The following is a 57,671-nucleotide window of genomic DNA, read 5'->3' on the forward strand; positions in this document are numbered from 1 at the left end:
CGATTTATGCCCTTTCATTATATGATTTACTTTCCTGTCAATGTATTGAATGGAAAAATATCAGGGGAGTTGATCTGGCAGGGAATTATCGGGCAGGGTGTATGGATCGCTCTGCTGATGCTGATTTGCCATTTGGTCTGGAAGTGGGGGATGAAAAGGTATTTAGGGCTAGGAGGCTGACCATTGAACTTTGTCATTGAACTGCGAAGACATCTCTACATCCTTGCATTATTCGCTAAAAACTCAGTCATTTCACAGATGGAATACCGAGCTAATTTTATTACAGGAATATTTGTGGAAGCAGCCTTCCTTATGGCTAAGCTCCTGTATGTGGTCGTCGTGTACAAAACCAACCTACATATCGATGGTTTGATGCCAGATGCTATCCTGATGTTTATGGGGACCCATATACTGCTCACAGGGATATATATGGGATTGTTCTTCAACAATTTTCAACGATTAACTGAATATGTCCGCAGTGGAATGCTCGATTTAATGATAGTCAAGCCCATCTCGCTGCAATTTCTGGTCTCGGTAAGGTACATCGAGGTGGGCATGCCGATTCCGAATATTATTGCAGGGTCGGTCATGGTCGCAATAGGCTGGAGTGCTTCTGAAATTCCATTTACAGTTCTCAATGTGGCTTTATTTATTGCCTTTATGTTCATAGCTACGATCTTAACGTACTGTATCATGATTATCCCCTCTCTGTTGTCGTTCTGGTTTGTGAATACATCGGCAGCCAGCGAGGTTTCCTATTCGGTATGGGACGCAAACAATATGCCGTATATGATCTACAACAAATGGATTCAGCGTATTGGTACTTTTTTCATTCCGGTGTTTATTATTACAAACTTCGCACCTCTAGTTGTCCTACATAAACTAACCAGAGTTGAAATCGTTTGGGCTATTTTGGCGCCGATTGTATTTTTCATACTGATTCGCGTTCTATGGAAGCAGGCACTGAAGGTGTATAGTAGTTCAAATCTGTAATCTGTCATGACATATGTATTAACTAGAATAAGATGAGGAGATGAGTCCATGGAAGATAGCAGTATTCACTTGGAACCATTTCGCAGGGCGAGATCTGGATGCGTTCTATGGCATGTGAACATAAATGAAGATCAGCACTGGAATGAGACTGCGCTATTCCCTTCATTTACGAATCTGCAGCAGTTAACGTTAATTGAACAGCAGGAGCAGCAATTGCTTTGGATTGCTGAGCCGCAGGACATCGTTTGGCTTCAGTATCCACCCGATCCACAATTTTTGGAGTATGTGAAGGGTTATCGTGATAAGTTGCCGCAAATCTGTGTTACATCAGATGCGAGCGAGGCGGCTGTATGTGCGTCCAGGTTATCGCCTGAGAAGCTTACCTTCATGCCTTTTATGTTGACCTCAGACTATGTTGCATTAGCTGAACAATATGAATGGGGTTTGATCGATTCCAATGCGGAGTTAGTGAAACACATGAACAGCAAATATGTTACAAGAAGATTGGCTGAAGAAAATGGATTTAGCGTGACACAGGGCAGGTTTTGTAGCAGTCCGGAAGAGTTAATTGAAGCGTACCGTGAAATACGGGATGCCGGATTTGCCAAGGCAGTGCTGAAGCAAGCATACGGATCTTCTGGCAGAGGACTGACGATGATCGAGAATGAGGATAAATTCAGGCAATTGTCTTCGTATATTCGTAAGCGGACAACCTGCTTTGAATTGTTACTGGAAGCTTGGCATCCAATCAAGCACTCTTTAAACGCACAGCTATGGATTGAGCCGGACTCCGTTCATCTGCTTGCGGTTACCGAACAGAGAATAAATGATTACGGAGTATACATCGGTACGAATTATACACCGCATTATGACGCCGCCGTAATGGAAGAATATCGAGCGGAAATGCTGAGGTTGGGAGCCGTACTGAGGCAACGTGGTTATGTAGGAGTTGCCGGCATAGATTCCATCCTTGATGATAAAAACAATCTATATCCGGTCATTGAAATTAACGGAAGATTTACACAGGTTACCTACTTGCTATCTTTCATTGAAACTTTACTTCCTTTCTATAAACATATAGAAAGCCGCTATATTCATTTGGAGACAAGAGATAAGGTCTCCTTTGACGAGATTAAATCGAGATTGGAAGCTGAGCTTCAGCCTGATGCGGAACACCAATTTACCATCTACACATTCGCCTTCTGCAATCAACCACATACGAACCTTTATCGGATCTTTGTTCTATTCTACGGAAATGAAGCTGCTAAATTGAATGATATGCTATATAAGTTTGAGCGTTTCACGATGATCCAGACCTTCTCTTTGTAAGTTAATAAAACTTATGCCCTCTCACACCTTTCAAGATCATCCTAGAGGAATTCCTTATAGTTACATAGATTGAACTAAAGTTTGCGCCCCCAAGGGTTCGTCTTTAGTTCAATCTATATACAACCCCAATATCATATGGAGGGATTTGTTCCTTTATGGAAACTGTAACACTTCTCAGCGCAGGAAATTCACTCGGCGTATATATTCCGGCAAAGCTATTACAATTGCAACTTCAGGGTCAAGGCGTACCGGCTGAGATCTGTATGCTGGAGCATTTGTACAATCAGCAGACGCTGGAGAAAATCCCACGCTACCGCAAGGCCTTCCATGACAGCTTCGCTGTTGCTAAGATGGGCTATAAATTGGCCAAAGACAGCCGCGACAGCCTGGACGAGCATAACGTATCCCTGCTTCTACAGGAATGGAAGCAAGGTGGCAAAAGGAGATTTCTTGCTCTTACCGGGTTCTGGATTCCGATTCTGGAACGCTATCGGGAAATGATGGATTCAGTCGAATTGGACATCCGCTTAATTCGTCTGGATGCAAGCGATACGCCTTCATTCGCGGTATATGGGGAGGCATGTGACCGATTCAATAACGTATGGTTATATCCGACTGGTGAGAATCGGATCGTTCACACCATTTCGGTTAGCGAGGAGGAGCCGATTCCATTTCAGGAAAGGGAGAAACGCTATCTGATTCATGGTGGCGGCTGGGGAATCGGTACATACAAGGACAAAATTACTGAATTGACGGAAAGCGGTATTGCACTTAATATCATCGCTTATTACAACGAGGATATGAAGCCTGAGTCTCATAAGTCTGCATCTCACCGATATTTTATGCTGGATCCGTCATGGAGCCCTTGGCAGCGTAATGCTGTCAACGAATTTGATTTTCCACCGTTTGCAGAAGTTAGTCAGGGGGAGGAATGCATATTCGAAAGCGGCGGCAATTATCCAAAGGTATTCGAGGTAATGCGGCATAGTCTAGGTATTATAAGCAAGCCTGGGGGCGCGACATTGCTGGATTCACTGGCCTCTGCAACGCCTTTAATATTTCTGGAACCCTTCGGAGATCACGAACGGTCGAATGCGCAGCTATGGGAATCGCTTGGATTAGGTATAAGTTATGATGCTTGGAAAGAACAAGATTACGCAGTGAACTTACTAGAGGACATCCATCGCAACCTTCTGAACGCAAAGCATAAGACCTGCAATTTGATGAGTACGATCACGAGGGGGAGGTGATAGATACTGGCGTACAACCTCAAAGTAAAAGCGCTTTAACATGTAGTGCAAATAAAAGGAGGAATTTAAATGATTCAATCCATTATGAATATTTTATGTAATATTAAGGAATCCCCAGAGATGATGTCAACGTTAAATCCGCAGACGAATATTATTCAGGATGTTGGTTTGGATTCATTGCAAATGATCAATTTTGTGCTGGCGATTGAAGATTCCTTTGATCTGGAGATAAATTATGAGACTTTCGACTACGAGCATATGAGCACGATAGAGGCTTTCGCCTCTTTTTTAGAGAAAGAGAAAGCATCGTCAGCTAACGGAGCAAGTAGAGAAGTCATGGAATCATCCAATTTATCAAAGATAGGAGGATAACTCATGCAACCAAAAACAGAGATTAAATTTGACCGAAGTACGTTTCAAAATGTGAAGCGGACGATTCAGAATATGTCTATGGCAAGCAGAGCCCAAAAGCACGACCCAGCGTTCGCATTGGATATTCCTGATGATGTCGGCATCAAGCTGAACAATGGCTGTAATCTGCGCTGTAAGCACTGCTTTGAATGGGCGAATGATGGCTTTCATCACGATATGGCGAAGGATGTTAAAAATCAGGAGATTGAGTTGTCCTTACTTGAGAGTATCCTTGAACAAACTCGTGAGCGAAAATCAAGGTTGTTTATATGGGGTGGTGAACCGCTATTTTACAGTAAGTTTGATGAATTTGCTGACTTGCTAGCCAAGGATCCACGCAATACGACAATCTGCACGAATGCGCTACTTATTGAGCAAAAGCTGGATTCCATTCTGAAAATATCAGAGGATATGACATTGCTGATCAGCCTCGATGGTTTCGAGGTGGAGAATGACGCCATTCGCGGAAAAGGTACTTTCAAGAAGGTTATTCACATGGTGAACATGTTGCTGGAATTGCAGCGGACAGGTGAATATAAGGGCAGAATTTCTATCGGTCTGACCATTAGTGATTCAATGGTAACGAGGCTGTACGAGTTCATGGAGTATTTCGAGAATCTTGGTGTGGATAGCGTATATTTCGTATTCCCTTGGTATATTACTGACGATGTTGCCGTAAAGATGGACGGTTACTATGAAGAACGCTTTTCTTGGCTTGAAGCGGCTCAGCAGCAACAGCGTTATAGCTGGCATTCTTTTTCATTCCGTGTTTCCGAAGAGAATATAGAGCCGCTAATTGCTGAAATTGACCGGATCAATAAGCGAGTATGGCAGAACAGAATCCGTTTTCAACCTGCATTGGAATTAGATGAGGTAAGAGATTTTGTTCTAGGCGCAGAAAAGCCGGCGATGAAGCGCGGTCAATGTTTGTCCATTGCGAACCGGCTGGATGTTATGCCCGATGGACAAGTAAATCCATGCAAGTTCTTCCCTGAGTTTACATTAGGTGATCTCAACGATACCGATCTGAAGGAAGTTTTCCATAGTGAAAATTTCCGAAAGCATAGGGAAGTGCTGGGAGAAGGATTAACGCCAATCTGTTCAAGATGTGTGCTGTTATACAACTATGGTCGTTAACGAATCATTCTGAATAAAATACCCCATTTCTAGTTAAGTCGCAAAAAAAGTGACTTCTGAATTTATCGAGGCCACTGAAAAAGTCACAAAAATTAAGTAGGTATCTTTTGCACAATGTATTGTGCGAAAGATACCTATTTTTTCGTATAATAAAGGAATCAAATTCAGACGAGCGTTCACGATGATTTCAAACCAACTATTACACCCACTGAATCACTTGGTCAGTGGTTTGCCGCGTTTTCGCACGTGGCTCATTCAGGCGATATCCGAAGGCTACCATACAGGAAATTCCGAAATGCTCGGCATCCATGATTCCTTCTTCGGCGAGGATATGCTCAATCTTCTCCTTATTGAAACCCTCCATCGGGCAGGAGTCGATGCCGATTTGGGCGGCAGCAGTCATCATATTACCAAGCGCAAGATAGGTCTGCCGGCAACCCCATTCAAACATCGCCCGTTCATTCTCTTGCAGTCCGAACTCTAATTTCAGGAAATTATCATATACGCTTCCTTTTCCCACCACAACCTCAGCAGGCAATTTCTGCACATTCTTCAACATACCCTGAATATAGTCGGAATCAGCAACCATATCTTTAGGCAACCTTGACAGAATAAGGACAAAATGACTGGAAGTCGTAAGCTGTTTTTGGGCTCCCCAAGCGTAAGGGTGTAGCTTCTCGCGGATCTCCTGGCTCTGCACAACGACAAACCGCCATGGTTCAAAACCAAACGAACTTGGTGACAATCGTCCAGTTTCCAGAATAAATTGGAAGTCGGAATCGCTAATTTTTTTGCTGCTATCAAATTCTTTAGTTGCGTGTCTAAATTGGTAGGCAGACAAGATTTCATTCTTGGTTGTTGTCAATGTTTCCATCGTTCATACTCCCTTTCTTGGCATACGTTAAGTTTGACTGGTTGCCAATCACAAGCTTAATATTAGAGTATATATCGCATATTTAGAAGTACGCACATTAATGTTGTATAGTATACAAAATGATACTATGGGAGTGAAATAGCTATGCGCAATCGGAAAGGTGGCTTCGGGGATTGTCCTGGAGGCGACAAGCAGGCCTGCCCTGTAGAATTTACACTGGACGTCATCGGAGGCAAATGGAAGGGGATTCTCTTATATCATCTAATGGAGGGCACGAAGCGATTTAATGAATTTCGCCGAATAAGCCCGGGAATTACCCAACGTATGCTGACGCTGCAGCTCCGGGAATTGGAAGAGGACGGCGTGGTCCATCGCGAGGTCTATCATCAGGTACCTCCGAAAGTCGAATACTCTCTAACCGAATTTGGGAAAACGCTAATTCCGATTATTAAGCTCATGAAAGAATGGGGCGAGGAGTACCGGACGAAACAGCTTTCCGCAGAAAGCTGCCTAGAAGCAACAGATAAAAAATTGTAGGTAAAAGCTAAACCGTTATTTTTCTCCATTAAAGAACACTTCAGATTTATTTCTATGCTCATCCGTTACCTGACCTGAATTGCTCTAATACCTGCCGTTCGAAAGGAATAGATTTGGTTTAGCCAGAGATTAAACTTCATAGAAATACTCTCTTTCGATCATGGATAAAACGTAAATATTAGGAGGCTATAAGCATGAGGGTCCGTTGATCCATCATGCTTATAGCCTATTTAAGTGTTAAAAAATGTAAATAAATTGCATCTATAGATCTATAGACCAGTGTGAGCCCATCCATTACAATTACTCTAAGTCATAAATGTGACAAATTATTGAACGCCTTAAATTGCAGTAAATTGGGTAGATGTCATACATAAGTAAAACCAAAAGAACATCACTCTTACCCGATAAGATGTAAGCGTTGCCAGCATTCTCCCTCTAAGTGTTACGTTCATTCAATCCACTCTATTTCCTTTCCCGAGACGATTACACCGCTGAGTTATCTCTGAACAACAACTCTCGTTCTTTTGAGGATTATCTCTTTGCCATCGCTCTGTACTTGCTACTCTTCTTTTGAATATTCACATAACATTCGCGTGATGCTCCTGTGCATGCTGCACATTTAATATACTCTGCGTCTATGGCACTGCCTGCTACTTGCTTAACTTCTACTCTTACATGATGTATTTCTTGTGAATGGGAGGTGTTGTTTGCTATTGCTTGTTGGCCCTAAGAAGGTCAAGAAAAAAATGTGGGAGGCGATTGATATGAGAAAATTATTCATGGGAAGAGTAAAAGGATTCAGAAGAGCACTTCCGCTTATGATTATTTTAGTTGTATTTGTTGGACTGTTGCCGTCTATGGCTTTTGCTGCTGACAGGGGGGCATGGGCGCCTAATGTATCTTATGCGGTAAATGATACGGTTACGTATGGTGGCAACACGTATAAGGATATTCAACCCCACACGTCTCTGACAGGTTGGGAACCACCTAGTGTACCTGCTCTTTGGCAACTCGTTCCTGGAGGAGGTAGTGATACCCAAGCACCTTCCACTCCTGCTAATCTACAAGCGACAGGTACCACAACATCCAGTATAACGCTGGCATGGAATGCTTCAACGGATAATGTCGGCGTAACTAGTTATGATGTCTATCAGGGTTCCACGCTACTCAGTAATGTCTCGGGAAGCACACTCACTTATACAAATACAGGACTCAGCGCGAATACAACTTATACGTATAAAATAAAAGCAAAGGATGCAGCAGGTAACGTGTCTGCTTTCAGCAACCAAATTAGTGCGACAACGGATGTTGTCGTAGGTGGAGATACGCAAGCACCGACGGTTCCAACGAATCTTACTGTCACGGAGACCACTTCTTCCAGTGTTTCATTGTCTTGGACGGCATCCACGGATAATGTAGGTGTCACGGGGTATGACGTCTACAAAGGTACAACGTTTGTACAGACAGTAACAGGTACAACTGCTACGGTGACAGGGCTCGCAGTTAGCACTGCGTATTCTTTTTCAATCGTAGCTAAGGATGCCGCAGGTAATGTTTCTGCTGGAAGTCCAGCAGTTAGTGCAACAACTCAAGGTGGAGGCGGAGGCCAGCTGCCGAAACATATCCTGACAGGTTACTGGCATAATTTCATAAACAATTCTTCAAATATTAAAGTGAGCGAAATTCCAAGTCAATATGATATTATCGTTCTGTCTTTTGCAGATATGGACGTTACGAAACCGGGTGGAGTTACCTTCAATGTTAATTCTTCATTATCTACTGCTCTTGGCGGTTATACCAACGCTGACTTGATTAGCGATATACAGGCCAAGCGCGCACAAGGTAAAAAGGTTATTCTGTCTATTGGTGGGGAGAACGGCAATATTAATCTAGGTAGCGCATCACCGAATGTATCTAATTTCGTTACCAGCATGTACGGTCTGATTACACAGTTCGGATTGGATGGTATTGATATCGATCTGGAGAATGGCATGAACGTGCCGAACTTAACGACAGCGGTTCGTCAGCTCCAGCAACAGGTGGGCGCAGGTTTCATTCTGACCATGGCTCCGCAAACGATCGACATGCAAAACCAAAGTACATCCTATATGCAGCTCTACAATAATCTGAAGGACATCACTACGGTTGTGAATGTGCAGTATTACAATTCAGGTTGTATGCTGGGTCGGGATGGACAATGTTATTCCCAAGGAACAGTTAACTTCTTGACAGCCCTTTCCGATTTGACGCTGCAATGGATTGCACCTTCACAATTTGGACTGGGCGCCCCGGCCGTACCTTCTGGAGCTGGCGGTGGATATGTCTCACCTAGTGTTGTGAACAATGCGTTGAATTGCTTAGCGACAGGCAATGGTTGTGGAACATACAAACCAGTAGCCAAATACCCGGATATTCGTGGTGCGATGACGTGGTCCATTAACTGGGATAAGACTAGCAATTATATTTTTGCGAATACAGTCAAACCTTTCTTAGTAACGATGCCATAACAATAGCTAAGGAATCCTCAGAACTCTTTCGAATGATGGTAACCTTCGGACTTCATCCTGCCATTTGCATAATGAAAAAGGAGTTTACACGTGGTGTAAACTCCTTTTTCTATACTAAATGACAAGCGACATGATGTTGACTGCCTACTTCGCGGAATTCTGGTATCTGATGCTTACAAATGTCCACTGCATAAGGACACCGAGTGTGGAATTTACAGCCAGATGGTGGATTCGCAGGACTAGGAATATCGCCCTTAAGGACAATCCGATCTCTCTTAAGCTTCGGAATTGGAACAGGTACAGCCGAAAGAAGGGCTTTAGTATAAGGATGAAGCGGGTTACGAAATAGTTCATCTCTAGAAGCTGTCTCCACCATAGAACCTAAATACATAACACCAATTCTAGAACACAAATGTTCTACAACACTTAGGTCATGGGATATGAATAAATAGGCTAATCCGCGTGTCTCTTGTAACTTACTGAATAGGTTAATGATTTGTGCTTGAATGGAAACATCTAGCGCAGATACTGGTTCGTCAGCAATAATGAGCTCGGGATTAAGAACGAGCGCACGAGCTATACCAATCCGCTGACGTTGTCCGCCCGAGAATTCGTGGGGGAATCGATCGATATGGTAAGAGGACAAGCCACATGAGACAAGAGCGTCCAATACCCGATCACGAACTTCTCCTTTTGACGTTAATCCGTGGTCTAATAAGGCTTCACCGATGGCATCGCCGACACGAACTCTTGGGTTAAGTGAACTATATGGATCTTGGAAAATTAATTGCATTTTGGGCCGGATCGCACGTAGCTCAGATGGACTTAGATTGTGAATATCTAATCCTTTAAACTTAATTTCGCCTTCTGTCTTATCCGTAAGACGTAGAATGGTACGACCTACAGTGCTTTTACCGCTTCCAGATTCACCAACTAGACCGAAAGTTTCACCTGGTTGAAGCGTAATGCTAATATCGTCTACTGCTTTAACATGACCTACGGTACGGTTGAGTAAACCTTTGGTAATCGGGAAATATTTCTTTAAATGATTAACTTCAAGTAATGGTTCAGACATGAGCAACCGCCTCCTCATAGAGCCAGCAAGCCACTTTTTGTTGCGTGCCAACTTCTTGTAACTGCGGCTGTTTCGTCTGACAAATGGACATACATTGCTCACAGCGATCATGGAAATAGCAAGATTCTTGTAAATCAAGCGGATTGGGCACCTGACCAGGGATCGAATATAACTCTTCGAGTCGTTGATTAATAATAGGTTTGGATTTCAGAAGGCCCTTCGTATATGGATGTTTAGGTCGTTCGAATAGCTCGACAACTTCACCTTCTTCAACGATTTTGCCAGAATACATCACGATTACGTAATCAGCCATTTCAGCCACGACACCAAGATCATGTGTAATAAGTAGAATAGACATATTCGAGTTTGTTTTAATGTCACGAAGCATATCTAGAATTTGAGCTTGTATCGTCACATCAAGTGCTGTGGTAGGTTCATCTGCGATCAATAGTTTTGGATTACAGGAGATTGCGATTGCAATCATTATCCGCTGTAACATTCCTCCGCTAAGTTCATGCGGATAAGAATCAGCAATTTGCTCAGGACGAGAAATGCCGACTTGTTCTATTAATTCAATGGCACGTGTACGTGCCTGCTTCTTACTCATCTTCAAATGAATAATCAGTGGCTCCATAATCTGCTCACCAATCTTCATGACGGGATTCAGCGAGGACATGGGTTCTTGAAAAATCATGGCGATTTCATTTCCACGAATACTTCGTAAACTATGTTTATCCAACTTCAGCAAATCTTCGCCACTGAAATCGATCTTACCGGAGATAACCTTACCTCCGGGTTCCTCTACCAAACCCATAATCGACATTGCGGTGACGCTTTTACCACAGCCTGATTCCCCTACAATGCATACGGTCTGTCCAAGAGGTACTCGAAAACTAACATCATCAACGGCTTTAACAGCACCTTCTTCGGTATAAAAGTACGTACTAAGGTGATCTATCTCAATTGAATTGTCCACGGGCTGTATTCACCTACCTCTTCTGTTTAGGATCGAGTACATCTCTAAGTCCGTCGCCGAATATGTTAATAGCTATAACCGTAGCAAATATCGAGAATCCTGGTGGAATCCACAGCCATGGACGCTCTTGGAAATCGATCATATTGTTAGCAGCATCGATCATATTTCCCCATGTTGGGGTTGGAGGCATTACGCCGAGACCGAAGAAGCTAAGGACAGATTCACTAAGAATCGCCCCCCCGATATTTAGAGTGGCAATTACGATTAATAAGGGCACGATATTCGGTAATAAATGATTAAATAACTTGCGGCGGTCACGTAATCCAAGGACTACGGCAGCCTGCATGAATTCACGTTCACGAAGACTAAGCATCTGTCCTCGTACCATTCGAGCGAGTCCCGGCCAACCCACGAAGCTTAACATCAGCATAACGATGTACATGCGATAATCCGTTGGAATTTTCCACTCGGATAACAAAGCACCGAATATGAATAGTAGCGGAAGACTTGGAATCGTTAACAGTAAGTCAGCAATACGCATAATAATCTGATCGACAATGCCACGATAATATCCAGCTAGTGCACCAAGCAAAGAACCGATAAATACCGAGAGCATCATCGACGCTAGACCCACAGTTAGAGATATTCGTCCGGCAAGTAACACACGTGTCAACACATCTCGACCTAGTGCATCTGTACCCAGCCAATGCTTTAAATGAGGCGCTTTGTTCATCATCGCCATATTGATTTTGTTATCCGTGTACGGAGAGAATAAGGGACCGATGAAGCAAGCCACAAACATCAAGATCACGACGACAAAGCCAGATACAGCTAGCTTATTTTTGCTTAATTTACGTATCGATTGTCTGAATAATGAAGATTTCACAGGTGAATCCTTGGTTCTCTTAGCGTTCACCAATTTAGTTGGAGTCGTTATCATAGCTCAAGCCTCCTCACTGTAATCGGACACGCGGATCGGCGACATGGTACAAAATGTCCGATATAAGCGTTCCGAGGACGGTCAGAATAGCAATAAACATCGTGAATCCCATGAGCAAGGGATAATCCCTCAATCCGAAAGATTGCATATAGAGCTGTCCGATTCCCGGCCAATTAAATATTTTCTCAATAATAAGCGATCCTCCAAAGAGTGCTGGAAGTTCGAATCCAACGAGTGTAATAGCCGGCAGAAGCGCATTACGAAGCGCATGTGTGAATAGCACCTTACGCTCTGTAAGTCCTTTAGCCCGAGCTGTACGTATATAATCTTGTTTAATGACGTCGATCATGTTACTGCGGAAATAACGAGTTAATGACCCTACACCAAGTAGCGTCATGACAACGACAGGAAGCGTCATATGATGGATGACTTCCTTCAGATAAGCAATACCTGTTGCGTTACTTCCGGTCGTAAGCATGCCACCCGGAGGTAGCCATTTCAAATCAACAGCCAGTATTTTAATAAGAAATAAGCCGATAAAGAAAGATGGAATAGACATGGCTGCGAAGATAGCCACCATAACGAGTGTATCGAACCAAGAATATTGCTTATACGCAGAAATAACCCCTACGATAACTGCAATGACCCATGTCAGAAATGTGGATACGACAGCTAGCAAAAAGGAATTCCATATATACTCGTTAAATAGCTGAAGAACCGGTTTTTGTTGAGCTAGAGAAAATCCAAAATCACCACGAAAGGCATTAGACATCCATATCCCGTAACGTTCGAGTAGAGGTTTATTTAAGCCGTAGATATCTCTAAGCTCAGCTTTACGTTCTGGTGTTAATTTAATATTCCCGCTAATGAAGTCTCCGGGTGTCAGTGCATATAGGCAAAATATGAGTAATGAAGCAGCAAATAAAATCAGAAACATATAGATCAATCTTTTCGATAAATAAGTGCTCATGATCGACTCCTTATGTTGGCAGCCCCTGCCATCAAGACAGGGGCTGCCTATTTTCTACTTCAGGGACCAATTAGGAAGACTGCCTGCAAGACCAATGAAAGGACTCACAGTAAGATTCTCAATCCGGCCATTGTATGCATACACGGTTTTCTTATAACTTGTAAAAATAACAGGTAGCTCATCATTTAAAAGTTGGTATATTTCCGTGTATATTTTTTTGCGTTCTTCGATATCGGTTGTAGCGAGTCCTTTGTCATACAACTCTTTGAATTTAGGATTGTCATAGCCTTTAATTTCTCCATCTACGAATTGAAGGAGACCATCCGATGGATCAGTAAGCATTGGTGTAGAGAAGGATACGAGGTCGTAGTCTCCACCTTCAACTTTGGACACTAGGGAGTTAAAGTCTGCGAATACTTCAGGTTCGAACTTTATGCCAAGCGCTTGGAAATTTTCTTTCGCTACAGCGATGAATATATCTGTGTTCTTACTCTTGGAACCTAGGTAGTGAATGGATAGCGGTTTACCATCTTTCTCACGGATACCACCAGCTCCAACGATCCAACCTGCTCCATCAAGTAGTTCCTTCGCTTTCTCAGGATCATAGTTGTAAGGATTAATGCCTTCTTCCGTGTAGGACCATGATATCGGTGAAGCTGGGATATTCGCAACGGAACCTGCACCTTGGCTTGCATCAACATAAATACTTTTGCGATCAAGACCATATGTAATCGCCTGTCTTACCGCTTTATCCTTAAGCTGTTCATGCTCTAAGTTCGCTTGTAAATAACCGTACGAACTTGGTGTATAAGGAATAACGTTTAGGTAGCCTAATCCTTTTAGCTTGTCGATGTTTTCTTGTGTTGCACTAAAGGAAGCGTAGTCCACCTCGCCAGTCTCAACGAACTGCCACACGTCACCTTCTGTCGTTTTATATATGAAATGTTCAGTAGCAGGTTTTCCTTTGTAATAATATTCATTGGCTACGAATCGAACTTCTTGACCAGGAATGAACTTCTCTAACGTGTAAGGACCGTTACCTACTGGTTTCTCATGAAGTTTCTTGATGTAATCTAACTGACCGAATTTATAATCCTTACCATAATAGGCTTTAGACAACACATTCGAACCAAGTGTTACTAAGGCTGTGGCATTAGGCTTCTCTAATGTAACGGAAATCGTCTTCGGATCAGTGACTTTTATGCCTGTAATGGTTGTAGCTGTACCCGCTTTATAGGCTGCACCGCCTACAATATTTAGAGTAAGTACTTGGGAATCTCCGTCATACGCCTTATCGTGTAGGATTGTCCATGTAAAGGCTACATCATCTGCCGTTAGAGGTGATCCATCGCTGAATTTCAAGTCACTTTTGAGATGGAAGGTGTAAGTGAGCGCATCGTCAGATATATCGTAACTTTCTGCAAGCTCAGGAACAGGGAGTCCCTTTTCATTTACATTTACAAGGGATGCGTATAGTAAGGAGGATACATTTCCGTCATATCCACTTTGTTGAAAATAGGGTGTGAATGCGCCACTTGGATCCGTTAGTCCAACAATGATGGTATCTGTACGTTTTTGTGCGACAGCAGGAAGCTTGGATAAGTCAGTTGCTGTGAAAGGTTCTGTAAGACCAACAGTAGCAGCAAGAGTGTCCTGAGTTTTAGTGTCCACAGGTTTGCTAGCAGAATTACTATTGCTATTGTTATTCGAGCAAGCTGATACCAACAATGAACTAGCAATCAGTAACGACGTTAATAAAAAAATACCTCTTTTCATGGTTTCATCCCCATATCCCTATAAATTTTTGATATATCTTTAAATGATAATTCCGATCCGTTAAGTATGATTAACGTTCGATAAGGTATATTATAGAAACTAAATTCAGTTCTGTAAATAGAGAACTGTTAAATATTTCTTCGCGAAGAGAAGTTTATGATATTTTAGCGAAAAAAAATAAGCCTATTCACTCTTTGAAATGTACCCTTTGTAAAGGTCAATTTACTTTTTGGAGTGAGAAGACTTAGTCTTTCAATCGGTTTATGTGGTTATGGTTGCAAATAATCGAGTATTTGGTTATTCATATGACGAATTCCTTCAAGTCGCAGACTATAATCCGTTACATTCTCCCCTTCGATATACGCATGCAGTAAACCTGAACTGCGAAGATTGAATATATGATCATGAACAATACCCTTGGATAACCCTGCACTTTTTACGATTTCCGTAAAGGTCTTACGTTCACCGTGTAGAGATTGCAATATCTTTAATCTACTTTTTTCCCCTAAACTTCGGATCGTCCGATACATATATGCCGATATATCATTCTCTTCTCCAAGTGATATCCTGGATGCATACTGGCATAACGTCAATTTCCCATAAGAGTAGATAATATTAGCAGGTTGGAAATGATACTGGGGCACAAGTACCACGGTTTCTAAGCCTTCTACAGGAACGAAATAAAAACCATTTGTTGTTGTATTCACAACTTCTGAGGTATTCTGACTTTGCGCTAATTCAAGCTTTTTATCATCGGAGTGTTGTTGTAAAGCTTCCAAGATGGTGGGACTACATCGACTGAAATACTGAAGATTCCATTCATATAGCAGATACATGATCTGGTTGCGGTAATCGTTCATATTACTCGGAAATATCTTTACATATTCGGAGAGAGCTTCATAGATTTGGCCTATGGATAGTCCTTCAATCCATTTAAGAACGCTTGTTACACTCTCCTTATGTGGACATAAATGAATGAGCAAGTACAATGTTTTCCAATCATTATTTAATTCCGTTGCCTCTAAGCGAGAGGAAAGTTCTGCGTTTAACTGATTTTCTGTTTCCTTGGCCCATGAGGAGCCTAATTCAGTCTTTTTATGAGATTTTTTGCAAATAAACGAATGTAAGCTGTTCATCAACTCGTGAATAGGATGAAATTGTATCTCCACATGGTATGTCATCGTACACCTCCAGATCTAATCTCTGATAATCCGTTACAGCGTTAATGTCTTAATCTTATGGTATAGGATAGGAAATGTGCAAGTTCTTCTGGGTAAGCTCAGTCTGGCATATGTAACCGTGTAAAAATAATAAAAAAGACTGTCGAGTGTGTTCTCGACAGTCACATGTAAATATGAAAGGTGCCGACTGCGCTCCGTACTGCCGGCACCTCCAAAAATCCGCTCGAATCATAGTTGGGTTAACATTTCACGTTAAAAGCGTTGCCAAGAAAATATGGCTTATACCTGGCCGCCATTTTTTAAGTATTTCTCGGTCAGAATAGATAACATTTGAATGCCAACTTCATTGTGTCCACCTTGAGGAATGATCAAGTCTGCATATTTCTTAGATGGCTCGATGAACGCTTCGTGCATCGGCTTCACCGTATTCAAATATTGATTGTGGATCGACCGTATCGTACGGCCGCGTTCTTCGATATCTCGAAGTACTCGACGTAGGATTCGAACATCTGGATCGGTATCGACGAATACCTTGATGTCGAGCGTGTTTCGCAGGTTCTCATCGGATAGTAGATGAAGCCCTTCGATAATGACGATATTATTCGGTTTAAGTTCTACCGTTTCGATCACGGAACGAGCATGAACCGTGAAATCATATACAGGAGCGTGTGCGGTCTGGCCACTTTTTAGACAACTGAGATGTTCAATGAGCAGTTCATTGTCAAAAGCGAGCGGATGATCGTAATTGATCGATTCGCGTTCTGCCATGCTGAGATGTGAATGGTCTTTATAGTAGTTATCTTGAGATATAAAAGTCATTTTATCTGATCCAAGACGTTCAATGACGGAGCGTGCTACCGTTGTTTTACCGGAGCCGGTTCCGCCTGCGATACCGATAATTAGCATGGCGATTCAATAAACCTCCCTTAATGATTGCCGTTGCGCAATTTTAATATTGTAGCACAGCGTTAACAATTTTTCACCTTAGAATGACGCTATCTACGGGATAACGTGACAAATTGATGTACTGACGTGTACTGACCGCATTTTCAAAGGTTAAAGGGCAATAACCCTAATATGGAATACTTGACCAATTTCTATACACACTATATCGTTTCGCAACATTTTTTACGATGATTTTGCTCCTCAATAACTGAATCGGATATTATTGCTTGTACAAAGCTTTCACTTTAAGGTGGGATAAATTGTTGACCTATATATACTGGACAAAATAGCGAGCTTGCTATATCTAATACCTAGAATACATAGGCATAGTGATTCAAGGTATCGAATGTTCTTCACTCGAATCGAGCTGTGAGGGAGCCCTATGGGAGAGCCCTTGGTATGGGGCTGGCAGGAATGCTTAGCTTCCAGATGGGTTATAGTTTGTTGATGTCACTCGGTATAGTGCCTATCATGGGAATACCTTTTCCTTTCCTGAGTATCGGAAGTAGTCATATCATTATCGAAATGGCTGTGATGGGTCCGACCTCATGAGGTCGGTTTTTTGTTTAAACCTAAAGAAATATAAGTCTCACGAAATGCTATATTTCTTGCAGAGGAAAGGGATATACTTTTTATATCAAGGATTGATACGAAAAGGAGTTGTATTCAGGATGAACAGCACGAAGTCTTTTTCAGAAACATTTAATGACACAGCTTATAAACTTGGAGGTAATGGCAAATGAAATATTCAAGTATTAATAGAAGCTTTAGCAAATATCGATGGGAATCTAGCAAGTGACATCTATGGTAAAGGTAAATTAATCGAAGATTTCCAGAATCAAATGGCGGATTATTTAGGGAAAGAAACGTCCGTTTTCTTCCCCAGCGGAACGATGGCACAACAAATTGCCTTAAGAATATGGTGTGATCGTAAGGGCGTGAAGCGGGTCGCCTACCACCCCCTATGCCATTTAGAGATCCATGAACAAGATGGTTTGAAAGAATTGCACCACATCGAACCTCTCTTACTTGCGGACAAGGATAGATTAATCAGCCTTGAAGATATTCAGAACATGCCGAAGGACATCGCTTGTTTATTACTTGAATTACCTCAACGTGAGATTGGGGGTCAATTACCGGATTACGCTGAACTTGAAGCGATTTCCGCCTATTGTCGTGAACAAGGGATCAAGCTACAACTGGATGGAGCTAGACTTTTTGAAATCCTACCCTATTATCAAAAGTCAGCTGAGGAGGTTTGTGCACTCTTTGATAGTGTATATGTATCCTTTTACAAGGGGATTGGCGGGATTGCAGGAGCAATTCTCGTAGGGGATAGGGATTTCACGAACGAATCTAAGGTATGGAAAAGACGTCACGGTGGAGATCTAATTAGTCTGTATCCTTATATCATCAGCTCTGAGTATTATTTCACACAGCGCGTGAATAAGATGGGACAGTATTATGAAGAAGCCAAAGAGTTGGCCGCATTATATAACGAGTGTCATGGTGTTACGACGATGCCAGCAGAACCGGTATCTAATATGTTTCATGTTCATTTTGATATGTCTAAAGAGCAACTTGAACCTATATTGGCCCGTGTTTATGAGACGACAGGTGTAGGGTTATTGCCATATCTAAGCAACTCTAGTGAATCAACCTGCTATAGCGAAGTAAGTATTGGAGATCTTTATGCCGAAGTACCGAAGGATAAGGTGAAGATCGCATTTCAACGGTTGGATGAAGAGATGAGAGTGACGAAGTAGGTGTCTGTGAAGAAGCATAAGGGATTAGGTTAATACTTGGCTTCAGAATAAGATCTGTACTTTTAGGGGTTGTTCAAAAAGTCATCTTTTGATCACGAAGTATGCCAAGAAGCTTATTCGACATCGAAGATTGAATTCAGCCGGTCCTAGCTTATGCTTTCGAAGTCGTTTTCTACGAAAACGTGTAGCTCCGCTCCTCACTCCCATACTTCATCCAATGATGCGTTATTAAGAAACGCAGCATCGGAAATTCATGAATATGATGGTTCGTTCCCAAAATGATCTTTATATGGTTGTTCCTAACTATGGGGCGGAAATCAATGGTTGGGATGACAATACCATCGATTCCTTGGCAATTGGTTCCCTAACCCGGGGAGAACTTCAGCGCTCCGCCATGAACATTTGCGAGTTCATCATGCATGCACATGTTTTCTCGAGAAAACATGAGATTATAGAAACGGTTGCTACATTCGAGGCAAATTCATCACTTTCGACTGAGCAATCGCATTCGCTATCTGACCCACAGGTTAAACCTTCCGCAGCCGGATCGACATTTATTAAAGTAGACCAGGCTGGTCAATACCGGATCATCGTTAACATCATGTCCCCGGAACCGGAACTGGCTCAAAGTGCTTGTAATGTGACACTGAACGATCAATTGATTACCATTCAAATGAATAGAACGGAAGGTAAATGGATTAGACAGAAACTTGTGAAGATAGAACTGGAAGCAGGCTTTCATCAATTGAAATTGGATTTCGTTAAACCAGGCTTGCAGATTGACTGGATCGAATTTAAGCAAGTGTAAATGTAGTGTCTGAACCAACAGGCAACGATAAATTGAAGATTCACCTCTTCAGCGCTCGCCTCCAACATACAAATATCCACAACCGTCGAGGCTGTGGATATTTGCATTTTATTCATTGTTCAGTTTGATCTGTGAATATGACTTAATTGGTTTTTTCGTTGTAGAAGACATTAGCGTCGAAACCTGAACCGTTGGTGTCGTGAAGCATAGCCCCATTAGGTTCGACGACTTTCCAGTCGGGGATATGTTCCAGTATGTTTTGTCATTAATGTAGGTCAACGTATTCCTACCTTGTCTATTTTAATAATATATTATAGAGTTACGTAAAATAGATATTTCCATAAAAGGGTAATTATAACTTGAATAAGAAAATTTCATTAATTCTGTCACTTATCCTACTTGTCATGTGGTTAGGAGGATGTTCTGGCATATCCAAGGCAGAGAAGAAAGAAATGGTGGAAGCCGCAACAATTGCAGGCGAGAAGTACATCAAACAGTATTACAACTCCGAATTTATATTAAAGGACGAGCAATTTCTCGACCCTGCCATTAACTCGACCATTTATCTGCATGGGTATATTAAGGGGCACGAAGATGAGCCAATTTCTGTTGCATATGATTATTCTAAAAAAGAAGTACGTACAGTAATAGGACCAGATTGGTTCATTGATAGTCGGAATCCGTAAAAAAGACGTTCCCTGAGAGTATGGATTCTCAATGATTATATCTATGCATACTAGAATGTGTGATTGGTTTAATATAACACTGTCAATCCATAGACGGGGCGTTTATCGGTATTGCTGATAACGGTCCGCTATTTCCATATTACTGATATACCGCTGCAGCTGCTCTGTATGCGTATCGAGTTCCTGTATTCGTACCGTCGTTCCTTGCAGGAACCCCTCCATCATGCGGGATAATTTCTCAGCCGATTCTCCCTTCCAATCATGTAACCGACCGTATATCGTCCTCATTTGCTGCTCCTGATCATGGAGTCTTTGTTTTAACTGTTCGCATTGTCGAATCGCTCTTCTGAGATCATCCATCTGCAAGGATATTCTGCTCATTCCATTATCTCTCCTCTTATCTGCTGAAATATGTCCTATCTGAATGAAAGATGAATTATTGCATCGTATGATCATTAATCCATCTTCTTCAACCTTTATTCTCATCGTATGATCATTTATCCGCTGCTGTAAATATCTGCTCCTTACGATCAATATAGTCGGCAATCTCTGAGATGGATTCTTGATACCAGCGATTAATCCGATCCAAGGTAGCAGTCGCGTTGTGGGCAATCGGGGCTAGTGACTGGCTCTTACTCGTTGCGATATGGGTCTGGAATAGTTGGATTGTGTTCTTGGTATCGTTGGAGAACCCACGGAGGCTTGCTTTCATTTGCCGTGCTGCTTGCCGCAGTTCCTCCGTTGTTAATTGAATCGTACCTCCACCTTTGCTACCAGCTCCCCTGATGGTTACGCCTAATCCAGCTGCAGCCATCTGTCCGAATATTCCCATGTTCGAGCCGTAACGCTCTACCAAGTCTCCCATGGCTTCCTTCAATTCAGCTCTAGCAGCCATCATTTTGTCGTATGCTGATACCCGTGGATTGCCTTCAATGGCTTGTCCGTCTAAGCCGAACAGACGGTTATTAAGGTTGCCATGCCCATCGAACGAGAAGTGTTCTAAAGCATGCGTCTTTTCACCACCAAAAAGGGAATTATAGAGCTTCATAACGATGCTTTGCTGTCCTAAAGGAATTGTTAATGGAACGTATTGAATCGGTGTCCATTTGTTTCCCATGATAAATTGTTCGAATGGGTTGCTTCTCTTTATAGGTATCGAGACAGGAATATTCATCGTGAACTCGCTCTTATTCGCATCCTTGAATGTAGAATTGATAAATACGGTTGCTCCGACATGTGGGTTTCCACTGCTTGTGCCTGGCCCTGAGCCGACCGTGTCTCCCGGATGGACGTAAGCAATATTCGTGTTATTAAATTCTCCAGCCTTCGACTTCTTCTGAAGATCATCGGATAGCATGTTAAATATGCTAGGAGCATTGTAACTTACAGAAGGCAGGCCGTTACGAACTGCAACATATTCTGCTTCAGCACCTCCTAGAGAATGGCCTGTCGTGGATATTTCGGCATTCGGATATTGTTCTTTCACCTTTTTGTATAGGTTCTCCGCTTGTGTAAATTGATTACTCTGGTATCTCGCCTCCGCTTGATGATAGGCGATTTGGGACTGAAATGGGAGGGAGGCAATTTCATCCTTATTCTTCTCATAATTTAGATGAACTTTCTCAAGGTTCTTGGTGCGGCTAAGCACTACATCACTAGCATCCGTTCCCCAGTCCATCATCTTACTCCAAAAGGGTCGATCCATTGGTTCCGTACCTCTGTATCCGATAATGACCTGATTGGTTTTTTCGTTGTAGAAGACATTAGCGTCGAAACCTGAACCGTTGGTATCGTGAAGCATAGCTCCGTCAGGTTCGACGACTTTCCAGCCAGGGGGAACCTTTACCTTACTTTCAGGAGTAATATCCCTGTTGTAAACTTCACTTGATATATCCCAGTATGTTTTATCATTAATATAGGTCAACATGTTCCCACCTTGTCTATTTTGATAATATATAATAGAGTTACAAAAAAAGGTAATTGGAGGAGATGGAGGAGATGCACGCCTACCAGCGCAGAAAAGAAAGAACTGAAAGAAAACGCTACTTCGTGAAACAAAACAAGTAATTAATGTAGGTTTATTGACAGCGAGATTGCAGCCTAAGAGACTCCGTTTTCCTGATAGAGTGAATTTTTTATGATTTTAGCACGGCATACTAGATTGGTATATTAGCTCAAGTAATTAATTATTTTCCAATCTGGGTAATTAGTATTATAATACATACTTCTTACTTCGGGTATAGCGTAGGAGAAAAAAGATAAAAAAGTCGGTATTTGACATTCCATGTAGGTATAATCATTTAGTAAAGGCTCTAATTGTGTCATTATAGTTGTTATCAGAAAAGGGGAGATGTAACTTGAAAAAGGCAATCATAATAATTCTATCTTTTATTACCATTATCGCGATATTAGTAGGAGGATGTTCTATTGTATCCAACGTAAAGAAGAAAGAAAAGATGGAAATTGCTCTTCCGATCAGTGTGAAGTATATCAAGGAGCATTATAACGCTGATTTTGTAATGACAGATTATGATGTATTGCCTGATTACATTCATTCAATAATCTTTATTGATGGTTATATAAAAGGACATGAGGATGAACATATTTCCATAACATACAATTATAAAAAGTATGAAGTTATAAATGTATTAGGACCGGGTTGGTTTATTGACAGCGAGATTGCAGCCAAAGAAGTTCCGTCTCCCTGATCGTATAGATTCTCAATGAGAGGTTCTCTACATACTAGAATAGAAAATGAATGATGAAATAGGATCACACTATGAGGTACTCTGATAGTGTGATTAGAGTCCGTTATCGGCAAAGGGGAAATGTAAATTGAAAAAAGTAATCATAATAATTCTATCTTTTATTACCATTATCGCGATATTAGTAGGAGGATGTTCTGTTGTATCGAGCGTAAAGAATAAAGAAAAGATGGAAATCGCTCTTCCGATCAGCGTGAAGTATATCAAGCAATATTATCATGCTGACTTTGTATTGACAGATTATGTTGTAAACCCCGGCTACATTGACTCAACAATCTATCTTGATGGATACATAAAGGGTCATGAAGATGACCGTATTACCATCGCATACAGCTACAAGACTAACGAAGTGATCGATGTAATAGGACCGGGCTGGTTTATTGACAGTCGGAATCCGAAAATAGAAGCTCCCTGATTGCATGGATTCTCAATGAGAGTTTCTCTAAATACTAGAATAGAAAACGAATGATGAAATAGGATCACTAAGAGGTGCTCTTATTGTGTGATTAGAGTCGGTTATCGGCAAAGGGGAAATGAAACTTGAAAAAGGTCATCATAATAATTCTATCTTTCATTACCATTATCGCGATATTAGTAGGAGGATGTTCTGTTGTATCCAGCGTAAAGAATAAAGAAAAGATGGATATTGCTCTTCCAATCAGTGTGAAGCATATCAAGCAGTATTACAATGCTGATTTTGTATTGAAAGATTATGCTGTAGACGCACCTTACATTCATTCAAGAATCTTCATCGACGGTTACATCAAGGGTCACGAAGATGACACTATTACCGTAGCATACGATTATGAAAAAAAAGAAGTGATCTACGTTATAGGACCGAGTTGGTTTACAGACAGGCGGAATCCGAAAATCGAAGCTCCCTGATCGCATAGATTCTCAATGAGTGTATCTCTGCATACTAGAATAGAAAATGAAGGATGAAATCGGGCCACTATGAGGTACTCTGATTGTGTGATTAGAGTCGGTTATCGGCAAAGGGGAAATGTAAATTGAAAAAAGTAATCATAATAATTCTATCTTTTATTACCATTATCGCGATATTAGTAGGAGGATGTTCTGTTGTATCCAACGTAAAGAAGAAAGAAAAGATGGAAATTGCTCTTCCGATCAGTGTGAAGCATATCAAGCAGTATTATAATGCTGATTTTATAATGACAGATTATTCTGTAGAAGACTCTTATGTTAGATCAGGAATCTTTCTTTATGGGTACATCAAAGGTCGTGAAGATGACCCTATTACCACGGAATCCGATTATGATACTTATGAAGTGATCGACGTAGGAGGACCTGGTTGGTTTATTGACAGTCGGAATCCGAAAATAGATGCTCCCTGATCGCATGGATTCTCAATGAGAGATTCCCTACATACTAGAATAGAAAATGAATAATGAAATAGGATCACTAAGAGGTGCTCTGATTGTGTGATTAGAGTCGGTTATCGGCGAAGGGGAAATGTAAATTGAAGAAAGTAATCATCATAATTCTATCTTTTATTTCAATTATCGGGATATTAGTAGGAGGATGCTCTGTTATATCCAGTGTAAAGAATAAAGAAAAGATGGAAATTGCTCTTCCGATCAGTGTGAAGTATATCAAGGAATATTATAATGCTGATTTTGTAATGACAGATTATGAAGTATACCCCGGTTACATTAATTCAACAATCTCTCTTTATGGTTATATAAAAGGACATGAAGATGACGATATTACTATAATATACAATTATAAGACTTACGAAGTAATCGACATCATAGGACCGAGTTGGTTTATTGACAGTGAGATTCCAGCAAAAGAAGTTCCGTCTCCCTGATCGCATGGATTCTCAATGAATGAGTGTATCTCTACATACTAGACTAGAAAACGAATGATGGAATAGGATCATTAAGAGGTGCTCTGATTGTGTGATTAGAGTCGGTTATCGGCAAAGGGGAAATGTAAATTGAAAAAAGTAATCATAATAATTCTGTCTTTCATTACAATTATCGGGATATTAGTAGGAGGATGTTCTGTTGTATCCAACGTAAAGAATAAAGAAAAGATGGAAATTGCTCTTCCGATCGGTGTGAAGCATATAAAGGAGTATTACAATGCAGATTTTGTATTGAAAGATTATGATGTGAACCCCGGTTACATTAATTCAAGAATGTATCTTTATGGTTATATAAAAGGTCATGAAGATGATAGTATTAACATCGAATACGATTATGAAAAAAAAGAAGTGATCGACGTAATGGGACCGAGTTGGTTTATTCAAAGCCGGGATCCGAAAATCGGGCTCCTTGATCGAATAGACTCTCAATGAGTGTATCTCTACATACTAGACTAGAAAACGAATGATGATGATGAAATAGGATCACTAAGAGGTGCTCTGATTGTGTGATTAGAGTCGGTTATCGGCAAGGGGGAGATGTAACTTGAAAAAGGCAATCATAATAATTCTATCTTTTATTACAATTATCGCGATATTAGTAGGAGGATGTTCTGTTGTATCGAGCGTAAAGAATAAAAAAAAGATGGAAATCGCTCTTCCGATCAGTGTGAAGTATATCAAGGAGTATTATAACGCTGATTTTGTAATGACAGATTATTTTGTAAACTCCGGTTACATTAATTCAACAATCTTTATTGATGGTTATATAAAAGGTCATGAGTATGAAAATATCACCATAACATACAATTATAAAAAGTATGAAGTTACAAATGTAATGGGACCGGGTTGGTTCATTCAGAGCCGGAATCCGAAAATAGAAGCTCCCTGATGGCATAGATTCTCAATGAGAGTTTCTCTACATACTAGAATAGAAAATGAATGATGAAATAGGACCACTAAAAAGTGCTCTGATTGTGTGATTAGAGTCGGTTATCGGCAAAGGGGAAATGTAACTTGAAAAAGGTAATCATCATAATTCTATCTTTTATTACCATTATCGCGATATTAGTAGGAGGATGTTCTGTTGTATCCAATGTAAAGAAGAAAGAAAAGGTGGATATCGCTCTTCCGATCAGCGTGAAGTATATCAAGGAATTTTATATATGCAGATTTTGTAATGACAGATTATGAAGTATACCCTGGTTACATTAATTCAAGAATCTCTCTTTATGGTTATGTAAAAGGACATGGAGAGGACGATATTACTATCGCATACAATTATGAAAAGTATGAAGTTACAAACGTAATAGGACCGGGTTGGTTTATTGACAGCGAGATTCCAGCAAAAGAAGTTCTGTCTCCCTAACGGCAGGGTACCTCAATAAATAAATTTATTTGGAACCCGATATAGTGAACTGTAATAAGCTGAAGATCGCATTCCAGTGCTTCCATTACATGATTATTCTAATGAAACGAAATGAAGTGATGTTGGCGCGAAATGGTATCATGTATAAGTAGTGAAAGACCCTGTTCGACAAGGCTATGCTTCTATGATATGGTGTATGGATACTTAAAGGCATTCCACTCATTCGAGTGGGGTGCCTTACTGTATATCTACAGGTTTTTTACATTAAATGTATAACAACCTTTTTTAAAAAGACGTGGAGGTAGTGATGCTATGTTTCTCTCTGTATCCCTAGTCGGGGAAAGATCCAGCGACTAATAATAGAGCGCAAAGATCATATATTATAGAGGAGCGAATAGATCATGACAACATTATTTCAAGCAGAAGAACGCAAGCATCTGAATACATCCGGGCTTCGGAATTTACGTAAAGAAGGACGTCTACCTGGCGTTGTCTTTGGTAGAAACACGAAGAATGAAATGATTCATATTTCAACAATAGAATTTAAAAAATGGTTAAAGCGTGGTGCAGTTGGTTTTATCGAGTTACAGCTTGAAGGAAAAGAATCCTTATCCGTATTATTAGAGGAACTACAGCAGGATCCAATAACACGGGATTTGTTGCATGTTGATTTCCAACAAGTACAACCAAACGAGATTGTACGCACAAAGTTACCATTGAAGATTACGGGTATACCAATCGGTACCAAGCAAGGCGGAGTCGTACAAATTCAGTGCGAGTTCGTTGAAGTAGAAGCCTTACCAAAATATTTGCCGAATGCGATAGAGTGTGATATCGGTGGTATGAACGTCGGGGAATCATTACTTGTAAGTGACTTGGATTTGTCGGCAGAAGTGACGGTCATTTCCGGAGGAAATGAGCTTCTCCTATCCGTCGTTAAGCCGTAATACAACACATGTGAGCAATTATAAATGAATTAGAATACAGTTAGAAGAATACCGTAGCTGCGACTAACGTGCAGTTACGGTATTTTTTGTTCAAATAAGGTGTTTTTGTAATGTCAGATTTGACGCTCTAATGATAGTATTTCTTTAACAACTGATTAGTGTATGACCTGACCGCGAATTTCTCCATCAGGATGTTGTATGGTGTGTACATTCACATAGGCATTCCCATTTCTAAACTCACGGACTAAATCGCGGATGGTCTTTCCTTGTAAAGGACCGACTAAGTCCCGATTTGTTAGGACACCACGAACGACTCCCTGTCTTACGGATATGCCAAATTTAGATGGACCGAACAGAAATGCAACAACAGGTCCGTTCTGTCCCCTCCGTCCAAGATGAATATGAGCTTGAGTCACACCTGATATATTTCGGATATTAAGTTGAAATCGCAGTCGGGTGCCGCTGCTGAGGAGTTCAAATGAAGCATCTCCAGTGGCTCTTGTTCTTACTCGAGGAACCTCGTTACGACCGTTTAAACGAGCTCTAAATGTATTAATAAGTCTTTCCACCTTTCCATTTGTATTTAATAGAGTATGCCGAGGTGATAGTAATGGTAAGGTGAAAAGCCTATAGAACAGGATAATCTACGTTGCTCTGCACAAACAGCCCATCAGACACGTACAATAACCTATATTTGAACAATATTGCATAGGAGGAAGCGCGATGATCGTGATCACGGGTGTGGATGTAGAGCAAATAAATACGTTACAGCTAACGGATGTAGAACGAGATATTGTGAATCAGAAGAAAAAAAGCGAAAGAGTGTACCGATATGTGTCGCTTGAGGCGTTAGATTTTGAGTTGAAAATGAGAACGGCTACTATAGATGCAGGCAAAGCCTTATATGCTAGTGATGCAAAGTTTGCTGTCTTCAAAAACTCACGATGCAATGACCAATTTTGGACTCGAACAGACAATGGAGGTTTCAGACTAAATAGCGGCATCAGGCCTTCGGTTGGGATCAATGATATTTTTAAAAATGGACAATTGTATGGTTTTGAATGTGCAACTGCCATGATCATTACCTTATATAAAGCAACGCTCACTGTGTTGAAAAAGGATATATTTGATGTGTATTTTCAAGATTTGTACTTAAGAGATTGGAATTATGACAGTGACTTACAGTTGAAAATGGTAGAACATAATAATGAAGTTTTCCCAGGAGATATCGTATATTTCAAAAACCCAGACCATAATCCAGCAACGCCGGAGTGGCAGGGTGAAAATGCAGTTTATTTAGGGGATGGGTTATATTATGGGCATGGTATGGGGATAAAACCAGCGGAGGGCAGCATAGCATCTCTTAATAAAAGGAGAATCCCAGGGAGTACAACATCTGCGTATCTTACGGATGAAGTCGTTCACCCAGACTTTGAATATTTACGGAAACTTTCAACAAGTCGAAATCGTCTAATTGTAGAAAAAAATGATACAGAAGGTGTAATTGTTGCCAGGATCGGAACTCATATGTATACAAGTAATCATAAAGTGTCAGGGATTTCATGATTTGAAAGCTCGAACGGATCACCATAACAAGCAAAAGGAGACCATCACAGGTCTCCAATTAATCCCTATCTACGACTATTCTTGCAGAGACCGATTATTTACCCTTACGTGTTTTCTCAGCAAGGCTATCCCACTGTGCCTCTGTAATCTCAAGAAGATCGTTGAATTCTCCTGCGCCTTGAAGCCACTCTCCGCCGTCGATGGTAACGACCTCTCCGTTGATATATCCAGCATAGTCTGAGATCAAGTAAGCTGCCAAATGAGCGAGTTCTTCTTTATTACCTACACGGCGAAGGGGAATGCGATTGATCATCTGTTCTTCTATTTCAGGGGTTGGCATGAGTCGTGACGTTGCTCCTTCAGTTGGGAACGGACCCGGAGCAATAGCGACTTGGCGTATGCCATACCGCGCCCATTCCACCGCAAGCGAGCGAGTTAGCGCTAATACGCCGGCCTTAGCCGCTGCGGATGGTACAACAAAGGCCGAACCCGTGGATGCGTAGGTCGTTACGATGTTCAACATCGTACCCTGATGGCCTTGCTCGATCCACCTTTTTCCGATTTCCAAAGTAGTGTACATGGTTCCATGTAGCACAATATTTAAGACTGCATCTACCGCTCGGGGAGAGAGGCGCTCGGTCGGACTTATGAAATTGCCCGCGGCATTATTGATCAGAACATCGATTTGTCCGAATCGTTGCTCCACGGCCTCTACAAGGTCGTGAATTTGGACAGGATCCCGAACATCGGTTACTTTGTAGAACACTTCATGCCCATTCAAACTTAACTCCTCAGCTGTTTTTCTTAATGTTTCCTCGCGTCGACTAGCAATGGCTAGCTTTGCACTAAGATCTAGAAACTGTTCTCCCATGGCCCGTCCCAATCCAGTAGCTCCACCAGTGATCAGGACGACTTTGTCTTTTAACAAATCTTTTGTAAAAGGTCCCATGATTCATTCTCCTTTGATAACCGGGTTCTCACTTTAATAGATTATGCTGTTGTGATGGTGATGATGTTAGAAAAGATCGGATGAATTCGAATGGTGACCATCACATACGTTAAAAAAGGCTACCGTTGGTTGGTAGCCTGTTATTTGTGGAATCATTTCCATTATTTCATTCTTTTAAATCTTTCGATTCCTTCAATTCCTTATCCTTGCCGCCGAACTTAAGACCGAGCTGGCCGTTATGACCACCTACATGGCCGCCAATTCCGAGGTTCACTCCTTGGCCACCACCTAACTGTCCCTTGGCATGAGCCCCGAGGCCATTCTCACCCCCGAGCTTCGCACCGGTATTAAACCCGGCACCTTGGCTGATGCCTAGATGAACGTTAGCATGAGCGCCAAGACCGTTCTCACCTCCGAGTTGTGCACCGGTTTTTATTCCAGCACCTTGGCTGATGCCAAGATGAGCGTTGGCATGAGCACCAAGACCATGCTCACCCCCAAGCTGCGCACCGGTACTGAACCCGGTCTCTTGACCGCCGCCAATCTGGCCTTTAGCATGGGCCCCGAGTCCGTACTCCCCACCAACCTGTGCTTCGGTATTAAACCCAGCTCCTTGCCCACCGCCGATCTGACCCGTAGCCTTTGCGCCGAGTCCATACTTGCCACCGACCTGTCCACCTGTGTTGAACTGGAGTCCTTGGCTGGTGTTTAGGTCTGCTCCACCATGCACGTTAATGCCATATTGATCTCCGAGGTGACCACTTGCATGAGTCCCTATACTTTTACAGTCTACATGGCCGTCTGCGGTAAAACCAATGCCATGTTTACCGCCTAATTCTCCTCCAGTATCGAGGATTATTCCTTTTCCGTTACCTATAGATCCGTTGATATATCCATTTACACTCTCCTTCCTATCGGTCTGATTATCGTATGGATGAGGTTGAGAAGGGGTGAGATGGTAGTAATGAAAGTAGTGGTAAGGTTGTTGAGAACGGATGGGATAGGAAGAGTAGTGAGAATTAGCGTGTTGCTGTGAATCGGTAATGTAAGGATAAGTAGGCATTCGATTGTGACTGTTTGGATATTCATTACCAGTACTCATGTGGGAAACCTCCAATATAAATTAGATACTATAGCCTATTCATAAAGGAATTGAAATGATACCCATCTAGCGAGGATGTAAATATTGTCGTTGATGATTGTCGTGCTCAGTCAAAAGAAGTGCACAGTAATATTACCTAATCACTGTGCACTTCTTCATCCATCATCTGCTGGGACCAAAAACTACTTATGCACTTTCCTTCCTTCTTGTGATGCGAATAAATAGTTTGATTATTTCATTTACGGTTAGTGGAATCAGGGCCAATAGGATGACCAATCCCCAATCAGCTAAATTAAGATTGTGCACCTTAAATGCCGAGGCTAGGAAGGGTATGGTAATTACAGCAAACTGTAGAACTAATCCTAGCAGTATAGCGCCTAATAAGAACTTGTTTGAGAATAGTCCGACTTGAAATATGGACTTCGTGGAACTTCTCATCGTTAACGAATAGAAAAGCTGTGAAGCAGCAAGTACAACAAAGGCCATTGTTCTCGCATAGGTCATGACGCCCTCAGGAATGTCCTTTGAAACTAAGCTATATCCATGTTCATTTAGTCCTAAATAAAAGGCAACTAACGTTAACGCTCCAATTAAGATTCCGCCGAGAATGGCTCGTAGTCCTGCACCTTTCGCGAAGAAACTCTCTTTAGGATCTCTGGGTTTCTCATTCATTACACCTTTCTCGCCAGGGTCAACACCAAGCGCAATCGCTGGCAATGTGTCGGTCACTAGATTGACCCAGAGGATATGGGTTGCAAGGAGAGGCACAGGCCAGAAGAACAGGATCGATGTGAGTATGGCGACGACTTCTCCAAGGTTACAGGATAGAAGGAATATGACAGCCTTCCTAATGTTGATATAGATATTTCTTCCTTCTCTAATGGCATGTACGATCGTCGTGAAGTTATCATCTGTTAAAATCATATCACTAGCACCCTTGGCAACATCCGTGCCAGTAATGCCCATGGCAACACCGATGTTGGCAATTTTTAATGAAGGTGCATCGTTCACTCCGTCGCCAGTCATCGATACGATGTTTCCTTGTGCTTTGTAGGCTTTGACGATCTTCACCTTGTGTTCTGGTGAGACGCGGGCAAATACTCGAATGTCATTTATTTTGTGCGAGAAAGCTTCATCTGACAAATCATCAATCTCTGCACCGGTCATACTTTGTTCGATCGAATGTGCGATTCCAAGCTCTTTCGCAATGGCAACCGCAGTATTTCGGTGGTCGCCGGTGATCATAATAGGCATAATTCCGGCTAATTTCGCTTCGCTTATCGAATCTTTGACTTCAAGTCTTGGTGGGTCAATCATCCCTACGAATCCGAGTACTGTCAGGTCCTGTTCCATCTCGTCCGATGTAATGAGGCGATCTGTATCCTTGTATGCGGCACCAAGAACTCTTAAGGCTTCATCCGACATTTCCTCAGCAGCTCTTAGATATTGCTGCTTTAATTCTTCAGTCAAGGGTACAACTTCTCCCTCCACGATAGCAGAGGTTGAGATCTTTAGCAGTTGATCGATTGCACCCTTCGTATGTACGCGATAGCCGGTTCTGGTTTTATTCAACGTAGACATCAATTTGCGATCCGAATCAAATGGATTCTCCGAAACCCTGTTGTACTCTGCGTCTAAAGATCTTTTCGTTAAATTATTCTGTTCCCCGAATGCGACTAAAGCGACTTCTGTAGGGTCTCCGGTACCTTGACCATGCTCGAAGGTAGCATCTGAACATAACACAAGGGTTTTGATGAGCTCGACAGGCGGTTCATTATGGAGAGGACTCACTGTAAAATGCTTCACAACGGTCATTTTATTTTGAGTAAGCGTACCTGTTTTGTCTGAACAAATGATGTTGACGGATCCCAGAGTTTCGACGGCTGGCAGCTTTTTCACGATGGCATTAATCTTGGACATTCTTGTAACGCCAAGCGCTAATACGATGGCTACAATGGCTGGAAGACCTTCGGGTATGGCCGCAACGGCTAAACTGATAGCGATTAAGGACATTTCGAATAAATCCCTTTTTTGAAAAATACCAATGATAAAGATAAGCACGCATATTCCAATGGCAATATAGCTCAGTATCTTGCCGAGTTCTTCTAATTTTTTCTGTAAAGGGGTCATTTCCTTGGTATCTGCATCTAGGATTTTAGCGATTTTGCCCATTTCCGTGCCCATGGCAGTTTCGACTGCTACACCTTCGCCTCTTCCATAGGTAACCAGTGTGGACATAAAGGCCATGTTAGACATGTCGCCAATTGGCGTTTTTGGATCTTCATGAAGCGCATTGGCATCTTTATCTGAGGGCACGGATTCACCTGTTAACGCGGATTCCTCTATTTGTAGGTTAGCGGTCTCTAATAACCGGAGGTCAGCAGGGATATATCTGCCTGCATCTAATATGATGATATCCCCAGGTATGATGTCCTCAGAGAGGATTTCTTTCACTTCTCCGTCACGTCTAACGAGTGATCGTGGAGTCGTCATTTGCTGCAACGCTTCAATAGCTTTCTCCGCTTTATTCTCCTGAATCACACCAATTAGCGCATTTAGCACAACAACGGAAAGAATGATAATCGCATCAATGTATTCTCCGATAATAAGTGTTACCACGGCGGCACCTAGAAGAACATAGATGAGCATATCCTTCAGTTGCGCAAAGAAGAGAGAAATGATGCTTTTTTTCGGCTTACCTTTTAACTTATTTGCACCATGTTGTTCAAGCCTGGACTTTGCTTCCTCTATGGTCAGTCCGTTCGCAGAGTTTACTTGTAACTCTTGAAGAACCTCTTCTTGTGTTTTTGAAAACCACATCCCTAACAGCTCCCTTAATGAATTGTATCCGCGTGTGTCTCTATATATTATTAACACATTGTTCGATTTTCACTCGATACATTAGATATTCATTCAGGTTACTACGTCCAAGATTGATGCCATTGCCCTATCGATGGACGACTTATAAGGAACGAATTATTCGTTCAGGAAGCTAAAACACTAACGTTTTAAGAACTGAACACAATGATTGAGACTTTCCTGATCAAGGATTGTGATTTGTCGTTGACCGATAAGCTTAATCCATCCTTGTTCTTGAAAAAGGGAGAGCTTGCGACTTAAGGTTTCCTGGGATATTCCAATCATCACAGCAAGATCTTTCTTGCTCATAGGTAAAATTATATTATTTTCTTTTGCATGATCAATTTTTTGGTCATGTAGCATTTTCAAGAGGATTTTGGCAATTCTCTGCTCCACATCGTACAGTGTAATCTGTTCGAGCATGTCTTCGGCCATCTCAATTCGTTCTGTATATTTTTCAAGAAATTTTATAGCAATCTGAGGCGTCTTTAACATTAAATCATTGATTACTTTTCCTTGAATCAGACATATCTCTGTTGGTTCTAATGCCTCGGCGGTGCTATTTAATATCGTATGACTGAATAAGGACAACTCCCCTGTGAAATCGCCTTGCTCAAGAATACGTACAATTTGCTCTTTGCCAGCAGAGGAGAAGCGGGAAATTTTCACGCTACCTTTATGAACAATCCATAGGTTTGCTGATGGATGTCCAGAGGAGAAAATTACTTCTCCCTTTTTAAATTTTCGGCTAATAGAGGTATTCATCACTTCTTTTTTTTCTGCGGATGATAAAATATCCAGGATCGGTACATTATTGATACATAATGAGGATGAATGATCCACACTATGCTGCTCATTCACTTGGTGATGTTTGCACTCCATTAGGTATCCCTCTATTCCTTGTTGAATGTAATCGATGGCTAGACTTCACAGCTTTGTAGCGTGTTAAGCGAATAGCATTCATAATGACTAACAACACACTTAATTCATGTACGAGCATTCCAGAAGCCATGAATACATTTCTGGTTAATACACCAATTAACAGAGTCACAACAACCACTACCGCAAAGTAGATGTTCTGCTTCATATTATTCATTGTAGCATGGCTAAGTCCGAAGGTATAAGAGAGCTTATCTAGTCGGTCCGACATGAGAACAATATCTGCGGTCTCTATCGCTACATCTGTCCCTGACCCTCCCATTGCAATTCCCACATCAGCAATAGCTAGAGCAGGAGCATCGTTAACCCCATCGCCAACCATGGCAACGATATTATTATCTTGTAACTCTTTTAATTTCATAACTTTATCTTCGGGAAGAAGTTCTGCATAATACTGATCAATTCCCAGTTCTCTTGAGACAGCAGCAGCCGTTCTTTCATTATCACCGGTTAACATAACAACCTTTTTCACACCAGATTTCTTCAAATTTCGGACAAGCTCATAGGCATCCGCTCTCAAGACATCTGCAATTGAGATCAGCCCCAAGACCCTCTCATGATTTGCGACAAAGACAACGGTTTGTGCCTTCTCTTCCTCTTGAGCTATATAACTAGTTATTTCTTGACCATATGGAATGGTATACTCCGACATTAGTTTGCGATTCCCAATATAAAGTTCAGTTCCATCAACCGTGGCTCGTACTCCTTTACCAGGCAAAGCCTCGAACTGCTCTGCAGGCTTAATTTCAGACCCGATTCTTTGCTTCGCTTCCGTCAGGATGGCTCTAGCCAAGTGATGTTCGGAAGAAAATTCTGCACGGGCTACCCTATAAAGTAGTTCATCCTCGCTCATCTGGAAGGCGCAAAGTTGAGTCACTTGTGGTTTCCCAACCGTTAGTGTACCTGTTTTGTCAAAAGCGACGACTTGAACCTTTCCTGCCTTTTCCAGAATCTCGCCGCCTTTAATCAGAATTCCGTTCTTCGCGCCGTTTCCGATCCCAGCGACGATAGAGACAGGAGCAGAAATAACCATGGCACCGGGGCAGGAAATCACTAATAGTGTAAGTGTAAATTCAATGTCTCTGGTTAAGAAATAAACGATGATGGCTAATGTGAAAATGCTGGGGGTGTAGTACCTGGTGAAACTCTCGATAAATTTCTGCGTTTTCGCTTTCGATTCTTGCGCTTCTTCTATCATGTTCAGAATACGCGCAAACGTTGTATCATCGCCGACCTTCTCTGCGATGATTTCCAAATAACCACTTTCAATGACAGTTCCACTAAACACAGTACCGTCTTTTTCTCTGCTCACCGGAACCGACTCACCCGTAATGGCGGCTTGGTTTACCGTTGCTTTCCCCTTGAATACTGTGCCATCTACCGGGATATTCTCACCGGGACGTACAAGTACGATTTCTCCCTTGGTTACTTCATTAGGCGATATCTTAACCTCTTTCCCGTCACGCATGACAGAAGCCATCGTCGGTGCCAAGTCAAGCAGGGCCTTTAAGGACGAACGGGTCTTTTCAATCGTTCTTGCTTCAAGATATGAACCAAAGATGAATAAATAGGTAACGGCTGCTGCCTCCCAGTATTCCTGGATCATGATGGCACCTATTACTGCTATCGTAACAAGAGCTTCTATTCCTAAAATTCGATAACGTAATGCTTGAATGGCATTTTTCATAATAGGATATCCTGCGATGAGAGCAGCGGTAATCATGAGACCGTCAGAGGCATTCACTAGGACATCTAAGGTTTTCAACAAAAGTGATAGGGCTATGAACAGCCCTGATATCGCAACAATTTGTCCTTTTCTCTTTCTTGACATCATCCAGACCCCCTAATATTTTTTTGAGCGTTACTTCTTGATGTCTGTACTTCGTAACTTGTATCGGAAGAAATAAGTTTATTTCATGTTCAGAATTTGAAAACCTAGATCTGAGATGAGCTTACCAATATCTGTTGAATCAATAATGTTCTCGTCGTAGCTAGCCTTTACCTTACTGTTGTTGAATAGAACCCTTACCTCAGAGATACCATCTTTGTTGCCTAATGCTATTTCGATTTTCTTAATGCAGCTGGGACAAGTTAGTTGCTCCAATTGGATCGTAGTTATCATCATTATTATTCCTCCTTAAGGTATCTTTTTTCTGACTTCATTATAGATCTAACCTTGAGAACTTAAATTGACCTGGATCAAGATTGAGCAGGATAGCCGTTAATTATTTACGGAGGGAAAGTTAAACACTTATTTTAGTTGTGATTAAAATCACAAGTCGGTCATAGGATGAGTCTATAATCAACGTATCAAGAAATTATCAATATTTATAAATACGACTGGGGGGTTAGTACAGATGGATCATTTTACATTTGCAGATATGAAGAAAATAAAAAGAGAAAATTTGGGCGATCTCGTACCACTGGAGCTATTTAGGACCATCAGGCTGATTGGGCTATATCAAGCGCTACCGATGAATGGTAAAGGCACGACGCAGACTATAGGAAGAAAAATTGGGGAAGAGTTAGGAGTTACTTCGGTTAATGAACTATTCGAGCTATTTGAAAATATGAAGATAGGTATCCCTACAATAGTTAGGGAGGATGAGAAGGGAATGACGGTAGCAATACATGATTGTTTTTGTGAAGGTTTACCGGTTATGGAAGGCAAGATGGTGTGTGATTTGGAAGGAGCTATCATGGAAGGGGCTCTTACTAAAATACAAGGTAAACGCGTATCTGTTCGAGAAGTGAAATGCAATGTCCATGGTGATGAACATTGTGAATATGAAGTGAGGTATTGATTACCTCTTCAAATATAATGAAAAGGGACACTAAGGTGCCCCTTTTGTTGTGGTTCTTTTGAGATGTATTTACGAAGAACACAAGAATCAACCGGTCCAATCACGTCGTAACGAGAAGAGATCTTGTAATTCATCGGTCGATAGCTCGGTAATCCAGCCTTCGGTACTTGAGATGACGTTATCACTAAGCTGTTGTTTATTCTCCAGCATCTCATCAATACGTTCTTCCAATGTGCCCAGAGAGATGAACTTGTGTACTTGTACATCCTTGGTCTGACCCATACGGTAGGCTCGGTCAGTTGCTTGGTTCTCTACAGCAGGATTCCACCAACGGTCGAAGTGGAAGACATGGTTGGCTGCTGTCAGATTAAGACCGACTCCCCCTGCCTTAATTGAAAGAATGAACACAGAGGGTTGCTCCTCAGGGGATAACGTATGAGATTGGAATTGATCAATCATGCGATCACGAGCGGATTTCGATGAGCTCCCATTCAAATAGAGTACAGGTTCTTGAAGTTCTTGTTGTAGCACTTGTTGTAGTATTTGCCCCATACCAATATATTGCGTAAAGATAAGGCAACGTTCCCCCTCTTCCCGCAGTTCTTTCACCATCGCGAGGAGACGCTCCAGCTTAGCTGATCGGCTGATCAACGTTTCGGTCTCAAGGACTCCGTCTTGACCATTAGAAGCTTCGGGAATAGATTCTTTCGTCAAGAGTATCGGATGGTCACAGAGCTGTTTAAGATGAGTAAGTGCTGCAAGAATAGCTCCTTTTCGTTCAATACCCTCTAGTTTCTGCATACGTTCCATGAGATGAGTGACGGTATGATCATAAAGTGCCCCCTGCTCAGTCGTGAGATGAATATACGTCTTCATCTCATTCTTGTCAGGCAAATCGAGTTGAATGGCCGGATCTTTCTTCTTGCGACGAAGCATAAACGGCTTAACTAGCTTCTGTAAATCCATCGTTTTCTGTTCATTATGCTCTTTCTCGATGGCATTGATGAACCGATTGTTAAAGGCTCTCGAACTGCCCAGATAACCCGGGTTGATGAAGTCGTAAAGAGACCAGAGTTCTGAGAGTCGATTCTCGATCGGTGTTCCGGTAAGCGCAATACGATGTTTGGCAGGGAAGCTTCGAACAGCAGAAGACTGTTTGGTCTGGGCATTCTTAATATTCTGAGCTTCGTCTAAACAAATGGACGCCCAGGTGGATTCTTTAAGCATATCTTGATCGAGCGTTGCAGTAGCATAGGATGTTAGAATGACATCTGCTTGTATCGCCTCGGCTAGAAATTCCTCATTGCTATAGCGTTTGGTTCCGTAATGGAGCATGACCCTTAAAGAAGGCGCAAAGCGGGCGATCTCTTTCTGCCAATTTCCTAGAACTGAGGTTGGGCAGATGAGGAGAGAAGGGAACCTTGCATCCGTATCTACAGTGCTTTCCTTGAGATGTAATAAATATGCGATGAACTGGACTGTTTTACCGAGCCCCATGTCATCCGCTAGACAGGCACCTAGTCCAAAACGTCTCAAAAACGCAAGCCATGCATACCCATCATGTTGATAAGAACGCAAGTCGGCTTTCAACCCTTCCGGTACAGCAAGTGTTGGCCAATCCGTCTGTTGTCTAAGTTGACCCATGATCTTCATGAGATGTTCATTAAGCTCAACTTCGAGTTGGACTCGTGCTGAAGTCTCAGGTTGCTCCGATGTTTGGCTATCAGATTCACTACCATTTCCCAACAAATGAAGCTGGAGGATATCTTGAAAAGTTAGCCCTTGCATGTTGTCGACACCTGCCATAGCTTGGCGAATTTGCGCCAGCAAGGCCGGATCAAGCGGGATCCATTGTCCTCGGAAACGGACTAACCGTTCATTGCGAGCGACTAACTCTGCAAATTCATGCTCTGTAAGCTGAGTCTCCCCAATGGCAATACGCCAATCGAAGTTAACAATGGAATCAAGTCCGAACAGAGAGCCACCTGAACCTGAACTACCTTCACTGGAGCGGACCTTAGCGCGAAGCTTGGGTTTCTTTCGGCTAGCGGCTTCCCACCATGCAGGAAGAAGGACTTGCCATCCAGCTTCAAGCAGGCGATGACTGTCTGAGGTCAAGAATTCCCAAGCTGTTGCATCACTCAGCGGTTGGTTCAATATATCCTCACCACTAAGAAGTAGTCGTTCTTTCGGCAGACTTGCACGCAAACGTTCAAGCCAACTAGCAGAGCGCTCGTGCACGTAAGCTGTCCATACTTCTGGCCACGAACCAGATACATACCCGTCATCGGCAAGTCGTACGTGCGCAAGAACTGCTGGATCTATCTTGTCTTGCAGAACGAGTTGAAGTCGCCAAGATGGTTCGTCATCATCAGGTTCTAGTAATTGGAGAAGAGGTCGGAATGGTGCTGTATCTGCCTTCCAGCCCATCGCAATCAACCAAGTCTGTTCATCTAAGCCAGGGGCAGTCGTACCGCCGCTTGTAAAGAGTAATGGGTATTCTCTTCGTAAGTCAGAGGCGGTCACCTCCGTTCCATAGTAGCGTTGGAACACCGTGCTTGAGAAGGCCACACGTAATCCGTCGACCACAGGGGTGTCGCTGCTTATCTGCTCTAAGATTGCTTGTCCTTGTGGGTTTAACGTCTCTTGATCCCAACTCCACTGCAATTTTCCGGACTGAAAGGCAGCGTAGCTGGGGATATATTTCTTCTCTTCTATAGAAGCAGCCAATATAGGAGCAAGCTGAATCCATTGATCTGTATCCTCGTCCCACATCCACTCAATATGCTTGAGAAGCTTATGTTCCGCAAAGAAGGGGATGACTTGCTCGGAGGGTAGAACGACAAGCTCAATATCTTGAACGGTTTGAATCTCCAGTTCAGTACCGTAGAAGGATTCTTCATGCCATGCGAATAAGCGGTGCTTCAAGTATTGCCCAGATACGTAACTATACGTATTGGTAGAACCATAAATAAGGGCATCTCCATAAGCGGTTAAGCTAATGTGGAGAGTAATCTTCTCTGTATATTGACTCATGGAATCAGCTTTCCTTTCCGAAGCTCCTCTTGGAGTGCGCGCAGTCGGCTATAACGGTTGCTAAATACGGTTATGAACAGTTCAAAGCGCGCTTCTTGCTTCAGTTTTTTATATAGCTTGGATAGGCGCTTCAGTAGTTTTACGGCTTGTTTGTAGCTATCTCTATTTTTCTGGACGATATATCGTTCGACAGCTTGATGATAGAAGGGTAACATCAACTCTGGCGCATGTTTCTCAATAGGTTGAAATACACCGACGCGGTAATCCAGAGGTTCTCTACCCATACTTAACTGGTAGTCCATCCATTGTTGCCATTTGTGATGTGCGAGTAATTTCTCTTCATAGATCTTCTCGGTATACGGTAGCATGCTTATAAGTGTCGTCCACAAGGAGGCTTCGGCTTCAGGAAGATGTTGAATGGTCTCATTCCAATAGATCCAATAATTATGAAGGTTATTGTTCCGGTGGCTGCTGAGTAGTGGACCAATTTCGACTAGCCAATGATTCATTCGTACCCATTGTTTCGTTTCATATAGAAGGTTTAAGAAAGGGAGTAGATGATCGGCATGTACAATGAAGGCGGCATCCGCAGCGTGTAACATAGCCCATGCCTGCTGATCTTGAGATAGATAGAAGTGCATCCAGCTCTGAGCTAACATCCAGGAAAGCCGGGACAGCGAAGATCCAAGTTCATCTTTCGCTGATTGTAGATGTTGTAATTCCTCCAAGTAGATATCGTTATCGTTAAGGTTGGGCTGAATCCAATTCAACCAGAGTTGAATATAGACGTCTAAGAAATAATTGAGATTCTGAGGTTCTCTCAACATCTGTGCGCGTAAATGGGTTAATGTCTCCGTAACATGTTGCCAACGTTCAGGTTCACTCTTCAGTGGAAAATCATTTACTAAGCTTTGAATCATTAATTCTTGGATATCGTCAGCAGCCACTTGCGTCTGGAATCCCATATAGAAATTGGTTTGATGCCCTTGTTGTAGTGGCTTTACTAGCTTTGTAAGCACAAATAGGTGAGCATGGAATCCAAATAGTTGCTCCATCACAGGTGAAAGTTGAGGTTGTATAGAAAATATAGATGCTAGAGCACTTTGGGCATACGGAGCATTGGGAATCTTCATCCCTAATGGAGCGATACATTGCTCAAATAGGTCATACCACTCTGATACGTTCAAAGTGGTGAGCTTGCTTGCTTGTTCCTTTAATTGGGCAGAAGCTTCTGCCTTTATATCCGCGGTTTGAATCGCTGAGCGATTGGGCACGGTATGGGAAGAAGGTTTCACCACTTGCTTGAAGGTAGCCGCTGAGCTGGCATTCACGAGTGCATGAACGGATCGCTCTTGTAGGTTGGCATATTCAAGCAAGGTAGCAACCATATGCTTACAGTTGGCTGGAACCGGACAATTACAACGGTTATCAGTAAAAGAATCTAGGTTGAGTTTAACGGAGTAGTACTCAGCTCCTTCAACGACAGCCTCGATACGCCCATCTGCGGGCATGGTTAATTGATGGACATGCCCTTGTTTGAAATATTGGAACCCACGTTTTATCGTAAGGTCATTGAAATGTTGAGCGACATTCTGAATGAGCATATGCCATTGCATATCGTCCATAGTATAGGTTGGTTTCATTATCGATGAGTCTCCTGAGAGAGTATAGTTTAGATGTGAATATCATCTATCATATCATTTATTACGAAATAAATAAGAGATGTACGGTGAAATCATATCTTTTCAATTTACTTACGGCAAGTTGTAATATAGTAAAACAAAGGATTATAGGTAGAAAATGTAAGTAAATTTATTGACCACTGTATAGATTACATATATAATTTAATAATACTAAATTCTGGATTTTTTTTAATATTTGATATATCATAGGGGTGATCTAGTTGAAGCTTAACTCCACGATTCGCTCAGAGATAGAAGATTACATAAGAATAAATGGAATGACCCTACAAGAATTATCACAAGCTGCTGGTATGAACAAAGGGATTTTAAGCGCAGTTATCAATCGGAATCCACCCAAGCCTATTGCAGTCAGACAATTAGATCTCATTACATCTGGGATGGCACTTCCAGAGGGGGAATTATACGAATTATATGTAGATGAATGTTTCATTACGAATCCTCCGAATTGGCGACGGTTAAGACCTTTCTTTCAACGGTGTGCGGAGCTTGAGAAGTATGAATGTATTGAAAGTATCTTACATCGGCTTGCCGAAGATCTTTCATTTATTCCTGGATTATTCGAGACGGCAGAATTACTTTATAATCAAGGTTTGAATAAAGCGGCAGTCCTACTGTACAAATGTGTAGCTGAAGGAGAAAGATTTCAACATTCCGAGAGGTTGGCTATTTGTCAGTATCGGTTATTTTCTCTTTCTATAGGAGAAGATCAGCAAGAGAATCTTCGCGCAGCGGTTCGATTTGAATCTTATATAGATCGTCTTCCGGAAGATATTCAGTTGGATGCTCTATGTGAATTTATGAATGTCTATTTCCCTTTAGACAACATGGACAAGGTCATAGAAATTTCCGAAAAACTAGTATTTAGAGCAGACTGCCAACATGCTATAAACAAGCAGAATGTAAAGCGAACGGAAAGAAGGATAAAGCATCCTGTTATGCTCTATAAATCCTATGCGTATTTGATGAGAGCTGGAGCGTATGGTAGATTGAAAGACTATGATGAGGCGTATAAATATACGTTATTATATATCAATATGGATTGGTCTGAAGAACGAGAAGAAGATGCCCCTACGTATATTGCTAAGTTTCAGGCATGGGGTGAAGCTAACTTAAACTTTCATAGATTACGACAAGGCGAATGGAATGTGTTACCTCAATGCGTAGCTTATATGAGCGAGAATGAAGAAGAAGTGTTACAAGGGCTGTTTACACTTACCGAAGTAGCGAATAGATCTGATGTGGATGTGGATTGGGTGTTTACTCAATTTAAAGAGCAGATTTCCTCGTATATTGAATTGAACTCGTTTCCTGAATTTTACTCTAAGCAATTTGGTATGGATTATTGTCTTAGGTTTCTCATTGAATTAGCTGTTTATCATTTGCGGAGGCAACGGTATGACACCGGATTCGAATGGATCCTACATAGTTTGAATAAATCGATTAAAGTAAAAAGTGATATAATGTTTATTAAATGTGTTAGGATATTCGAGGAATTTAGGCATGTTGCATCCGCAAATGCACAAATAGAGTATTCAAGAATAGTGAAAGAGGTGAAAACTTGAAATGAAAAAGCAAACGGTTGTTATGTTGATTGCGCTTATTATCGTTATTGGATTCACTCAACCAGTAGGTCCTCTAGATGGGGGGCAGATTAGTCCCCTTGGCGAGGGTGGTATAGGAAAATTTTAATATTCACATCTAATGTTGTCCCGAATGATGAACAATATATCTTTCAGATCAATACATAAACCGTTTAATTAGATCCAAATAAGAAAAAAACCGTTCAAACAGTGATTCGCTGTTTGAACGGTTTTTTTTCATCCCAAATTCCCCCCAATCCACCTAATCTGAAAAAACTAACCCTCTTTCCTAAATTTCGCACCTCCCCAAAGGGAAAAAATGGATTCATAATAAGGCTATACAATGATAAGGGGTGAATAAAATGGCAAGAAAATCAAAAATATTAAGTTTAGCTCTTACCGCTTCCTTAGCACTTAGTTTAGCAGCGTGTGGCAACAGCGCTACCAACAATAAAGGCGATACTGCAAGCCCTGATAGTGGAAAGACAACAGAAAAGGTTGAAGAAAAAGTTGTTGCGAAGGACGTTAAGATTACGTTCCAGAACATCTATCCGGATACGACCGATCCTAAGAATCAACTGATGAAGAAGCTCGTAACACAATATCAGACTGAACATCCTAACATAAAGATTGAACTCGATTCTCTTAATACGGATCAACAGAAATTGAAGTTGAAGACACAGGCAGCATCGAAAGAGGTTCCTGATATTACAATCGTGAACCCTTCAGCACAAATGAAACCTTTTGTAGAAGCCGGTTTATTTGCTCCATTGAATGATATGTTGGACCAAAATGGCTTGAAGGCTACTTTCCAAGAAGGATTATTGGATTGGTATAGCTTCGATAACAACACGTATGCTCTTCCAGATGGAAATAACATCGCTGTTGTCTATTATAATAAAGAGCTTTTCGAAAAAGCTGGCGTACAAGTGCCAACAACGTTCGAAGATATGCTTAAAGTCGTTGGAACACTCAAAGAAAAAGGGATTACGCCGATCGCTATTGGTGAAAAGGATTCTTGGACGGGGTCCTTCTTGTTCATGAATATGTTGCTTCGCACAAACGGTCCAGGATTCTTGAAGGATGTTATTGATAACAAGAAGACATTTGAAGATCCTGCATTTAAAGAAGCAGTCGATGCATTCAAAAGTTTAGTTGCAGCGGGTGCTTTCCAAGAAGGAGCTACTTCCTTTGACTACAATGCTGGGGAGAACTTATTCAAGACAGGGAAGTCAGCGATGTATTTCATGGGGACATGGGCAACAGGTGGTATTGAAGCTTCCTCGGTGAATGGGAAAGTTGGCGTATTTAAATTTCCAACGATCGGTGGTAAAGGCGATCCAAATGAGTTCATGTTAGCACCGGGTAGCGGATTCGCAATTTCTGCGAATAGTGAGCATTTGCAAGAAACAAAGGATTTCTTGAATTGGTTCATGTTGAACTTCCCGAAAGAAGCATTTACAGCTAAGGGCGCTGTTGGAATCGGGCAGATCGTGGATGGAGACTTTAAGGCTGCAGGTTATTCTGATATGGCGATGGAAGTACTTGGTCTCTTTAAAGAAGTAAAAGGCGGAGACTTGGCGTTCGACAACACGATGAACCCAGGTACAGCACAAGTACATTTAAACAGCATTCAGAACCTCTTCGTGCAGAAGAAAGATTCGGCTGAAGTTGGGAAAGAACATCAAACCGCGTATGAAGCCAATAAAAAATAGTTACATCTAACGATATAGAATGAACTAACGTGCGCGTTCCCAAGTTCAATCAGAAAATCATGAATATGAGGGTTCGTCTTTAGTTGAATCTATAGATATGAAGGGGACACTTGTTGTTCCCTTTATATCTATCTTAAATCTCAGAAGGAGGAGATAAGGTGTGAACGTTCTTAAGGTTTCCCGCCTTACCATTACTGCGTTTGTGCTACCTAGCTTAGCTATTTACTTCGGAATTGTATTCGTTCCCATTCTCGTATCGTTATATAGCGGGTTATTAGACTGGAATGGTATAGGCGAATCGACATTTGTAGGATTGGATAATTTTAAGAATCTATTTTTCAATGATGTCATTTTCTGGCCTTCTGTACGTAGAACATTCATGTTTGCTGTTTTTTCGATGGCTGAGATTCCGATTGCGTTGTTCATAGCTATCTTACTTCGAAGATATATTCGCAAACCGAACTTTTTGGTCTCCAGTTACTTCTTACCTGTTATTTTATCCGTTGTTATCATCGGACAGTTATGGATAACGATTTATAATCCAGCATCCATGGGTGGGATGTTGAATCAAATTTTGACCACCATTGGACTTGAGTCCTGGACGAAATCTTGGCTAACGGATCCTGCGGTGGCGATGTACTCTTTATATTTTGTCGCATTATGGCAGTACTTGGGCTATCATACGCTCATTCAGTTCACAGGGATTTCAAATGTGCCAACCGAAATCTACGAAGCGGCCCGCATTGATGGAGCGGAAGGGTTTAAAGCAGACCGGTACATTACGTTACCGATGATTATCCCTATTTTCAAAATATCCATTGTGTTGGCCTTTATCGGCTCACTACAGGCATTCGATATGGTTATGGTCATGACAGCCGGTGGACCTGCTAATGCCACGGAAGTGATTTCCACACACATGTATAAAATGTCTTTCTCATCCATGAAGTATGGATATGGAAGCTCAATTGCTTCATTCCTGGTTGTCGTATGTTTAATTGCCACAATAATCATTAATTATATTTTCAACAAATTAGAGAAACGTTTCTCGTAAAGGAGGGAAATCGATATGAATACATCACAGGTCACGACTTTACGACATGTAAAGGCCATGCCCAATCGCAGACGATTTTCCTTTGGAAAGGGAATCGCTCTTGTGTTCTTATCCCTGTTAGTGGTGACGCAAGTCTACCCATTGCTGTGGTTAATCCTGTACTCATTCAAGACAAATGAGGAGATTCTGTCTGGGAATTTCTTCGCACTGCCGCAAATTCCACAATGGAGTAATTATACCTCCGCATTTGCGGGAGGGGATTACCTTCGTTATTTATGGAACAGTTTCTTTGTTACATCGGTGACGATGACTTGCGTCATTATCATGAGCTCGCTTGCTGCATTCGCCATAAGTCGTTTCCGCTGGCGTTATGGTCAGGTGGTATTGTTGTTTTTTCTTGTTGGAATGATGATTCCAATGCAAGCGACGTTGTTGCCATTAATGATTATCTTTAAAAATATGCACATTTTGAATACACATGCATCCATTATTTTGCCCTATATCGCATTCTCAACGCCGATTGCTGTATTTATTCTAAATGGCTTTATGAAGACGATCCCGGGTGAGATTGAAGAGTCGGCGATCATGGATGGTGCGAGTATCATTCGAGTATATTGGAATATTATGTTGCCGATTTCTATTCCTCCGATTATGACCGTATGTATCTTGACGTTTATCACGATATGGAATGAGTACATCTTGGCAGCGACATTCATTTCGGCAAATGCATTGAAGACACTGCCTTTTGGAGTGAATAGCTTTGTAAGCCAATATTCGGTGAATTATGGAGCTATCGGGGCGTTCTTAGTATTAGGTGCACTTCCCGTGATCATCATCTATTTCTTATTAGCAGACAAAATTACACAGGGGATGGTAGCAGGCGCGGTAAAAGGATAATCTTTACTAGATGGTTATTGTGATAAAATGGAAATAAATCGAGTGGAAGGGGGACAAAGGAATTGGCTCGAGGATTCCGTTCTATTCATAGCCGGCTTTTCCTGCTTTTTTTGACCTGTATGACCGCTATCCTCATTATCGTCAGTTTCCTTTATTATTCACGATCGCTAGATATCATTCATTCTAAGATCAGTGATATTGCTCAGAAGAATATTTCTCAAACAGCAGGTTTGTTTGATCTCATGCTTGAGGGTTATAACAGTGTTACTAAATCGCTGAATGGTAACTATGAATTAACTCGGTTACTTCAAGAGACATCTAGTAATCCTGCTGTTTCCGTCATTAATGAGCGATCCATTACGAATATTATTGGTGCGACGTATTTTTCTCGCAAAGAGATTGTAGGGATTCACATCATTACGAATGCGGGTAAGGTCTATAGCTATGAGCGACAATTTGGTGGGGTCATTAATATTAATTATGAACAAACGGAATGGTATCTTAAGTTGAAAGCGTCTTCAGGAAATATGGTCTGGCTTGGATTCTATCCCGGATCACTCGTTAATAAGATGCAACAAGATACGGTATTCGTATTTGGTAGGCAGCTCTATGATCTCACGGATTACAAATCTATAGGAATGATTATTATCGAGACGGATCCGGCCCCCATTACAGAGGCGTTATCCAATGTTAGTATCAGTCCCGGTACGCGAGCGTTTATTACGGGGAAAGATGATCATGTAATAGCAAGCAAGGGGCAACAGGAGGCCAAATGGCCTGTGTTTACTGAGCTTCCCAAACCTTCGAAGGCTCACGAGATTATGGTGGATGATGAGTCAGATCAATTGATTGTGGCTGCGAAGACCTTACTTGCCGATTGGACGATTTACGGAATAACACCAAAGAGTGATCTGAATGCTGAGATCAACCAGACCCGTTTGTATCTGGCGATTGTTGTGCTCGTGCTAATCGTTGTATCCACGGCGCTGGCTTCACTCGTATCTAAGACGATTGCGTCTCCATTGAAGTTACTGATTCGAGAAATGAAGAAAGTTGAATTGGGGAATTTCAGTGGTTCAGTGAATGTCAATTCATTTGATGAGATCAATAGCCTAGTCTCTTCCTTTAATCGAATGGTACATCGGATGGATGAATTAATCGACCGGATCAAGTTATCCTCGGTTAGCGAGAAGAATGCCCAGTTACAGGCGCTTCAATCGCAAGTGAATCCTCATTTCTTATATAACACATTAGATATGATTTATTGGATGTTGGATGAGAAAGAGAATGAAAGGCTAAGTCGAGTGGTTCTCTCGCTTTCCCAAATGTTTCGATATAGCAGTAATTGGGGAGAGGCTTCACAGACAACACTCGGCCAAGAGTTGGAGCAAATTCGTCATTATCTGACGATTATTGAGACCCGACTGGATAATCGATTGGAGACGGAGATTGAAGTTTCTGAACAGTGGCTTGATGTTATCTTGCCGAAAGTGACGATTCAACCGATTATCGAGAATGCAGTGAAATATGGTCTGGAACCGTTAGGGATACCCTGTAAGTTACAAGTATCTGCGGAACAGCACAATCACGAACTCCATATTCGTATCACAGACCATGGAATGGGCATGGAAGAAGAAACGTTACGTCAGGTTAGGGCATCTTTAGAGATGAACTCAACCTTAGCTATTGAACCGCTGAATCAAGCGAGAAGAGGGATCGGATTACATAATGTTCACGCTCGAATCAACATGATGTTTGGAGAAGCCTATGGTATTCATGTGGAGAGTCAAAAGGGTCAAGGGACAACAGTGATCGTAGTGATACCGATTCCGTTACAAGGGGGGGCATGGAGATGAACATCCTCATCGTCGATGATGAATCTGTCATTCGGGAAGGCGTTAAGCGAACGATTCAGAAGTCTTATCCGCAGGCTGGCATTTATCTGGCGGCCAATCCAGAAGAGGCTGTACAAATGCTGCGCAGTCGTCCGATAGAGATCGTCCTGACGGACATTCTAATGCCAGGTATGACTGGGTTAGAATTGATGCAATTGGCTAAAGCGAGTTATCCGCATATTCATTGGGTGATTATCTCTGCCTACTCTGAATTTGCCTATGCCAAGGAAGCTGTGCGTCTAGGAGCGGTGGATTATTTACTTAAGCCGATAGGTAAAGATATGTTGTTGGAGATGATCGGTAAGCTTGAGCTTAAAATTGGATGTGAAGCAGAGATTGTCAAAGCTGCTAAATTGGTAAATACGAATTTGAAATTTCTACGTGAAGCGGTATTTCAACGTTGGGCCTCTGGTCTGGATATTGGAGGCATGGATATGGCGTCAGTCATTGCTAACCATCCGCAGTATCAACTCGTTATGGTGAAGATGGAAAGTGACAAAGTTGTCCATTTAGAGCATTTTATCATTGATAACATTCTCACCGAATTGATTGATCAGTATGGTAACGGATTCGCAACAAGTTTTGATGCTAAAAGTGTGTTGGGTCTCATAACGATGGATGAAGAGAATACGATGAAGGATATGTTGGAAAAGCTCCGCATTTATTTGAAAAAGTATGTTAAGGTTCCCTTTCAAATCTTTCACTCTGAAGTGTTGTCCGATTTCAATACCATTCCTGCTGAAGTACAGCGGATGCATCAGAATTCGATCTCTCATGAATTTGAGTATTATGCAACAGGCGGGAGCCAAGTCATTGAGGTAGCGTTGCAGTATATAAAGACCAATTACAATTCCGACTTAACGTTGGAAAGAATCGCTTCGATTGTCTACCTGAACCCCGTTTATTTCAGCCAAGTGTTCAAACAAAAGACAGGTTATGGATTTAAAGAATACGTAATTCATTTACGCATGGAGCAAGCGAAGCAACTACTACTCAATCCACAACTGAAGTTAGCGGATATATCGGAACGGGTAGGTTATCAGGATGTGAAGCATTTTACACAGTTGTTTCGAAGGAAATTTAAACTCACACCTACCGAATATCGACAAGAACATAGAAGTGAAGTTCGAACAATCGGTTCATGATATACATGAAGTGGCAAATACGACTGGATAGATTGTATGTAGGGTTGTCTCAAAGGTAGGCAAGTGAACTTGAGAGACAACTCGCTTTATTACAATAGTTGTATGCAGTCTTTTTTCATAGAAAAGGAGGTGGTTTACACCAAAAGTATAAGCGCTTATACATTGGTGAGACAGATGTTTATGTAGGAGGTGTTCGAGTCATTTTATAAGTGGATAAGTTGAATTTACGGAGAAATAACGGATTGTCACCGAGATAGAGCCTAATTAGAACATGAAGTCTAAATTTAGGAGGCATGTTAATGTTAAAGAAAATGGTATCCGTTATTTCTATGTTAGCGATTGTATTAGGTGTGTTCTCGATTCAGCCTAGTGTTTCTGAAGCAGCAACGCCAATCAGCGGAGCGAATTCAACCATTTTCGGTCCTAATGTTTATGTATTTGACCCTACCATGTCCACTTCGGACATTCAGAACGTGTCCAACACCATATTCAACACACAGGAAACGAATCAATTCGGTAGCGAGAGATACGCGCTTCTCTTCAAACCAGGATCATACAACGTGAATATAAGAGAAGGGTTCTACACTCATGTAGCAGGACTGGGACAAAATCCTGATGATGTGAACATCACGGGTGGATTCAACGTGGATGCAGATTGGGCGAACGGCAACGCGACCCAGAACTTTTGGCGTTCGGTCGAGAACCTTAAGATAACGCCATCAAGCGGAAAGACACAATGGGCTGTATCACAGGCGGCCCCTATGAGACGCGTGCATATTGCAGGCTCGTTGGATTTGTTTGATTTAGATTCCAATTGGAATGCAGGCTGGGCAAGCGGAGGATTCCTCGCGGATTCCATCGTGGACAGTACAGTCGCTCCTGCTTCGCAGCAGCAATGGTTCTCCCGTAACAGTCAGTATTCAGAATGGACAAATGGGGTTTGGAATATGGTTTTTGTTGGGGACACGAACCCTCCTGCAGGAAATTTTCCGGATCCACCGTATACCGTGGTTGATAAAGCTCCTGTTATTCGAGAAAAGCCGTACCTTTATGTCGACAGCTCTGGGAAATATCGCGTATTCGTTCCGTCTTTGCGAACGGACCGTAAGGGAGTTAGCTGGGCTGGAGGTTCTACACCAGGTTCATCCCTATCGATTGATCAATTCTATATTGCTAAACCAGATACATCCACTGCAGCAACTATTAATGCTGCGCTGAGCCAAGGAAAGCATCTTGTGTTTACGCCAGGAATCTATCACTTAGACGATACGATTCAAATCAGTAATCCTAACACAGTCGTGCTAGGAATCGGTTTACCTACATTGATACCCGATAACGGACAAGTGGTTATGAAGGTTGCTGATGTAGATGGCGTGAAAGTTGCAGGACTACTATTCGATGCAGGTCTGATTAATTCATCTTCATTAATGGAAGTAGGACCTTCAGGAAGTACTTTGAATCATGCTTCCAATCCGACCTCTCTTCATGATCTTTACTTCAGAGTAGGAGGGAGTGGCGTTGGAAACGCCGAAACAAGCCTTGTGATTAACAGTGACCAAGTCATTGGAGATCACTTCTGGATATGGCGTGCAGACCACGGTTCAGGAGTGGGCTGGGATACCAACGTTACGAAGAATGGTCTGATTGTGAATGGGGATGACATTACTATATATGGACTGTTTGTTGAGCATTATCATCAATACCAGACATTATGGAATGGCAATGGTGGACGGACATACTTTTATCAAACTGAAATACCCTATGATGTGCCAAGCCAATCAGCTTGGATGAGTAACGAAGGTACCAAGAACGGATATGCTTCGTACAAAGTGGCAGACTCTGTGACCACCCATGAAGCTTGGGGTCTTGGTACCTATTCTTTCTTTAAAGATGCGGCCGTCAAGCTGAATAGTGGTATTGAGGTTCCAAATGTTCAAGGCGTGAAAATCCATCATGCGACTTCCATATGGTTGGGTGGTACACCTGGAAGCGAAATTACTCATATCGTTAACGATACAGGAGGTAAGGTGTATGGGAATTCCCCAAGCGATGCTATGAGGCAGACGGTGACGGAATTTGGCGGTGCCAATATCGGGGATACGCAAGCGCCAAGTGCACCCACAAACCTAACAGCGACAGCAACATCGAGTAGTCAGATTAACCTAAGCTGGAACGCCTCAACGGATAACGTGGGGGTAACGGGCTATGAAATCTTTCGTAATGGATCGATTGTTGGCTCGTCTACTTCAACGTCATATAGTGACACGGGGCTGAGTGCATCAACAACATATAGCTATACGGTTAAAGCGAAGGATGCGGCCGGAAATAGTTCGGCTGTCAGCAATACAGCTAGTGGCACGACTCAGTCTGGAAGCGGAACGCTTGATCGGACGGGATGGACGGCGACCTCATCTCCATCGAGCGCAGACGTACCAGGGAATTTGCTGGATGGCAATATGTCCACACGCTGGAGCGCAGGTATTCCAATGGCTTCGGGGCAATCCTTCACTGTGGATATGAAGGTAACAAAGAGTTTTAACAAGCTTATTATGAATTCGACAGGTAGCAATGATGACTATGCTCGTGGCTATAAGGTATACGTCTCGAACGATGGCACTAACTGGGGAAGCTCGGTGAAGAGCGGAACGGGAAGTGGACCGATAATCACCGCAAGTTTCTCGGTGAAAACGGCCCGTTACATCAAAGTAGTACAGACCGGCACGGCTTCGAGTTGGTGGTCCATACATGAGTTAAATGTATATAACTAAATGAAGTGAGAGGTCAGGGGTGTGTCCCATGGGCATGGGACACACCTTATTTTTCGATGAAATCAGAGACGAAACGCAGGTTTAGTTATTCGGAACCCAAATGCTTACGTTAACATGTATATTAAGCATGCTTAATATACATATCTACGCTGCGCCCAATAGCTGAAAAGGAAGATGGAGACCTCGTAACCTTTCTCGGCAAAGAAACGGAAAATAGCATTCAGTTGTACAAACGCCAACTGCATTGTAGATGGTTTAGCCGGTTGACCATAACGACCTCCCTCTTGCAACATATACCTCTTATAATCAGAGATATCTTTTTGGGTTGCGTATCCAGCATCCTACAGGTATGGATTACCTTGTTTCATCCATTTTTCAAATGCATTCCAGGTACTTACATAATTTTGAATCGTTTTGTCTGATTTGCCCAGTTGTTTAAATTGATCCAAAAATTTGTTAAACATTTATAATCCTCATTTCTCTAAAATATAGAGGACGACGAAATTATTCATTCTTATTAAACGGTACAATGCGCCCTCTACTATTCCATTTCACTAAATTTCGTCGTCCTTTGTAAGAGAAGATGACGAGTTGTTTCTAAGACCCTCCTTTCCTATTTCGAGATACTTCTTATCATATTTACATCGCTTATACAAAAGATCCACCTTTACTTCATCATTACTTTTTTTATCAATGAAATGCGCCCTTCCTTCTTAACAATTGAGGATCCGGAGGATGACTTACTTACCGTAATGTTTCATGAATACCCCGATCAAGGTGGCCGCACTTTGCGTGTGGACACTGGATAAAATCTCTAAACCAGCAAATTTTACGATTCAGAAGCTGGGTCCAGGCCTCCTACCGGAGCCGGTTAGCAGACTGTGGAGAGAAAGAATTGCGTTTACTATTATCGAAGAAACCATTACTTATTATGAGAATGGAGAACGAGTTTCCGAGAAGATTAACTTCTTAGGCCGCGAAGTATCCGCTATATTATACAGAAACGGCCGTTTATTTGGTGATTATCGTACAGCAGGAGGCCATCCTGTTGGGACAATTGAACTGTACAACGGGGACTTGGTTGTTTTTGAAAGCAGAGGAACATTCACGCTACATTACTGGCCAAAAATAAAAAAATCATAAAGCTCACTTGACCGGTTATCGATGTGGATTTCTACCAACTAAAGGAGCGTGCTTATAGAATGGGATTTGAGAAATATCATTTTGAATTAGGTGAACGTGTCACTTTTTTCTGGAAGTTTGCCGGCGATGATAGAATGACGCCGAAGTGGGCCACCACGAAGGAAATCGAAGATATGGGCGTGTGGTTTGAATTTATCGGTGAAGAGGATGAGTCTTTTGTGACGTATCCAGAAATGCATCTCTTTATCCGGGAAGGCAGTAACGATTCCAGAAGGAACAGAGGCGCTTTCGTCAATGAAATCACCAAAGCTCATTTTGGCGATAACCTGGATCCAGATGTGTGTCGTCATAATTAATGAGTATTTTTTCAATTTTAATGAGAAAATTTTTTAGAAATTAGTGAGAAATGAATGAAACCTTGGTATTGAGCCTTTAAATAGAAACAAAATAGACAAAGATTTATTTATTAATTATATTCTTCGACTGGACCACAACCATAAGGTTGGCACATCTGAATTGTCGAAACAGTATTAATAAATCCAGTATAATCATGATATTGATAATAGTGGAAGTCTTTCCTGATGGTTAAAGTCGCAGAAAAATCACTGTGCCTTTCTTCTTTAGTGTATGTTTTTTCTATCCAATAGGCTCTTGGTGCATTCATAGAAAGATAATAACCGCCAACGCTTACAAGTACTCCTAATATTCTTCCAGTTGTAGGTCCGCCTATAAAGGAAGCAAGTATACCTGCTACTGCAGAGGCAGTGGCATATCGTAACTCAGTCGAATTTTGTACCGCTCCTTTATATACAAAACCTTCTGATAATGTCTGTGCAGAGGATTCGAGTTTTTCTTGAATGGGTTCAACTTCTTTAATTGCATAATTCACTTCGCCGGTTTGCAGGTTTTCATACTTTACTTTATTATCATCAACTTTTGTGATTTTGAACTCTTCTTTTCCATTTGAATCTGTTGCAATATAGTAATTGTCGTATTGAACTAATGTAGAACCATCTGTAAAAGTGACAGAATTACTGGTTGTGCTTTTAACTAAGTCTGAGAGACTTACAGTTTGATCCATTTGTGATACTGGCAAAGAAGATGGTAAATTTTCCTGATCCTGAGCGAAGGCTGGAATTGCAATAGATATAGAGAGCTATTTCTTTTTTTTGAAGAAATCGAACAAATCGAACTTGATCACATAATCAAAGAGAGAGGTAATTACAACAGCTCCAAGTGGAATCATTGCGTATGCCCATAGCGGATTATTTGGAGCTTCACCAGGGGGTGCATCAATTAAAATCTCAAAAAGGACAATACAATAAATTACGGCCAATACAATACCTGTTACGTTTCTTTTTTTCATAGCTGTTTTTCACCTCAAATCTACTTAATAAATTCCAAGTATTGTATCTAAATATAGTATAACACTGCGCGACAAAAAATGACATAATTTCTCTATTTTTTTCAACCCTACTTAAAACTCCGTAATATCTGCAAGAATACCATATTTTGTGAACCCAGATATTCTCATAAAATGTGGGATATAAGAGTAATTAAAACAAATTGGGAAAATGAATTCTCACTCTAATAAAAGAGCCTTAATAAATCAATATTTTTGGTTGATATTTTATCATTAATTATGACGCCCCACACCAGAGGCGATGATCCAATTGATTCAAACCCTTTAAATAAGAAAATAGACGCAAAGACCACTTCAATTTAAAGTGGTCTTTTTTTGCACCAACTCTCCTCATCCGGACTACTCTTCCTTGTCTTTACAAATCTTTTAAGTACTAATTCTGCGTTACAGTCTCAACTTCATGCTCATGATTCTTCGGTTTTATTACTTTAATTAACGAAGCAATATACGCTCCCTATTTGTATATATTGGATTTCATCTACCTTAAAAACCGTGATCCCATTTAAGTTTAGCTTCAAAAAATCGCTCATAGTGTAAAACTGGCCACCTTCGCTCCATATTCATCTTCTTTATAGAGAAGATGACGAGTTGTGATAACGACTATGTGCGAAATTCCTCCTGGATCTTCTTCGATATTAGTCATTTAAAATCATCGTCATACACAATAGTATTAAAATCAAAAATATAAGTCAGTGTTGTACGTGAGCTATTGAAATATTCACCAACTAATACAAGACCACTAAGGCTTTAGCCAAAGTGGTCTTAAAAGATAAATTCGGGTGATGGAATTCTTTAACTCAACTGTCGTATGTAAAGTACAGCTATCCTTCCGGATCGATTGTCCTCGTAACTGCGAAAATACCGTGATTATTTCTTGTTTCCTTAGCCTTTAACATAACTTCATAATCTGTTCCGCACCACCAGAAAGAAATATTACCAAGGAGCAATTGCCCATTAATATTATTCAAAGCGTCTGTATATGACAAATATTCATACCACGAGTTATAGCTTATAACTTCCGTTATAGGTCTCTCTCTGAAGTAGAAATAAAAAATAAGGGTTCTTCATTAAGCTACCGATTTTCTATATCCGATAGAGAATTGATTAGTTGAAGTTTATTCAGAAACTCCTTTTTGTGTCCACTACTTTATACTACCCCCATACATATGCATTCGGTTGCTTCCTCGCATAGTTTTAAAACTAACTAACATATCTTCAGATTCAATAATATTTTCATCTTTCATAGAATAGATAGAGATTTTTATACTTACCATTCCCCCTAAATACCCACTATAAATTTCTTGATACTCCAATATTTAATCATATTAAGATGTACAGGATTTACCAAATGTGGTAGGGTTGACCTATACCACATTTGAGAGGATGATAATAAATGAATACAATGTCGCTAGTTACCCAAAAAATCAAAAAGACAATGCTATTGGTTCCTTTGCTAGTAATGTCCGCATTTCCTGGAATCGTAGGCGCAGAAGGGCTTTCTACTGAGGAAATAGCAAAACAATCCGTAAGCAATTATTTAGAAGCTGCTCAATCTGGAAATGCTTCTGAAGCCGTAAAATGGGTGATAGATACGAGATTTAATAGCACGGAAGAACAATTACAACAATATAAGGAATCTGTAAATCCTTTCTCTGATGTAAGTCTCAAAAGTATTACTCCGGCAACAAACAATACCTTTTTAGCTTTAGTTGAATTAACTAGAAAAGATGATGGGGAAATTAATGAGGTCTCATACCCAGTCATTGAACAGGGAGACAGTTGGAAGGTAGTAATAGATGGTCAAGAAACGATGAGTAAAAAAGTTGATAAATTAATTAAATCAAAAATGAGTGAATCAAAAATGAGTGAATCTCATATTTCGCCTCTAGCTGATCATTTGGGAAGCTTTCAAGATTATATTGGTCCAGGTAAAAAAACATATAGTAATAATTTTAATATGACTGCG

At 41.5% G+C, this 57,671-nt stretch carries 58 protein-coding genes and 1 pseudogene (2 of these 59 cut by a window edge); 35 read left to right on the top strand and 24 right to left on the bottom strand.

All coding sequences use genetic code 11. The features are described from left to right. The 6 genes from PGLA_RS13210 to PGLA_RS13235 all read left to right on the top strand — a co-directional run. Positions 1-180 carry the end of an ABC transporter permease gene (locus PGLA_RS13210; RefSeq protein ID WP_068533416.1) on the top strand. It extends 627 nt beyond the left edge of the window, so the window shows 180 of its 807 coding nt (coding positions 628-807); its start codon lies off the left edge, out of view; the stop codon is at positions 178-180. A 3-nt stretch (positions 181-183) separates the two neighbouring features. Next, positions 184-993, top strand: coding sequence for an ABC transporter permease (locus PGLA_RS13215; RefSeq protein ID WP_068533418.1), 810 nt, complete (start codon positions 184-186; stop codon positions 991-993). Between the two features lie 48 nt (positions 994-1,041). Then, positions 1,042-2,322 carry an ATP-grasp domain-containing protein gene (locus tag PGLA_RS13220; protein WP_068533420.1) on the top strand — a complete coding sequence of 427 codons (1,281 nt, stop codon included), beginning with the start codon at positions 1,042-1,044 and terminating at the stop codon, positions 2,320-2,322. Positions 2,323-2,477: 155 nt separating this feature from the next. Beyond that, positions 2,478-3,572 carry a hypothetical protein gene (locus PGLA_RS13225; protein ID WP_068533422.1) on the top strand — a complete coding sequence of 365 codons (1,095 nt, stop codon included), beginning with the start codon at positions 2,478-2,480 and terminating at the stop codon, positions 3,570-3,572. A 69-nt stretch (positions 3,573-3,641) separates the two neighbouring features. Then, the gene (locus tag PGLA_RS13230) at positions 3,642-3,944 is read left to right on the top strand and encodes an acyl carrier protein (RefSeq protein WP_068533424.1); all 303 of its coding nucleotides are present in this window, start codon (positions 3,642-3,644) and stop codon (positions 3,942-3,944) included. 3 nt (positions 3,945-3,947) lie between these two features. Further along, entirely contained in the window at positions 3,948-5,120 is a 1,173-nt protein-coding gene (locus tag PGLA_RS13235; RefSeq protein WP_068533426.1) for a radical SAM protein, read from the top strand. 199 nt (positions 5,121-5,319) lie between these two features. On the opposite strand, the gene PGLA_RS13240 is transcribed toward PGLA_RS13235, so the two are convergent. Then, positions 5,320-5,994 carry an NAD(P)H-dependent oxidoreductase gene (locus PGLA_RS13240; RefSeq protein WP_068533428.1) on the bottom strand — a complete coding sequence of 225 codons (675 nt, stop codon included), beginning with the start codon at positions 5,992-5,994 and terminating at the stop codon, positions 5,320-5,322. 144 nt (positions 5,995-6,138) lie between these two features. On the opposite strand from PGLA_RS13240, the gene PGLA_RS13245 reads away from it, so the two are divergent. After that, positions 6,139-6,531, top strand: a complete 393-nt coding sequence (locus tag PGLA_RS13245) for a winged helix-turn-helix transcriptional regulator (protein ID WP_068533430.1) — start codon at positions 6,139-6,141, stop codon at positions 6,529-6,531. A gap of 764 nt (positions 6,532-7,295) precedes the next feature. Beyond that, a complete protein-coding gene (locus PGLA_RS13250; RefSeq protein WP_068533558.1) occupies positions 7,296-9,038 on the top strand; it encodes a fibronectin type III domain-containing protein in 1,743 nt (580 codons plus the stop codon). A gap of 109 nt (positions 9,039-9,147) precedes the next feature. Here PGLA_RS13250 and PGLA_RS13255 read toward each other — a convergent pair whose 3' ends face one another. The 7 genes from PGLA_RS13255 to udk all read right to left on the bottom strand — a co-directional run bounded on the left by PGLA_RS13255 (position 9,148) and on the right by udk (position 16,862). Beyond that, positions 9,148-10,113: an ABC transporter ATP-binding protein gene (locus tag PGLA_RS13255; protein WP_068533432.1), complete on the bottom strand. Its 966-nt coding sequence runs from the start codon at positions 10,111-10,113 to the stop codon at positions 9,148-9,150. Continuing rightward, positions 10,106-11,089, bottom strand: coding sequence for an ABC transporter ATP-binding protein (locus PGLA_RS13260; protein WP_068533434.1), 984 nt, complete (start codon positions 11,087-11,089; stop codon positions 10,106-10,108). The genes PGLA_RS13255 and PGLA_RS13260 overlap by 8 nt, the downstream gene beginning before the upstream one ends. Positions 11,090-11,102: 13 nt before the next feature. Next, positions 11,103-12,029 (bottom strand): oligopeptide ABC transporter permease, encoded by a 927-nt coding sequence (gene opp4C, locus PGLA_RS13265; protein WP_068533435.1) that lies wholly within the window; start codon positions 12,027-12,029, stop codon positions 11,103-11,105. A gap of 13 nt (positions 12,030-12,042) precedes the next feature. After that, entirely contained in the window at positions 12,043-12,999 is a 957-nt protein-coding gene (locus PGLA_RS13270; protein WP_068533438.1) for an ABC transporter permease, read from the bottom strand. A gap of 54 nt (positions 13,000-13,053) precedes the next feature. After that, positions 13,054-14,775 carry an ABC transporter substrate-binding protein gene (locus PGLA_RS13275; RefSeq protein ID WP_068533440.1) on the bottom strand — a complete coding sequence of 574 codons (1,722 nt, stop codon included), beginning with the start codon at positions 14,773-14,775 and terminating at the stop codon, positions 13,054-13,056. 269 nt (positions 14,776-15,044) lie between these two features. After that, positions 15,045-15,956, bottom strand: coding sequence for an ArsR/SmtB family transcription factor (locus PGLA_RS13280; protein WP_068533442.1), 912 nt, complete (start codon positions 15,954-15,956; stop codon positions 15,045-15,047). Positions 15,957-16,235: 279 nt separating this feature from the next. Then, positions 16,236-16,862 (bottom strand): uridine kinase, encoded by a 627-nt coding sequence (gene udk, locus PGLA_RS13285; protein ID WP_068533445.1) that lies wholly within the window; start codon positions 16,860-16,862, stop codon positions 16,236-16,238. Positions 16,863-17,270: 408 nt separating this feature from the next. On the opposite strand from udk, the gene PGLA_RS27430 reads away from it, so the two are divergent. From PGLA_RS27430 to PGLA_RS13300, 4 genes and pseudogenes are all read left to right on the top strand, one after another. After that, on the top strand, positions 17,271-17,453 hold the full coding sequence (locus tag PGLA_RS27430; protein WP_161487895.1) for an FtsW/RodA/SpoVE family cell cycle protein: 183 nt from the start codon (positions 17,271-17,273) through the stop codon (positions 17,451-17,453). Positions 17,454-17,572: 119 nt separating this feature from the next. Beyond that, positions 17,573-18,667: pseudogene (locus tag PGLA_RS13290) on the top strand (threonine aldolase family protein). 259 nt (positions 18,668-18,926) lie between these two features. Beyond that, positions 18,927-19,475: a carbohydrate-binding protein gene (locus PGLA_RS13295; protein WP_068533446.1), complete on the top strand. Its 549-nt coding sequence runs from the start codon at positions 18,927-18,929 to the stop codon at positions 19,473-19,475. A 359-nt stretch (positions 19,476-19,834) separates the two neighbouring features. Continuing rightward, a complete protein-coding gene (locus tag PGLA_RS13300; protein WP_068533448.1) occupies positions 19,835-20,161 on the top strand; it encodes a hypothetical protein in 327 nt (108 codons plus the stop codon). Between the two features lie 102 nt (positions 20,162-20,263). Here the strand turns inward: PGLA_RS13300 and PGLA_RS13305 are convergent, their stop codons facing one another. Beyond that, a complete protein-coding gene (locus PGLA_RS13305) occupies positions 20,264-20,542 on the bottom strand; it encodes a WXG100 family type VII secretion target (protein ID WP_068533560.1) in 279 nt (92 codons plus the stop codon). A 112-nt stretch (positions 20,543-20,654) separates the two neighbouring features. Beyond that, positions 20,655-22,085 (bottom strand): lipase family protein, encoded by a 1,431-nt coding sequence (locus PGLA_RS13310; RefSeq protein ID WP_068533563.1) that lies wholly within the window; start codon positions 22,083-22,085, stop codon positions 20,655-20,657. Positions 22,086-22,518: 433 nt separating this feature from the next. Between PGLA_RS13310 and PGLA_RS13315 the strand changes: the two genes are divergently transcribed. From PGLA_RS13315 to PGLA_RS13355, 10 genes are all read left to right on the top strand, one after another. Beyond that, positions 22,519-22,869 (top strand): hypothetical protein, encoded by a 351-nt coding sequence (locus tag PGLA_RS13315; protein WP_068533450.1) that lies wholly within the window; start codon positions 22,519-22,521, stop codon positions 22,867-22,869. A 127-nt stretch (positions 22,870-22,996) separates the two neighbouring features. Continuing rightward, on the top strand, positions 22,997-23,341 hold the full coding sequence (locus PGLA_RS13320; protein WP_068533452.1) for a hypothetical protein: 345 nt from the start codon (positions 22,997-22,999) through the stop codon (positions 23,339-23,341). 125 nt (positions 23,342-23,466) lie between these two features. Beyond that, positions 23,467-23,811 (top strand): hypothetical protein, encoded by a 345-nt coding sequence (locus PGLA_RS13325; RefSeq protein ID WP_068533453.1) that lies wholly within the window; start codon positions 23,467-23,469, stop codon positions 23,809-23,811. Positions 23,812-23,936: 125 nt separating this feature from the next. Beyond that, complete coding sequence (locus PGLA_RS13330; protein WP_068533455.1) at positions 23,937-24,281, top strand: hypothetical protein; 345 nt, start codon at positions 23,937-23,939, stop codon at positions 24,279-24,281. Positions 24,282-24,406: 125 nt separating this feature from the next. Then, positions 24,407-24,757: a hypothetical protein gene (locus PGLA_RS13335; RefSeq protein WP_068533457.1), complete on the top strand. Its 351-nt coding sequence runs from the start codon at positions 24,407-24,409 to the stop codon at positions 24,755-24,757. A gap of 129 nt (positions 24,758-24,886) precedes the next feature. After that, positions 24,887-25,249: a hypothetical protein gene (locus PGLA_RS13340; RefSeq protein WP_068533460.1), complete on the top strand. Its 363-nt coding sequence runs from the start codon at positions 24,887-24,889 to the stop codon at positions 25,247-25,249. 112 nt (positions 25,250-25,361) lie between these two features. Beyond that, positions 25,362-25,706: a hypothetical protein gene (locus PGLA_RS13345; protein ID WP_068533462.1), complete on the top strand. Its 345-nt coding sequence runs from the start codon at positions 25,362-25,364 to the stop codon at positions 25,704-25,706. 125 nt (positions 25,707-25,831) lie between these two features. After that, a complete protein-coding gene (locus tag PGLA_RS28955; protein ID WP_245699865.1) occupies positions 25,832-26,008 on the top strand; it encodes a hypothetical protein in 177 nt (58 codons plus the stop codon). Next, positions 25,995-26,183: a hypothetical protein gene (locus PGLA_RS28960; RefSeq protein ID WP_245699867.1), complete on the top strand. Its 189-nt coding sequence runs from the start codon at positions 25,995-25,997 to the stop codon at positions 26,181-26,183. The genes PGLA_RS28955 and PGLA_RS28960 overlap by 14 nt, the downstream gene beginning before the upstream one ends. A 401-nt stretch (positions 26,184-26,584) precedes the next feature. Beyond that, positions 26,585-27,130: a 50S ribosomal protein L25 gene (locus tag PGLA_RS13355; RefSeq protein WP_068533464.1), complete on the top strand. Its 546-nt coding sequence runs from the start codon at positions 26,585-26,587 to the stop codon at positions 27,128-27,130. Between the two features lie 155 nt (positions 27,131-27,285). On the opposite strand, the gene PGLA_RS13360 is transcribed toward PGLA_RS13355, so the two are convergent. Continuing rightward, the gene (locus tag PGLA_RS13360; protein WP_068533466.1) at positions 27,286-27,699 is read right to left on the bottom strand and encodes a CHRD domain-containing protein; all 414 of its coding nucleotides are present in this window, start codon (positions 27,697-27,699) and stop codon (positions 27,286-27,288) included. A 154-nt stretch (positions 27,700-27,853) separates the two neighbouring features. Between PGLA_RS13360 and PGLA_RS13365 the strand changes: the two genes are divergently transcribed. Then, positions 27,854-28,696 carry a protein-glutamine gamma-glutamyltransferase gene (locus tag PGLA_RS13365; RefSeq protein WP_068533468.1) on the top strand — a complete coding sequence of 281 codons (843 nt, stop codon included), beginning with the start codon at positions 27,854-27,856 and terminating at the stop codon, positions 28,694-28,696. 94 nt (positions 28,697-28,790) lie between these two features. On the opposite strand, the gene PGLA_RS13370 is transcribed toward PGLA_RS13365, so the two are convergent. From PGLA_RS13370 to PGLA_RS13395, 6 genes are all read right to left on the bottom strand, one after another. Then, complete coding sequence (locus tag PGLA_RS13370) at positions 28,791-29,645, bottom strand: SDR family oxidoreductase (RefSeq protein ID WP_068533470.1); 855 nt, start codon at positions 29,643-29,645, stop codon at positions 28,791-28,793. Positions 29,646-29,811: 166 nt separating this feature from the next. Continuing rightward, complete coding sequence (locus PGLA_RS13375) at positions 29,812-30,747, bottom strand: hypothetical protein (protein WP_068533472.1); 936 nt, start codon at positions 30,745-30,747, stop codon at positions 29,812-29,814. A gap of 186 nt (positions 30,748-30,933) precedes the next feature. Next, entirely contained in the window at positions 30,934-33,567 is a 2,634-nt protein-coding gene (locus PGLA_RS13380) for a cation-translocating P-type ATPase (protein WP_068533474.1), read from the bottom strand. 180 nt (positions 33,568-33,747) lie between these two features. Next, positions 33,748-34,488: a Crp/Fnr family transcriptional regulator gene (locus PGLA_RS13385; protein ID WP_068533476.1), complete on the bottom strand. Its 741-nt coding sequence runs from the start codon at positions 34,486-34,488 to the stop codon at positions 33,748-33,750. Continuing rightward, positions 34,460-36,379: a heavy metal translocating P-type ATPase gene (locus PGLA_RS13390; RefSeq protein ID WP_084411052.1), complete on the bottom strand. Its 1,920-nt coding sequence runs from the start codon at positions 36,377-36,379 to the stop codon at positions 34,460-34,462. Before PGLA_RS13390 ends, PGLA_RS13385 begins: the two co-directional genes overlap by 29 nt. 75 nt (positions 36,380-36,454) lie before the next feature. Beyond that, positions 36,455-36,670, bottom strand: a complete 216-nt coding sequence (locus PGLA_RS13395; protein ID WP_068533481.1) for a heavy-metal-associated domain-containing protein — start codon at positions 36,668-36,670, stop codon at positions 36,455-36,457. A 232-nt stretch (positions 36,671-36,902) separates the two neighbouring features. Between PGLA_RS13395 and PGLA_RS13400 the strand changes: the two genes are divergently transcribed. Next, on the top strand, positions 36,903-37,349 hold the full coding sequence (locus PGLA_RS13400; protein WP_068533483.1) for a V4R domain-containing protein: 447 nt from the start codon (positions 36,903-36,905) through the stop codon (positions 37,347-37,349). A gap of 87 nt (positions 37,350-37,436) precedes the next feature. Here the strand turns inward: PGLA_RS13400 and PGLA_RS13405 are convergent, their stop codons facing one another. Beyond that, positions 37,437-40,385, bottom strand: coding sequence for a DEAD/DEAH box helicase (locus tag PGLA_RS13405; protein WP_068533485.1), 2,949 nt, complete (start codon positions 40,383-40,385; stop codon positions 37,437-37,439). After that, positions 40,382-42,028, bottom strand: a complete 1,647-nt coding sequence (locus PGLA_RS13410) for an SWIM zinc finger family protein (protein ID WP_068533487.1) — start codon at positions 42,026-42,028, stop codon at positions 40,382-40,384. The genes PGLA_RS13405 and PGLA_RS13410 overlap by 4 nt, the downstream gene beginning before the upstream one ends. A 260-nt stretch (positions 42,029-42,288) precedes the next feature. Here PGLA_RS13410 and PGLA_RS13415 point away from each other — a divergent pair, with 260 nt between their 5' ends. From PGLA_RS13415 to PGLA_RS13445, 8 genes are all read left to right on the top strand, one after another. Beyond that, positions 42,289-43,650: a hypothetical protein gene (locus PGLA_RS13415; RefSeq protein WP_068533488.1), complete on the top strand. Its 1,362-nt coding sequence runs from the start codon at positions 42,289-42,291 to the stop codon at positions 43,648-43,650. A 1-nt stretch (position 43,651) separates the two neighbouring features. Beyond that, positions 43,652-43,777: a hypothetical protein gene (locus PGLA_RS29400; protein ID WP_281197303.1), complete on the top strand. Its 126-nt coding sequence runs from the start codon at positions 43,652-43,654 to the stop codon at positions 43,775-43,777. 253 nt (positions 43,778-44,030) lie between these two features. Beyond that, complete coding sequence (locus PGLA_RS13420; protein ID WP_068533490.1) at positions 44,031-45,383, top strand: extracellular solute-binding protein; 1,353 nt, start codon at positions 44,031-44,033, stop codon at positions 45,381-45,383. A gap of 160 nt (positions 45,384-45,543) precedes the next feature. After that, entirely contained in the window at positions 45,544-46,434 is an 891-nt protein-coding gene (locus PGLA_RS13425; RefSeq protein ID WP_068533492.1) for a carbohydrate ABC transporter permease, read from the top strand. Positions 46,435-46,491: 57 nt separating this feature from the next. Then, positions 46,492-47,331 (top strand): carbohydrate ABC transporter permease, encoded by an 840-nt coding sequence (locus PGLA_RS13430; RefSeq protein ID WP_068533566.1) that lies wholly within the window; start codon positions 46,492-46,494, stop codon positions 47,329-47,331. Positions 47,332-47,393: 62 nt separating this feature from the next. Then, positions 47,394-49,187 (top strand): sensor histidine kinase, encoded by a 1,794-nt coding sequence (locus PGLA_RS13435; protein WP_068533494.1) that lies wholly within the window; start codon positions 47,394-47,396, stop codon positions 49,185-49,187. Next, complete coding sequence (locus tag PGLA_RS13440; protein ID WP_068533496.1) at positions 49,184-50,371, top strand: response regulator transcription factor; 1,188 nt, start codon at positions 49,184-49,186, stop codon at positions 50,369-50,371. The genes PGLA_RS13435 and PGLA_RS13440 overlap by 4 nt, the downstream gene beginning before the upstream one ends. A 299-nt stretch (positions 50,372-50,670) precedes the next feature. Further along, positions 50,671-53,139 (top strand): discoidin domain-containing protein, encoded by a 2,469-nt coding sequence (locus tag PGLA_RS13445; RefSeq protein WP_068533497.1) that lies wholly within the window; start codon positions 50,671-50,673, stop codon positions 53,137-53,139. A 131-nt stretch (positions 53,140-53,270) separates the two neighbouring features. Here PGLA_RS13445 and PGLA_RS27995 read toward each other — a convergent pair whose 3' ends face one another. Beyond that, positions 53,271-53,432: a hypothetical protein gene (locus tag PGLA_RS27995; RefSeq protein WP_161487896.1), complete on the bottom strand. Its 162-nt coding sequence runs from the start codon at positions 53,430-53,432 to the stop codon at positions 53,271-53,273. A gap of 48 nt (positions 53,433-53,480) precedes the next feature. Continuing rightward, positions 53,481-53,603, bottom strand: a complete 123-nt coding sequence (locus PGLA_RS29405; RefSeq protein ID WP_281197304.1) for a hypothetical protein — start codon at positions 53,601-53,603, stop codon at positions 53,481-53,483. Positions 53,604-53,898: 295 nt separating this feature from the next. Between PGLA_RS29405 and PGLA_RS13450 the strand changes: the two genes are divergently transcribed. Both PGLA_RS13450 and PGLA_RS13455 read left to right on the top strand, forming a co-directional pair. Next, positions 53,899-54,282: a hypothetical protein gene (locus PGLA_RS13450; RefSeq protein ID WP_161487897.1), complete on the top strand. Its 384-nt coding sequence runs from the start codon at positions 53,899-53,901 to the stop codon at positions 54,280-54,282. Between the two features lie 59 nt (positions 54,283-54,341). Then, positions 54,342-54,638, top strand: coding sequence for a hypothetical protein (locus tag PGLA_RS13455; protein ID WP_068533501.1), 297 nt, complete (start codon positions 54,342-54,344; stop codon positions 54,636-54,638). Between the two features lie 110 nt (positions 54,639-54,748). Here PGLA_RS13455 and PGLA_RS13460 read toward each other — a convergent pair whose 3' ends face one another. The 3 genes from PGLA_RS13460 to PGLA_RS28570 form a co-directional block, all read right to left on the bottom strand. Then, positions 54,749-55,363, bottom strand: coding sequence for an adenosine deaminase (locus PGLA_RS13460; protein WP_245699869.1), 615 nt, complete (start codon positions 55,361-55,363; stop codon positions 54,749-54,751). 75 nt (positions 55,364-55,438) lie between these two features. After that, positions 55,439-55,648 carry a hypothetical protein gene (locus tag PGLA_RS13465; RefSeq protein WP_068533505.1) on the bottom strand — a complete coding sequence of 70 codons (210 nt, stop codon included), beginning with the start codon at positions 55,646-55,648 and terminating at the stop codon, positions 55,439-55,441. A gap of 878 nt (positions 55,649-56,526) precedes the next feature. Then, on the bottom strand, positions 56,527-56,691 hold the full coding sequence (locus PGLA_RS28570; protein ID WP_211269542.1) for a hypothetical protein: 165 nt from the start codon (positions 56,689-56,691) through the stop codon (positions 56,527-56,529). A gap of 407 nt (positions 56,692-57,098) precedes the next feature. Here PGLA_RS28570 and PGLA_RS13470 point away from each other — a divergent pair, with 407 nt between their 5' ends. Beyond that, a protein-coding gene (locus PGLA_RS13470) for a hypothetical protein (RefSeq protein WP_068533507.1) crosses the window boundary here: on the top strand, positions 57,099-57,671 show its 5' portion. Its footprint extends 261 nt past the window's final position; 573 of the gene's 834 nt are visible here — the first part of the coding sequence; the start codon lies at positions 57,099-57,101; its stop codon lies beyond the right edge, outside the window.

It is taken from the genome of Paenibacillus glacialis (assembly GCF_001637205.1).
Classification (GTDB): Bacteria; Bacillota; Bacilli; order Paenibacillales; family Paenibacillaceae; genus Paenibacillus_AQ; species Paenibacillus_AQ glacialis.

Coding starts and splice junctions, on each gene's coding strand:
- PGLA_RS13390 (WP_084411052.1), bottom strand. CDS start 36,379: ATGATGTCAAGAAAGAGAAAAGGACAAATTGTTGCGATATCAGGGCTG.
- PGLA_RS27995 (WP_161487896.1), bottom strand. CDS start 53,432: ATGTTGCAAGAGGGAGGTCGTTATGGTCAACCGGCTAAACCATCTACA.
- PGLA_RS13230 (WP_068533424.1), top strand. CDS start 3,642: ATGATTCAATCCATTATGAATATTTTATGTAATATTAAGGAATCCCCA.
- PGLA_RS13250 (WP_068533558.1), top strand. CDS start 7,296: ATGAGAAAATTATTCATGGGAAGAGTAAAAGGATTCAGAAGAGCACTT.
- PGLA_RS13295 (WP_068533446.1), top strand. CDS start 18,927: ATGATGGTTCGTTCCCAAAATGATCTTTATATGGTTGTTCCTAACTAT.
- PGLA_RS13275 (WP_068533440.1), bottom strand. CDS start 14,775: ATGAAAAGAGGTATTTTTTTATTAACGTCGTTACTGATTGCTAGTTCA.
- PGLA_RS13395 (WP_068533481.1), bottom strand. CDS start 36,670: ATGATGATAACTACGATCCAATTGGAGCAACTAACTTGTCCCAGCTGC.
- PGLA_RS13270 (WP_068533438.1), bottom strand. CDS start 12,999: ATGAGCACTTATTTATCGAAAAGATTGATCTATATGTTTCTGATTTTA.
- PGLA_RS13455 (WP_068533501.1), top strand. CDS start 54,342: ATGGGATTTGAGAAATATCATTTTGAATTAGGTGAACGTGTCACTTTT.
- PGLA_RS28960 (WP_245699867.1), top strand. CDS start 25,995: ATGACAGATTATGAAGTATACCCTGGTTACATTAATTCAAGAATCTCT.
- PGLA_RS13400 (WP_068533483.1), top strand. CDS start 36,903: ATGGATCATTTTACATTTGCAGATATGAAGAAAATAAAAAGAGAAAAT.
- PGLA_RS13280 (WP_068533442.1), bottom strand. CDS start 15,956: ATGACATACCATGTGGAGATACAATTTCATCCTATTCACGAGTTGATG.
- PGLA_RS13420 (WP_068533490.1), top strand. CDS start 44,031: ATGGCAAGAAAATCAAAAATATTAAGTTTAGCTCTTACCGCTTCCTTA.
- PGLA_RS13220 (WP_068533420.1), top strand. CDS start 1,042: ATGGAAGATAGCAGTATTCACTTGGAACCATTTCGCAGGGCGAGATCT.
- PGLA_RS13235 (WP_068533426.1), top strand. CDS start 3,948: ATGCAACCAAAAACAGAGATTAAATTTGACCGAAGTACGTTTCAAAAT.
- PGLA_RS13365 (WP_068533468.1), top strand. CDS start 27,854: ATGATCGTGATCACGGGTGTGGATGTAGAGCAAATAAATACGTTACAG.
- PGLA_RS29400 (WP_281197303.1), top strand. CDS start 43,652: ATGAAAAAGCAAACGGTTGTTATGTTGATTGCGCTTATTATCGTTATT.
- PGLA_RS13355 (WP_068533464.1), top strand. CDS start 26,585: ATGACAACATTATTTCAAGCAGAAGAACGCAAGCATCTGAATACATCC.
- PGLA_RS13450 (WP_161487897.1), top strand. CDS start 53,899: ATGAATACCCCGATCAAGGTGGCCGCACTTTGCGTGTGGACACTGGAT.
- PGLA_RS13465 (WP_068533505.1), bottom strand. CDS start 55,648: ATGAAAAAAAGAAACGTAACAGGTATTGTATTGGCCGTAATTTATTGT.
- opp4C (WP_068533435.1), bottom strand. CDS start 12,029: ATGATAACGACTCCAACTAAATTGGTGAACGCTAAGAGAACCAAGGAT.
- PGLA_RS13380 (WP_068533474.1), bottom strand. CDS start 33,567: ATGTGGTTTTCAAAAACACAAGAAGAGGTTCTTCAAGAGTTACAAGTA.
- PGLA_RS13440 (WP_068533496.1), top strand. CDS start 49,184: ATGAACATCCTCATCGTCGATGATGAATCTGTCATTCGGGAAGGCGTT.
- PGLA_RS29405 (WP_281197304.1), bottom strand. CDS start 53,603: ATGTTTAACAAATTTTTGGATCAATTTAAACAACTGGGCAAATCAGAC.
- PGLA_RS13255 (WP_068533432.1), bottom strand. CDS start 10,113: ATGTCTGAACCATTACTTGAAGTTAATCATTTAAAGAAATATTTCCCG.
- PGLA_RS13245 (WP_068533430.1), top strand. CDS start 6,139: ATGCGCAATCGGAAAGGTGGCTTCGGGGATTGTCCTGGAGGCGACAAG.
- PGLA_RS13240 (WP_068533428.1), bottom strand. CDS start 5,994: ATGGAAACATTGACAACAACCAAGAATGAAATCTTGTCTGCCTACCAA.
- PGLA_RS13375 (WP_068533472.1), bottom strand. CDS start 30,747: ATGAGTACTGGTAATGAATATCCAAACAGTCACAATCGAATGCCTACT.
- PGLA_RS13225 (WP_068533422.1), top strand. CDS start 2,478: ATGGAAACTGTAACACTTCTCAGCGCAGGAAATTCACTCGGCGTATAT.
- PGLA_RS13305 (WP_068533560.1), bottom strand. CDS start 20,542: ATGAGCAGAATATCCTTGCAGATGGATGATCTCAGAAGAGCGATTCGA.
- PGLA_RS13370 (WP_068533470.1), bottom strand. CDS start 29,645: ATGGGACCTTTTACAAAAGATTTGTTAAAAGACAAAGTCGTCCTGATC.
- udk (WP_068533445.1), bottom strand. CDS start 16,862: ATGCTAATTATCGGTATCGCAGGCGGAACCGGCTCCGGTAAAACAACG.
- PGLA_RS13410 (WP_068533487.1), bottom strand. CDS start 42,028: ATGAAACCAACCTATACTATGGACGATATGCAATGGCATATGCTCATT.
- PGLA_RS13460 (WP_245699869.1), bottom strand. CDS start 55,363: ATGGATCAAACTGTAAGTCTCTCAGACTTAGTTAAAAGCACAACCAGT.
- PGLA_RS13430 (WP_068533566.1), top strand. CDS start 46,492: ATGCCCAATCGCAGACGATTTTCCTTTGGAAAGGGAATCGCTCTTGTG.
- PGLA_RS13445 (WP_068533497.1), top strand. CDS start 50,671: ATGTTAAAGAAAATGGTATCCGTTATTTCTATGTTAGCGATTGTATTA.
- PGLA_RS13385 (WP_068533476.1), bottom strand. CDS start 34,488: ATGGAGTGCAAACATCACCAAGTGAATGAGCAGCATAGTGTGGATCAT.
- PGLA_RS13405 (WP_068533485.1), bottom strand. CDS start 40,385: ATGAGTCAATATACAGAGAAGATTACTCTCCACATTAGCTTAACCGCT.